Origin of the sequence: Bacillus sp. AY18-3 (assembly GCF_008042305.1) — a bacterium.
Classification (GTDB): Bacteria; Bacillota; Bacilli; order Bacillales; family Bacillaceae_G; genus Bacillus_A; species Bacillus_A wiedmannii.
Window position 1 is genome coordinate 113,443 of sequence record NZ_QKQR01000006.1, and the last position, 57,671, is coordinate 171,113.

The following is a 57,671-nucleotide window of genomic DNA, read 5'->3' on the forward strand; positions in this document are numbered from 1 at the left end:
AACCTTCTTTCGATTTAAAAGTTAGGTTGTAGCAGTGTGATAGATGCTTTTTTATGTAATAAAAACTGAAGCATTTCGTTTGTATATTCTTTTTCGATTTGTAATTGAATAAGGTTTTGATTTGAATTGTGTGCAACGTGTATAAAGCCTAATTGTTTCCGTAGTTCTATCGCTGAAAATGTTTCGTGAACGATTGCTTCAATATAGACTTGTTCTGCTCCTTTTTGCACAGAGATATCTTCTGTGATTGTATGATTTGCTAACGTCACAATTCTATCGGCGAAGTTTTCTAGTAGTTGTTTTTCATGACATGTGAAGAGTATAGATATGCCTTGTTGTTTTAATGAGAGTAAAATATGTTCTAATTCTTGCTGAGAGTTAGGATCAAGTCCAGAAAGAGGTTCATCTAAAATTAATAAATGGACGTCTGTAAGCAATGCTTGCATAATGCCAGTTTTTTGTTTCATACCTTTTGAAAAGTTTCGTATAACGGAATGCCTTGCATGATGTAAATGAAAAGATTCAAGAAGCATCGGAATTTTATCTTTTAAATATTTTGTTGATAAGCCGTGGATGTGGCCGAGATGATATAAATAATCCTCTAATGTAAAACGAATCCCTTCAGGAAAATGTTCAGGTACATAGCCAATTTGTATATGTTCTTTTCTTTGAAGTGTCCCTGTTGTAGGTGAAATAAATCCTGCAATTATTTTGAGTAAAGTACTTTTTCCAGTCCCGTTCCCGCCAATAATAGCGAGTGCCTCTCCTTCTGGAATGGATAAATCGATGTTGTCTAGTATAAGTGATTTGCCATACTTCTTTTGAATTCCCCTTAGTTCTACTAGCAAAGTTCTATCCTTCTTTCTTCAAATAGTGTATATATCCATTATATAGGAGAATAAGAAAAAGACGTGCAATGAGTGCACGTCTTTTTTTGTTATGTTTTGTCGAATCGTCGATATATCGAAAAAATCGTTGATATATTTTATCGCTTCTCAATCGCCACAATAAATGGTGGGTTATTTTGCTGGTTAATGAAGCCGTATCGTAGTACGTGAGCTTGTTTTTGGTCGAGTTCTTCTGCAAATTTGAGAACAGCGTCGCGTTCTACTTGTCCTTCTGGGTGTCCGTGGTAAATGACAAGGACGATGATTCCTTCAGGTGCCATTACTTCTAGTAATTGTTCAATTGCCGAAAGTGTTGAGTTCGGTTTTGTAACGATATGCTTGTCACCACCAGGAAGGTAACCTAAGTTGAAGATAGCGCCTGTTACTTTTCCTTTTGCATCTTCTGGTAGTACGGATAGAAGCGTATCGTGACTATCGTGAACTAAAACAGTACGTTCAAAAAGCTCTTTTTCTTTTAGACGGATAGTAGAGCTTTCAATTGCTTCTTTTTGAATATCAAATCCAAATACTTTTCCGTTATCTCCAACGATTTCAGCTAGGAAGCATGTGTCATGTCCATTGCCGAGCGTTGCATCTACAGCGTAATCGCCTTCTTTTACTGCCGTTTGCAGTAGTGTGCGAGCAAACGGTAATACACGTTCTAATTTCATTGTTGTTTCTCCTCATTTGCATATTTTCCTTGCCAGCTTCCGCGGCGTACAAATTCTGCATCGATGGAATTTAATACTTCCCATTTATTTAAGCTCCACATTGGACCAATCATTAAGTCAGGCGGACCGTCACCTGTGATACGGTGCACAATTACGTCTTCTGGAATCATTTCAAGTTGGTCAACAACGAGACTTACGTAATCTTCAAGAGAAAGGAATTCTAGTTGTCCTTTTTCATATTGCTTCACCATTGGCGTTCCTTTTAATAAATGAAGTAAATGAATTTTAATTCCTTGTACATCAAGCTTCGCTACTTCACGAGCTGTTTCCATCATCATGTCGTAATCTTCAAGTGGAAGACCGTTAATAATATGAGAGCAAACTCTAATGCCATGCTTACGTAATTTATTTACACCTTCCACGTAAGATGGGTAATCATGAGCGCGATTAATAAGGTTTGCAGTTCGTTCGTGAACAGTTTGTAAACCGAGTTCAACCCAAAGGTATGTGCGTTTATTTAAGTCCGCTAAATATTCAACGACATCGTCCGGTAAGCAATCTGGACGAGTGGCGATAGAAAGACCGACAACGTCTTTTTCTGCTAGAAGCGGTTCGAATTTTTCTTTTAACACTTCAAGTGGTGCATGTGTATTTGTGTACGCTTGGAAATAAGCGATACATTTTCCGTCTTTCCACTTTGAGCGCATTTTTTCTTTCATTTCATGATATTGCGTTATAACATCATCGCGGCGATCACCAGCGAAGTCACCAGATCCGGCAGCACTACAAAATGTACAACCACCGTAAGCAACTGTACCGTCACGGTTCGGGCAATCGAAGCCAGCATCTAATGAAACTTTAAAGATTTTTTCACCAAATTCATTTCGTAAATGGTAATTCCATGTATGATAACGTTTATTGTCGTTTGTATATGGAAAAGGGTTTTGAACCTTCATTACTTTCCCTCCTAAGCCGAGTCAAAATGAAACAAAATCCATTATAACATACTCATAAGGTAGAGATGGAAGGGACACACTAAAGGGGAATTGAAGCAAGGAGGGACAATTATGGCAGAGCGTCAATCACTTGAATCGTATATTACACAAGCGGAACAAGCGGTGGAATATGCGAAAGAACAATTAGACCAAGGTATGAGACAAGAGCATTATAATACGATGGAGTATTCAGATGCACAGTTACAATTAGAACAAGCATATAACGATTTACAAACGATGCAGCAACATGCGAATGATGAGCAACGTGAGCAGTTAAATAGAGCACGCATGGCAATTCGCCAACTGCAACATCAAATGATTATTACACCGCACTAATAAGGAGTGAATGTAATGGCGAAACGTTCCAATCAAAATAATCCAGAGCAAAAAACGCAAAATGGACATAACGCTGAGTTTTCAAATGAACTTGATCCAGTTGTTCAAGTGAAACAGCGCAACAGTAAAAAAGGACAACCTCAAAGATCAAAGCAATCAGAGTAAACCAGGTCGCAATATGACCTGGTTTTATTTTGCTATATGACAATAATGTAAGATTTCTGTAAGGTTTACCGATAGTTGTAAGCTTACTTTTCCAGTAGAGTAAGGGGGGATTAAATTTTGGACAAGGAGTTGCTTTATGGGGAACAACATTACAAACAAACGAATTGATGAGTTAGATTACATTCGTGGCTTCGCATTACTGGGGATTATTTTAGTAAATATTCTTGCACTACTCAATATTAAGGTACCCGATCCTAATACAGTAGATGCCAGTTATCAAAGGTTTCTATACTTATTTGTAGAAGGTCGTTTCTTCTCGATTTTCTCATTCTTATTTGGAGTAGGATTCTACATCTTTATTACAAGAGCAATTGCGAAAGGGAAGAATGGGTACGTTCTATTTCTACGCCGCGTAGTTGCACTATTTATTTTTGGTTTAATTCATCAAATGTTTCAGCCTGGAGAAGCACTAGCGTTATACGCAATTTGTGGATTAGTCGTTTTACCGTTTTATAAAGCGAAAAAAGAAGTGAATGTAGTACTCGGTCTTATTCTTACGATAGCTTTTAGTATTATGGCAGCTAAGGAATTATTACCATTAGGTTTAATTTTATTAGGTCTTGCTGCAGGGCAGTATAAAGTGTTTGAAAACCTTTCAGCAAAAATCAAACAAGTCGCTATTTTTACAGGCATTATGTTTGTTTTAAGTGTTGCAGCGTTATGGTATCAATATGGGCACGTTCCTGCTAATCCATTTGTAAATATGATAATTATGAATGAAGATGGAACAATGGACGCTGCAGGTCAATTCTTAAAAATTGGTGTTACAGTTGGACCAATTATTTCAGCTTTCTATGTAGGAGCATTAATTTTATTACTTCAGTTAAAACCAGTTCAAACATTGTTAGCACCATTGAAATACTACGGTCGTATGGCTTTAACGAATTATATCGGACAAACTGCAATGATTTTAATTGCTGGTAGTGTATGTAACTTTGCAGGAAACTTAACATACATGCAGACGTTATATGTATGTATCGCAATTTATGCTATTCAAATTGTGTTTAGTGTAATTTGGATGAAAATCTTTAAAATGGGTCCACTAGAATGGATTTGGCGTGTTATTACGTATTGGACGGTAACACCTTTAAAGAAATAAGGAGAGAATTGGGCTGTTCCTTTTGTGGAACAGTCTATTTTTATTGTCATCTTTTTCGGTAAGTCGATATTCCTTTGAGAATCGCTGATAAAATTGCATTTACCAATGAGGTTGATCTAAAAGAAAACGAACCTTACACGCGCGCCTTTTTTATATTACAAAAGTGTAAGGTAATTGTAATGTTAACAAATAGCAGTTCTCTTCTAAAAGGCGCAAAATAGGTAATGGAAAAACAAGCGTAGGAGGATATATATGACGAAACCAGTTGTAGACGTGAAAAACGTTCAAAAAGTGTACGGTAAAAAAGGTGAGAACCAATCACACGCGTTAAAAGGTGTTTCATTCTCAATTCAAGAGGGTGAGTTTGTTGGAATTATGGGACCATCTGGTTCTGGTAAAACGACATTATTAAATGTAATTTCAACGCTTGATAAAGCAACGGGCGGCGTTGTTGAAATTGCGGGTACGGATATTACGAAAATGAAGCAAGGTGAGCTTTCTGATTTCCGTTCACAAAAATTAGGATTTATCTTCCAAGACTTTAACTTATTAGAGAACTTATCTATTTATGAAAACATCGCACTTCCACTTTCCCTTCAAGGTGTTTCATCACGTAATATTGGACCGAAAGTAGAAAAAGTAGCGGATATGCTAGGGATTACAGAAATTCTTCAAAAGTATCCATCTGAAGTATCTGGTGGACAAAAGCAGCGTTCAGCAGCAGCGCGTGCACTTGTGCATGAGCCAGCAATTATTTTAGGGGACGAGCCAACAGGAGCTCTTGATTCTAAAAATGCAACGAGTTTACTTGATGCGATGACAAACTTAAATAAAGATCAAGGTGTATCGATTATGATGGTTACGCATGATCCGTATAGTGCAAGTTACTGTCAGCGTATTTTATTCATTCAAGATGGTGAGCTATATAAAGAAATTCATCGCGGTGGTACGCGTGAAGAGTTCTACAAAGAAATTTTAGATGTACTTGCAGATTTAGGTACACAAAAAGCGTAAGAAAGGAGGTTCCAGTATGTTATTTAAACTTTCCATGTCGGGGCTGAAGAGTAAGCTGAAAGATTATATCGTCTTACTTGTTGGTCTTGTCATGTCTATCTCAATTTTTTATATGTTCCAAACGTTAGCGCTTAATAAAGCGTTTATTGAATCTAACTCAGTTATTCAATCAATTGGATTCGTATTCCAGGCAGGTTCATTTTTACTAGCCATTATAACGTTCTTCTATATTTTATATGCGAACTCTTTCTTATTATCTCTTCGTCAAAAAGAGTTTGGTATGTACATGATGTTAGGAGCAAAAAAACATAAAGTTACATTGCTTATGTTTATTGAAACGATTGTATTAGGTGCTGCGTCTCTTGCGATTGGTATTACAGTTGGTGTAGGACTTGCGGAAGGTATCGGACAGTTATTAATGAAACAATTAGAATTTGCTGGTGAAGGCTATAAAGCATTTTATCTTCCATCTATGACTGTTACTTGCATTTTCTTCTTTGCACTATTTGTATTATCAGCAATTATGAACAGTATTAAGTTATCACGTATTTCTGTACTGCAACTTGTACATGCAGATGCACAAACAGAGCGTGTTGCAGTAAAGGGAAAAATGACAGGTGTCGTTGCAATCCTTGCTGTTATTTTATTAGGAATTGGCTATGCATCAATGATCTATATGGCAAAACTAAGAGAAATGGGAATCCTTATTGCATTAATTACAACAACAACTGGTACTTACATGCTATTTGGATCACTTCTCCCAGTTATCATTAGAAAGTTAAAGAGTAATAAAAAACGTAGTGAAAAAGGACTTAATGCTTTTACGTTTGCACAATTAAATTTCCGTATTAATAGCTTAACGAAAGTACTTGCAACGGTAGCGATGTTAGTTGCTCTTGGAGCGGGTGCAATTTCAGGTGGTATGGCGTTTAAAAATAACGTTATAAAAATGGTTGATGGTTTAGTAATATATGATTCAGTTATTCATAACCCAACAGCTGAAGAAAAGAATATTTTAGATGGTATTACATTTAAAGAGAAAAATGAATATCGTTACAAAGTTGATAATAAATACGTTTATTATGTAAAAGAAGATTTAGAGAAAAATCCTCCTTTCGTACAAGATACAAAACAGATGGAAAGTATGAAGGATTTAGGAAAAATAAAGAAAGTTTCAGAGGAACTGCCAGTAGGTGCAGTTTCTAGAGAAATGAATGAAAAAGATGCGAGTGCTAAAGAACTTCCAGAAGAATGGAACGAGGCTTTCAGAACAATTCAGCCATTTTATCTATATGAAGATCATGCAATTAAAATTGTAGATCAGAAAATGTACGATACTGTAAATGGTAAAGAAGGAATCGTAGTTACTGGAAAAACAGACGATTTTGTAGCATACACAAAAGAATGGAAAAAACTTGACGAGTTGCAGCTAGTTAAATATAAAAATGTAAAAGCTGAAAGATTAGATAGTAAATATCAATCTTACAATGGATTCTACGGCGTTGCGAGTGGAACAGTATTTATGGGATTCTTCCTTGGAATTGCGTTCTTAGCAATGATGGCAAGTTGTTTAATGTTTAAAATTCTTTCTGGTGCATCAAAAGATATTACGCGTTATCAAATGCTTCGTAAAATCGGTGTGCGCCGTGAGTTATTAACGAAATCGATTTATAAAGAATTATTCTTAGTATTCTTATTCCCGGCAATTGTGGGTATCGCTCACGTATTAGTTGGTATGAATATTTTCGGATTTATTTTAATGGATCCTTACTTCCGTATTTGGGTACCGATCGTAATTTTCGTAGTTATTTATGCGATTTATTACTTCATTACAGTTCAATTGTATAAAGGAATTGTTCTTCCAAAAGAAGATTAATAGGTAAAAAGCCGAGTGAAAGTGCTCGGCTTTTTGTATTTTCAGAAAAAACACTTTAATGTTACTGAAATATATAATATAATGTAAATAAGTAACGTAATATGAAAGTATCAGCAACCGGAAAATGAAAGGAGGAATCCGATCTGTAGAAAGAAGCTGAACTTGTACTCCCCCTATTTTTTCTACCCACACCGTATTTGTACAATCATAAATTTCCAAATGAAAAATTGTCGTAAGAGTATATTGTGAAAATAATGGATAATACATGGAAATCTCATAGCATGATAAGGTAAAATGGACAGGATAATGAGAAAATTACCGTTCATAAGATGAGGAGATACATGTATGGAAGTTGTAGAGGCATTAAAAGATATAAGCCAAATTGAGGCTATGAAAAAGTATTTAAAAGAGCATTCGCAGCGAGATTATCTTTTATTTGTTATTGGAATTAACACTGGATTAAAGATCACTGAACTACTTAGTATGAAATTTGAAGAGGTATTGAATGAAGATGGAACTGTTAAAGAGTTCTATTCTCTTCCTGTGAAAGATGAAAAATTTAAACAAGATATTTATTTAAATACAAAAGTAAAAGAAGCCCTTTTAGAGTACGCACAATCTATTGATGCTCAAAGAGAAAACTACGTATTTCAATCTAATAAAACGAAAAATTCAATCTCACGCCAACAAGCATATCGTGTTATCCATAGCGCAGCTGAAGCGGTTGGGATTGTTGGAAAGATTGGAACGAATTCAATGCGAAAAACATTTGGATTTCATGCGTACAAAAGAGGAATAGCGATTGCGCTATTGCAAAAGCATTTTCATCACGCAACTCCATCAGAAACGCTCAAGTATTTAGGAATCTCAAAAGATGAGAAGTTTAAAACAGAGATTGATGTAGATTTGTAAGAGCCGTAACTAAAAACTTTAGGAGGCGGAAAATATGAATATTAGAGAGAGTGAACTACCTGGCATTGGATGTAAATTTGAAGTGATAACAAAAGGTAATGAAAAAATGGTTATTGTGATTCATGATGATGGCCGAAGAGAAATGTATCATTTTGATGCGGATCATGATGAGAGTATTTCAAGCATTTCTCTTCGTGATTCTGAAGCGAGACAAATTGCGGCTATATTAGGCGGAATGGTATATAGGCCGCAAGCGCTAGACACAATTGAGATGGCTTTTGAAGGATTATCAATTGAATGGTTTAAGGTGGAGAATAATGCACCAGTAGTACAACAAACAATTGGTAGCTTACATGTCAGAAAAACATATAACGTAACGATTATTGCTATTTTGAAAAAGAATATGAAGAAATTCTTTAATCCAGGTCCAGATTCTATTATTGAAGCTGGCGATATGCTCGTATTGTCGGGTGAAAGACATGAAGTGAAAAGAATTATTAATGAATTGCTTTCAGCAGGAGGTGATTCCTAATCGATGGATACTTTAATCTTTGAAGTTGGAACTGCGTTAGTATTAGTAGCTTTTGCAGCTATCCTCGCTGCGAAGTTAAAGTTCTCGATTATTCCGTTTCTCATTATACTCGGTATGTTAGTGGGGCCTCATGCCCCAGATTTAGGACTTATCGATTTAAGGTTTATTGAAAGCGGAGAAGTTATTTCCTTCCTCGGCCGTGTTGGCGTCATATTCCTCTTATTCTACTTAGGTTTAGAATTCTCAATAAAAAAATTAATTAAATCAGGAAAGTCGATTGCTTTTGGGGGTAGCATTCATATATCGCTTAATTTCATATTGGGTTTACTTTATGGATATGTTATGGGTTTCCCCTTATTAGAAACATTAATTATTGCTGGAATCATTACAATCTCATCGAGTGCAATTGTTGCAAAAGTAATTGTTGATTTAAGAAGATCTGGTAATAAAGAGACTGAATTAATATTAGGAATCATTATGTTTGATGATATCTTTTTAGCTGTATATTTATCAGTCGTTTCAGGGTTAGTACTCGGTGGTGCAACATCATTTGTAGGTGCTCTTACATCGGTGTTAATCGCGGTAGGGTATATGCTACTATTCTTTGTAATCGCTAGAAAAGCTACGCCGTTTCTAAATAAAGTATTAGATATTTCGTCAAATGAAATTTTTATTATCGTAATATTCGCTATTTTATTCTTTGTAGCAGGATTTTCAGAAACAATTCATGTTGCTGAGGCAATTGGAGCATTATTGTTAGGACTCGTCTTTTCTGAAACAGAGCATAGTGATCGGATTGAGCATCTCGTCGTTCCGTTTCGTGACTTCTTTGGAGCCATATTCTTTTTCAGTTTCGGTTTAAGTATAGATCCGTTTTCACTTGGAGGAGCAGTGTGGTTGGCATTAGGAGCAGTTTTCATTACGCTCATCGGTAATTTTACAGCTGGAATGATGGCGGGACGTAAAGCCGGGTTATCGCATAAGGCTTCTACGAATATCGGTTTAACCCTCGTATCACGCGGAGAGTTCTCCATTATTGTAGCCAATATCGGCATTGCGGGTGGTTTAATGGCAACGATTAAACCGTTCTCTGCACTGTACGTTTTAATATTAGCATCGTTAGGACCGCTATTAACGAAGGAGTCTGGGAGAATATACTCTCTACTAGATAAAATATTTAAATGGAGTGCGAAAGAACGTGCGAAGCGAGAAAAAGAAGTTGGATAGTATAAATAAGGGGGAGACTGCATGAACTTTATGTAGTCTTCCTTTTTTATATATTGTTGTTGATGTCGTTTTTTGTCGGTAAGTCGATATATTTTAATAATCGCTCATATATTTCGGGAATCGCCGATATATTTTGAGATTCGCTGATATATTCCCCAAATCGCTGATATATTTTCAAGTGACAATTCATATAATTTCATTTACCGAAAAACCATTATCTGAATTTCATCAACTATTAATCAGTTGCCTTCCTATTTAAAAACGACTACAATTTTACTGTTATAGATGAACGAAAAAAATAGAATAGGAGGGGAGACTATGCCAAGGAAAGTATGGCTATTAGTAGCTGGGATGATTATTAATGTCACGGGTGCTTCTTTTTTATGGCCTTTTAATACAATTTATTTGCATGATCACCTAGGAAAATCTTTATCTGTGGCCGGAATGGTATTAATGATCAACTCGCTTACTGGTGTAATCGGAAACTTGCTCGGCGGTGTTTTGTTTGATAAATGGGGCGGTTATAAATCAACTTTAGTAGGGATTGTCATTACACTCGTATCGATTTTAGGTCTTGTGTTCTTCCACGGTTGGCCGTTATATGTTGTGTGGCTAGCATTAATCGGCTTTGGTTCTGGAATGGTCTTCCCATCGATGTATGCGATGGTCGGTACGGTTTGGCCAGAGGGCGGAAGACGAGCATTTAATGCGATGTATGTTGGGCAAAACGTTGGTATTGCGATCGGAACAGCGTGCGGTGGTTTAGTTGCATCTTACCGTTTTGATTATATTTTCTTAGCCAATTTTGTTTTGTACTTTGTTTTCTTCTTAATTGCTTTTATTGGATTCCGTGGTATGGAAGACAAGAAAGAGCCAGGAGTGCAAAAAGAAGTCGAAACGAAAAAAGGCTGGACACTTACACCTGGATTCAAAGCACTTCTTATCGTATGTGTAGCATATGCTTTATGCTGGGTTACATATGTGCAGTGGCAAGGGGCGATTGCGACTCATATGCGGGAATTAGATATTAGCCTCCGCCATTATAGTTTATTATGGACGATAAACGGAGCGATGATTGTTTGTGCGCAGCCACTTGTTAGTATGTTAATTCGCTGGATGAAGCGTTCTTTAAAACAACAAATTATGATTGGAATCGTCATTTTTGCGGCGTCATTTATTGTGTTAAGTCAAGCGCAGCAATTTACGATGTTCCTCGTTGCGATGGTGACGTTAACGATTGGTGAGTTATTCGTATGGCCAGCAGTTCCGACCATTGCAAATATACTTGCACCAAAAGATAAGTTAGGGTTTTATCAAGGGGTTGTAAATAGCGCGGCGACTGTAGGGAAAATGTTCGGACCGGTCGTTGGCGGAGCAATTGTTGATTTATACAATATGGAAGTATTGTTTATAGCAATCATGGTAATGCTTGTAGTAGCGATTATTGCAACGAGCATGTATGATAAACGAGTAAAAGTAGAAGAAACAGTAGAAGAAAAAATTGCAGTTTAGTTTGACGGAACATGTAACATGTTTTAGAATATATTTAAATAAAACAACCTTTGGAACAAGGGAGATAGCTCGGCTGTCCTAAGACGAATTCGTTAGTTATGAAGAGTAACGATTAACCGAGAAGCCTTAGCTTCAAGTAAGCTCTTTAGAGATACGAAGTGGTGGGTAGTTCACATTAACTTATATTTGTAATAACAGTGAGAAGGAGTAGTAGTAATAGAAGCTGGTTTAGAGAGTTGACGGTCGGTGCAAGTCAATCCACGTTTCGTTATGAACTCGCCTTTGAGTTGCAGTTGTGAAACTAGTAGTAGCAATTGCCGTTAATCCACGTTACGGATCTAAGCGAATGTATATTTGTACATTAATTTAGGGTGGTACCGCGGGAATCTATAACCTCTCGTCCCTTTCTAGGGATGAGAGGTTTTTTGTATTTTGGGCGGTGAAAATAAATAGAATTTCAAGGAGGGTATCTCATGAGCTTTAATCATCAAAATATTGAGAAGAAGTGGCAAGGGTACTGGGAAGAGAATAAAACATTCCGTACGCCAGATGAGACAGAAAAACCAAAATTTTATGCACTAGATATGTTCCCATATCCATCAGGTGCAGGCCTACACGTAGGACATCCAGAAGGTTATACAGCGACAGATATTTTATCTCGTATGAAGCGTATGCAAGGATATAACGTTCTTCATCCAATGGGATGGGATGCGTTCGGTCTTCCAGCAGAGCAATATGCACTTGATACTGGAAACAGCCCGGCAGAATTTACAGAGCTTAATATTAATACGTTCCGTAATCAAATTAAAGCATTAGGCTTCTCTTACGATTGGGATCGTGAAGTAAATACAACAGATCCAAACTACTACAAGTGGACACAATGGATCTTCCTAAAACTATTTGAAAAAGGTTTAGCTTACGTTGATGAAGTACCTGTAAACTGGTGCCCAGCACTTGGTACAGTACTTGCAAATGAAGAAATCATTGACGGTAAGAGTGAGCGCGGTGGACATCCAGTTGAGCGTCGTCCGATGAGACAGTGGATGTTAAAAATTACAGCTTACGGAGATCGTCTATTAGAAGATCTAGATGAGCTTGATTGGCCAGAAAGCTTAAAAGATATGCAACGTAACTGGATTGGTCGTTCTGAAGGTGCAGAAGTACACTTCAACATCGATGGTACAGACGAGAAATTCACAGTTTTCACAACGCGTCCTGATACACTATTTGGTGCGAGCTACTGTGTACTTGCCCCAGAGCATGCGCTTGTTGCTGACATTACAACAGCAGAGCAAAAAGAAGCTGTAGAAGCTTACATTAACTCTGTTAAAATGAAGAGTGACCTAGAGCGTACAGAACTTGCGAAAGAGAAAACTGGTGTATTCACTGGTGCTTACGCAGTTAACCCAGTAAATGGCGAGAAATTACCAATCTGGATCGCTGACTATGTTCTTGCAACTTACGGAACAGGTGCTGTAATGGCAGTTCCCGCTCATGATGAGCGTGACTATGAATTCGCATCAACGTTCGATCTTCCTATGAAGGAAGTTGTAAAAGGCGGAGACATTACGAAAGAAGCATACACAGGTGATGGTGCGCACGTAAACTCAGCATTCCTTGATGGTTTAAATAAAGAAGAAGCAATCGTAAAAATGATTGAATGGCTTGAAGTAACGAGCGCAGGAAATCAAAAAGTAACGTACCGTCTACGTGACTGGTTATTCAGCCGTCAACGCTACTGGGGTGAGCCAATTCCAGTAATCCACTGGGAAGATGGCACAATGACAGCTGTGAAAGAAGAAGAATTACCATTAGTTCTTCCTAAAACAGAAAACATCCGTCCTTCAGGTACAGGTGAATCACCACTTGCTAACATTGACGAGTGGGTAAACGTTGTTGATCCTGAAACTGGTAAAAAAGGTCGTCGTGAAACGAACACAATGCCACAATGGGCTGGTAGCTGCTGGTATTACCTACGTTACATCGATCCAAACAATAGTGAAGCACTTGTAGATCCTGAAAAAGTAAAACAATGGCTTCCAGTTGATATTTATATCGGCGGAGCAGAGCACGCTGTACTTCACTTACTATATGCTCGTTTCTGGCATAAAGTATTATACGATATCGGTGTAGTTCCAACGAAAGAGCCGTTCCAACAATTATTTAACCAAGGTATGATTCTAGGTGAAAACAACGAGAAAATGAGTAAATCAAAAGGTAACGTTGTAAACCCTGATGATATCGTAGCAAGCCACGGTGCAGATACACTTCGTCTATATGAAATGTTCATGGGACCATTAGATGCTTCAATCGCTTGGTCTGAAAATGGTCTTGACGGAGCTCGTCGTTTCCTAGACCGCGTATGGCGTCTATTCATTCAAGATAACGGTGAATTAAGTGAGAAAATTACGGATGCATCAAATAAAGAGCTTGAAAAAGCTTACCACCAAACAGTGAAGAAAGTAACAGAAGACTATGCAGAACTTCGCTTCAATACAGCGATTTCTCAAATGATGGTATTCATTAACGATGCATATAAAGCTGAAACACTTCCGAAAGAATATGTAGAAGGTTTCGTGAAAATGATTGCACCAGTTGCACCTCACATCGGGGAAGAGCTATGGAGCAAACTTGGATACAATGAAACAATCACATATGCAAGCTGGCCAACATTTGATGAGTCTAAACTTGTAGAAGATGAAGTTGAAATCGTTGTTCAAGTTATGGGCAAAGTTCGCGCGAAACTAACAATGAGTAAAGACGCATCAAAAGAAGAAATGGAACAACTTGCACTTGAAGCAATTCAAGACCAAATTGAAGGGAAAACAGTTCGTAAAGTAATTGTTGTTCCTGGAAAACTTGTTAACGTTGTTGCAAACTAATTCATTCTAAATAAAAGCTCAGAGCATTTATGCTCTGAGCTTTTTTGTGTAGAAAATAATTTCAGGATCTCTTTCATCTAAATTTTTAACTATTCCACTACGTACAAATAAAAGAGCGGAATTCCAATACAGACAAACACCTATTTTTCTATAGGAAATATGATAAAAAAGGTAGGCTAAATTGAGTAGAAGAGGTGAAAGGAATGAAAGGGATGGACAATAATGCACCACATGGCTTCTTCGGAGGCGAATCGGACAGTTATACACAAATGATGTTAATGGGAGGAGCTGGCCAACAAGGGTACGGTGGAATTCCGAGCTGGATGGGTGGAGGAGCAGGGGGATTTCCAACATCGGTAGCGGGCATGCAAACTGGAATGCCTACATTAATGGGAGGGTTTTCGACATCAGGGGCTGGAATGCCTACAGTAACAGGAGGATTTCCGACATCAGTAGCTGGCGTACAGACAGGAATTCCAGTAGGAGTACCAACTACATTTCCTTCTTTCGTTGGAGGAGTGCAGACAGGATTTCCGGTACCGGGAGTAGGTGTTGTAGCAGGTGGAGTAGGTGGTTATCCGCAAGGTGTTCACGGTTATCATGGACATCACCACCACCAAGGCCAACACGGTCATCATGGACATCACCACCATCAAGGCCAACACGGTCATCATGTACATCATCACCATCAAGGCCAACACGGTCATCATGTACATCACCACCATCAAGGTCAACATAGTCATCATGGACACCATCATCACCAAGGCCAACAAGGTCAGCACGGTCATCATCATCACCAAGGTCAACACGGCCATCAACAACAAGTACATCACCACGGACACCATCATATATATCCACAGGCTGTTCTTTATCAAACGCATCAAGGTCAACACGGTCATCATGGTCATCAAGGCCAACACGGTCATCAAGGCCAGCACGGTCATCATGGTCACCAAGGCCAACACGGCCAGCACGGTCATCATGGTCACCAAGGCCAACACGGTCATCATGGTCAACACGGTCACCAAGGCCAACACGGACACCAAGGTCAACACGGTCATCAAGGCCAACATGGTCAACAGCACCAACATGGTCAACAGCACCAACAGCACCAACAATACCAACAATATCAACAGCAACAATCTTCTCCTTGGACAGGTGGAATTGGAGCAGGAGGAGCAGGAGCAGCAGCAGGAGCGGCTAGCATTGGTGGGGCAGCAGGGCACGCTGGACACGTGGGTCATTAATGAATTGCAGAAAAAAAGACATAATAAAAAACTGCTAGGAAATCCTAGCAGTTTTTTTCAGCTTCTTGGCGCTGGCGTTCGATTTCAGCACGAAGTTGTGGTTCTGGTGCTTGCCAGCCTTCTGGTTTTAGAATTTTGCCGTCACCTTCACGGAATCGAGGTTTTCCATCAGGGAATAGTTTTGCCATGTTTGCGTTATTTACAATTTCGAATCCTTTATCAGGACGTACGCCCATTTCGGCAAACGTTCCGAATGCAAAGTAAATAAGGTCAATTAGTGCATCATATTGATCTTCAACAGTCGTTGCTTCTAGAAATTCTTCTAGCTCTTCTTGCATAAAGCTAGCACGAATTTTTGCACGTTCTTCTGTTAATTTCGTTGGAGTATTTGTCACAGGGTGTCCGAACTCTTCATGCATTTTTGCAACAAGTTCGTATCCTTTATCTAAACCTTTTTCGTTTGTCATGTTGTTTCATCCTTTCTCGCTTTGTGCCGAATCTCATTGTAACATAAGGTGATTATGAAATGAAAAAGGACTGTTCAAAAGTTTCATCTTTTAGTTAAGATAGGGAAAGATTATATCGACTAAACGACAAAACATAACCCATTAATAAAAGAAGGCCATCCCGGAATATTTTTGGGACGGCCTTGCTCGTTATTTTTCTTCTTTTATTAAAATGGATAAAAGAAGATCGATGCCAAACATACCAACGAGCAACATTGGAATAACGACAAGTAAATAACGTGTGAAGGAAACATTTTTTAAGTATGTATGAGCAAATAAAAAGACGCCGAGAAATAAAATACCATTTAAAATAGGCTTTACTAATTTTTTAGACATAAGCTCCCCCGTAAATATCTTCTCTCTCTATCTAAAATAAAAACTCCTCTTTCCGTTGTATCATGCTGGAGAGAGGAGTTCAATCATTTCTCATTCAATTACACCAGAATTTGTAATATTTACGGTGTATTTTATAGTAACTGGAACATCTTTATACATTTGCCTCCACTCTTCTAATTTGAATGGGCGATAATGTTGCTTGTATTTAGCTCCTAGCCCGAGCGGATCGACACCTAAAGATTTGAATTGCTTAATTAACTTGTTACCTTGTATATCCAATTGTTTTTGGATGGCTTTCTCAATCTTTTTTGTGTTCTTAGCATTCTCTAAGTTAATTTGTTTTGATACTTCTTGAATGCGAGCATCAATTTTAACATGAATGGAAAAAGAAGGCTTTCCATTTTTTATTTTTATATCGTATGTTGGAACAGAACGAATATTATTAATCATTACGTACCCAGGATTTGCTTTAAATTCATGTGAATCCAACTTATGTTTCTCTAAAAGTCCTTTGAATACAAACATATCTTTTTCTGCAATTTTACCAACATATTTATCCTTTTTAAAAAGACCAATTCCGGTGATTTTTATTTTATCACCATGTTTCTTTAAAATTGGAATATAGTAGTCTTGCCCTTCTTGATAATAACGGAATGCTCCTACATGCAGATTATCTGTTGGTAAAGGACCGGTTTCCATATTATGTTCTAGCATTTTTTTTATATAAATTGCAACGTTGGATGAAGTCGTGTACTTTCCTTTTAAAAGTTCAGTACCATTACCTTCAAGTAAAGCAACATATAAGGCATTTCCAATGTTTACATCGCGAATTAATGTATCGAAGGAAGCAACCATTCCTTTCTTAGCAATTCGGGTGGTAAATAGAGCAACTCGCATTTGCCCGCTAGCAAATGGTTGAGAAGACTCTAAAGATGTGTCTGCTTTTACTTGTTTTACAGCATTTGCTGTTCCTTCAAAAACTTGAACTTTGTTCCCTTTTTGCTGAATAGGACAAACAAATGTTACCTTTATTTTATTATCTTTTGCTACATCAAAGACAGTTCCTTGGATAAGGTGTACGTCATCGATAATATTTTTTTGTAAACATCCAGTTAGACTGATGAGTGTTATACAAGAGATAAGTATTAATTTATTTTTGATTTTTTCCATTTTCTTTTCACCCACACAATGATAAATAGGATTGGGATGTATACATAAATGAGCCAAAAGCTCCCCTTTGATGCATTACTAATAAAATTATTAATATCGTGTCTGTTTGTTAAAAGTTGTGAAACAATGAGGGTGATAATGATAAAAGCGATTAAAACACCTCTTTGTTTTACACGGAATATTTCGTGAGTTGCTCTCGTTGCCGCCCACAAAGGTAGAATAAAACTTGTAATAATAACGAGGGCATAAGCTGAAATTGCAATATATTCTAGCCTTTCTATGAATGGTAATTGAATGACTTGGGTCATAGAAAGTTGGGCCCATATCGTTTTTAATAATTGTTTTTCACTAAAAAACGAAAAGGCTAAAAGGGTACTAAATAAATATAGAAGGTTTGAAAATAGTGCTCCAAGCTGGGCGTATTTATGAGATTGCATAGGCTTTTTCACAAATGGATACACCATGAGGTAAATCTCAAAACCGGTCATACTGTAGATTGACAGTTGAGCGGATTTTAAAATGTCTGAAAAAGAATGTGTGAATATAGGTAGTAAATTATCCCAATGTGAATATTTCAAAACGAATAAGCTTAGAAATAAATATCCTAATGTACCACCAACAGAGATGACGCAAATACCGGTAATTACACGAAATCCAGAAGAAATAATGTAATAGCTAACTAAGCATAAAAAGAGTGTTAACATCCAAGTGGAAGCAGTAGGAAACATCCACACTTGAATAATTTCAACGTATGTTCGAATGACGGAAATACTGACGATTAAAAAATAAGCAGCAAAGATGATGTTAACGCCGTTCCCTAGCCACTTTCCAAATGTTTGCCGATGTAAGTCGATTAAATTACCGTTTGTTTCTTTTAATAAAAAATACATCATCCATATAAGAATCTGGATACAGATTCCTGTGATTAGAACGCCCATCCAGCCATCGTATCCAGCGGCCTTGGCAGTAATTCGAGCGAAGCCGAGAACGCCAGCTCCAAACTGTGCACCGTGAATTAAGAAGAAGACAAAGACAGGAGATATTTGATATTTTTCTTGAACTTTACTCATCGATGCACCTCGTTCTTTAATCATCAAAGTCTGATCTATGTTTTGTTGAAATTCCTTTTGCTGATTTTTTTACATGTTGTGGCCTCGCTTGTACATCCCTTGTATCAATCATCGTTAAAGGAAAACGAATCCAAGAGTCCTTAACCGACTGTTGTCTCGTCGGATAAAACAAAGCGTACGGCTTACGTAAGGAAGTAAGTCTGAATAGATGCGTAAATAAGAAGATAAATCCAAGAGAAATCCCGAACAATCCGCCTATTTCTGCAAACATAAGAAATGGAAAGCGTAGTAATCGAACTGCATTACCCATTTTATAAATAGGTGTAATAAAGGAAGCGAGTGCTGATAAGGCAACAATAATTAATAAAATATTACTCGTTAAACCAGCTTGTACAGATGCTTGCCCAATTACGATACCGCCTACAATCCCGAGTGTTTGACCAACTTTCATCGGTAACCTCGCGCCAGCTTCTCTCAATAAGTCGATTGCAAGTTCTAAAAAGAGTGCTTCAATTAAAGGTGGGAATGGTACTTGTGCCCTTGATAAAATCAAAGTTTCAAGTAAATCACTTGGAATAAGTTCATAATGATAATTTAAAATTGCAACATATAGTGGTGTAGCACAGATTGAAAATAGAACAGCGATAAGGCGTAAAATGCGTGAAAATGTAGCGTATAGCCAAGAAACGTTATAGTCTTCTGGTGAAATGAAAAAATCGAAATAGGATACTGGCGTAAGTAGAACACTTGGAGAACCATCCACAAAAATAGCAATTTTCCCATCAATGAGTGCTTTTGTAACTCTATCAGTACGTTCTGTATTGATATAGAGAGGGAAAATCGACTTTTCACCCATTAGTTCTTGTATATAAGCACTATCATTAATTTGATCATATTCAAGAGCACGTAATGACTCCTCGAGAAAATCTACATTTTCTTTTTCAGCGAGGTTGTCTAAATACATCATGACAACTTTTGTTTTGGAAAACTCGCCGACAATCATTTCTTTTGTTTGTAAATCTAAAACAGGAAGACGTTTTCGAACTAAATTAATATTTGTATCAATATCCTCTACGAAACCTTCTTGAGGACCGATAACAGTCGATTCGTTTAAAGGAGGGCTTGGTGCCCGGTACGTATCAATTGCAATGTTTGCAAGCATACACTTTTGGTCTTGCTGATTTAATTGAATAATCGCATGTCCCTTTAACACCATATCCTCAATTTTTTGTAAATCGTTCGTAATTGTAATACCGCTCATTGGAGTATGTTCTTTTAGCTCTTCTAGTGAAGCGTTAGGTCGTTCTAAAAGAGTAGGCATTAAATACTTTTGTAATTTCTCTCCATCAAGCGAAGGGCGATAGTAAGAAATCCAATAAGGCATCGTTTCATCGTCAGATGTGTGATAATTAACAAAATCGCTAGATTTTTTAAGTTTCTCTATTAAATCTTGTAGAGAGTGAATCCGGTCTTTTTCTGGTTTCGTAAAATCATAAATACTATTATTTCCAGAGTTTTGCTGCTGATCTTGATCCGAGTTCCCTTGTTTAGAATGTTGTTGCTGATTCTGATTCGAGTCGTTTTGTTTAGAATTTCGTTGTTGATTCTGATTCGAGTTGTCTTGATTAGAATGTTGTTGATTCTGATCCGAGTCGTTTTGTTTAGAATGTTGTTGTTGATTCTGATTCGAGTCGTTTTGTTTAGAGTTTTGTTGTTGATTCTGATTCGAGTCGTTTTGTTTAGAATTTCGTTGTTGATTCTGATCCGAGTTGTCTTGTTTAGAATGTTGTTGTTGATTCTGATTCGAGTCGTTTTGTTTAGAGTTTTGTTGTTGATTCTGATTCGAGTTGTCTTGTTTAGAGTTTTGTTGTTGATTCTGATCTGAGTCATTTTGTTTAGAATTTCGTTGTTGATTCTGATCCGAGTTGTCTTGTTTAGAATGTTGTTGTTGATTCTGATTCGAGTCGTTTTGTTTAGAGTTTTGTTGTTGATTCTGATTCGAGTTGTCTTGTTTAGAGTTTTGTTGTTGATTCTGATCTGAGTCGTTTTGTTTAGAATGTTGTTGCTGCTGATCTTGAGAAGGCTCTTTGTGTTCCTCTTTTTTTTGCTCGCTATTGCTATCTTTATTATGTTTCATACTTCTAGTCTGTTCTTTGTTATCATTCTCTTGGTTGTTAGGCTGTTGCTCCGAGTTATCTGTTTCGTTTTTCTCTGTCGTATTTGATTTTTTTTTCTTACGTAGCCAATTCCAAATCATATGTATGCCCTCTTTGATTGTGTAATATAATGCTATTTTGTGGCTAATTTTGTATATTATTCATTTATTTATGAAAAGAAGGAGGAGATTAGTTTGCATAGAAAAAATCCTTTAGTAAGCAGCAGTTCATACTATGGCGGGAAGAGGGCGAGTCTGTGCAATTTGTAAAAAAGGAAAAGTTTGTTTTAAGAGAGTTTACGTTTGAAAATGGTAGGGGAATTCCTGTTCAAATGGGGTATGAGACGTATGGTACTTTAAATAGAGAAAGGTCAAATGCGATTTTGGTATGCCATTATTTTAGTGCAACGAGTCACGCGGCAGGGAAATATACAGCGCATGATGAGGAGTCTGGTTGGTGGGATGGTTTAATTGGACCGGGAAAAGCAGTTGATACAAATAAATATTTTGTTATATGTACTGATAATCTTTGTAATGTGCAGGTTAAGAACCCTTATGTGTTTACAACGGGACCGAAATCGATTTATCCGAAAACTGGAGATGAATATGCGATGGATTTTCCGGTTTTTACATTTCTTGATGTAGCTCGTGTGCAATATGAGTTAATAAAAGATATGGGAATCTCAAGGTTACATGCTGTAATGGGACCGTCAGCTGGTGGGATGATTGCGCAGCAATGGGCTGTTCATTATCCTCATATTGTAGAGCGGATGATTGGTGTTATTACGAACCCGCAAAATCCAATTATTACGTCGGTAAATGTAGCGCAAAATGCAGTTGAGGCTATTCAACTAGATCTAAGTTGGAAGGGCGGAAAATATGGAGAAGAGCAGCCAATGAAGGGACTTCATTTAGCAAATAGAATGATGTTTATGAACGCATTTGATGAGCATTTTTATGAAACGACATTCCCTCGTAATAGTGTAGAGAAAGAACCTTATGAAACATTTGCTGCATTAACATCATTTGAGAAAGAAATAAATAAAGTGACATATAGAAGTATAGAGTTAGTAGATGCAAATTCGTGGATATACACTGCGAAAGCAGTTTTATTACATGATATTGCGCATGGATTTTCGTCTTTAGAAGAGGCGCTTTCTAACATAGAAGCAAATGTACTTATGATTCCGTGCAAACAAGATTTGCTTCAGCCGTCACGCTATAATTATAAAATGGTAGACATTTTGCAAAAACAAGGGAAGTATGCGGAAGTGTATGAGATAGAAAGTATAAATGGGCATATGGCAGGAGCATTTGATATTCATTTATTTGAAAAGAAAGTTTATGAATTTTTAAATCGGAAAGTATCTAGTTTGGTGTAGAAAATAAATGGTGTGAAAAAGGTGCGATGTATGTAGTAGGCACCTTTTTTTACATGATTTGTAGACGGAAAATATATGTGGCAATTGCTATACCGAAGAATGCGATACTAAGCAATAGAAATAAGAATGACATTTCTTGTGGTGATTTTATCTTTTTATTATTCTTCATACTAAGTGCAATAATTGCGGCGATTAAGAAAATGATGCCCGTAATGAAAAGAAAAAGTGTCATTTTCATTGGCTCCTTTCATAAAACAAGTATATTGAGGATACAATGCACGAGTTATGTTTGTAAAGAATAAGTTTTGCGAGAAAATTGAGAAATAAAATTTCCATTCTTTGCGTTCTTTTTTTCGCATGCTAAAATTGACTAGATATGCTTGTTTAAGGAAGAGACTAAAGGTTTTATTGTATATAAGGAGGAACGACATATGACAGAAGTTAAAACAATTACTACAAAAGAAGTGCAAGAGCGTTTAGAAAATGGAGAAACGTTATTTTTAGTAGACGTAAGGGAAGATGAAGAAGTAGCGGCAGGGAAAATTCCAGAAGCTGTACATATTAAAATGGGTGATATCCCAAATAAAGTAGATTTCTTTGATAAAGAGAATGAATATATCTTTATTTGTCGCTCGGGAATGCGCAGTGAAAATGTATGCCATTATTTAAATGAGCAAGGATTTAAAACAATGAACATGGTTGGCGGTATGCTTCAATATGAAGGTGAAACGAAATAAGTAGCTAAAAAAACTTGAAACGTGTTTGTTTCAAGTTTTTTTCTTTTGCATACAGTGTACAAAAGGGGGATAGGTAAATGGGGATTAACTTGCGGAAAGTAAAAATTATTAATAATACAGGGGCTGTTAATGTCGGTGACTGTTATGATATCTCACCTTTAGCTGTAGCAAAAATATATGCAGGTGCTGGAGGATCGAGTGCGGCTATTTTTTTAAATGGGAAAAGGCAGCCAGAAGCGGTGATTCGAACATCAGTATTTCTTCCGCCATTAGCAACGAGTACACGTACATTAGGTTCATAGAGGAAAGGTAGAGTGTAATTATGCCTGCTCATATAAAAGAGTTTGTTATTGTGAATAACACTGGGAATATATTTACTGGTGATAATTTGAGTGATACGTCATTTACTGCTACGAAATCGTATAGTGGCTCAATGGGGTGCACTTGGATTGACGTTGTTACAGTAATAGGGACGGAGACGAAGCTTTGTTTACAGCCGGGTGATTCGGTGACGACAACATATACAAGAGGCACTCCTGCCGGTACTGTAACAGGAACAAATATGGGGCAAAGTGTAAATGCATCGAGTATAGCACAAGCTGTCCCTAATACAGATAATATGGATTCAATTGCTGGACTCCCTTAAGGATTTAAGGGAGTTTTTATTATTTCAAATAAAAATAGTCTTTGAGTTTGTTTTTGTAAATACATATTAAGAAGAAGAGGTTTGTTTCATGTAAAAAAGATGGTGTGCAGGTGGTGAAAGTGTGAGAGAGCGCGATAAAAAACATTCATTAAACTCTAATTTCAGAATTTCACCAAATCTTATTGGTCCTACCTTTCCACCCGTTCCAACGGGATTTACTGGCATTGGGATTACTGGCTCAACCGGTCCCCAAGGTCCGACTGGCCCTCAAGGACCAAGAGGATTACAAGGTCCGGTGGGGGAGATGGGCCCGACAGGACCTCAAGGTGTGCAAGGGATACAAGGACCAGTTGGACCAATAGGTGCAACAGGTCCAGAAGGACAGCAGGGGCCGCAAGGATTGAGGGGAGCACAGGGAGCTACAGGAGCGACAGGACCAGAAGGAGTGCAAGGGTTGCAAGGTCCGATTGGTCCAACAGGAGCGACTGGGACACAAGGTATACAGGGGTACAAGGGTTACAAGGTCCGATTGGAGCGACTGGACCTGAGGGACCTCAAGGAATTCAAGGTGTGCAAGGGGTACCAGGTGCAACCGGTCCACAAGGAATACAAGGGGCACAAGGGATACAAGGACCACAAGGACCGAGTGGAAGTGCGGGGACAACAGGAGCAACTGGTCAAGGGGTTACAGGCCCAACTGGAATAACAGGTCCAACAGGGATAACGGGTCCATCTGGAGGACCACCAGGTCCGACGGGGGCAATTGGTGCGACAGGTCCAGGAGGTGGACCGAGTGGAAGTACAGGTGCGACGGGGGCAATTGGTGCGACAGGTCCAGGAGGTGGACCGAGTGGAAGTACAGGTGCGACGGGAGCAACGGGAAATACAGGGGTAACAGGAAGTACAGGTGTAACTGGAGTAACGGGAAATACAGGACCGACTGGAAGTACAGGAGAAACAGGAGCACAGGGATTGCAAGGAATACAAGGGGTTCAAGGGCCAATTGGACCAACAGGTCCAGAAGGTCCGCAAGGTATTCAAGGTATTCCGGGGCCGACGGGCGTAACTGGTGAACAAGGAATACAAGGAGTTCAGGGAATTCAAGGGATAACAGGAGCAACAGGAGATCAAGGTCCACAAGGTATACAGGGAGCTATAGGGCCTCAAGGTGTAACAGGAGCAACAGGAGATCAAGGTCCACAAGGTATACAAGGAGTACCGGGTCCAACAGGAGAAACGGGACCACAAGGAGTTCAAGGGATTCAAGGCCCGATGGGTGAGATCGGACCAACAGGACCAGAAGGCCCAGAAGGACTTCAAGGTCCGCAAGGAATCCAAGGGGTGCCAGGACCAGCTGGAGCAACAGGTCCAGAGGGGCCGCAAGGTATACAGGGAATCCAAGGGCCAATAGGAGCAACAGGTCCAGAAGGTCCACAAGGTATACAGGGGGCTATAGGACCTCAAGGTGTAACAGGAGCAACAGGAGCACAAGGAGCAACTGGAATTCAAGGTGTACAAGGGAATATAGGAGCAACAGGTCCAGAGGGCCCGCAAGGAGTGCAAGGTACTCAAGGGGAAATAGGCCCAACAGGTCCAATGGGAATACAGGGCGTGCAAGGTATTCAAGGAATTCAAGGTCCAACGGGTGCGCAAGGAGTGCAGGGGCCACAGGGAATTCAAGGGGGCCAAGGTCCAACCGGAGTAACAGGAGATACGGGTGTAACCGGAGCGACAGGGGAAGGAACTACAGGCCCGACAGGAGTAACCGGTCCAACAGGGGTAACTGGTCCTTCTGGAGGACCAGCAGGACCGAGTGGTCCAACGGGGCCATCAGGTCCGACAGGAGTGACATGTCCATCCGGTGGACCACCTGGACCAACAGGAGCAACCGGTGTGACAGGAGCAACTGGAGATACCGGTGCGATAGGCTCAACTGGAGTGACAGGAGCGACAGGAGAAACAGGAGCAACTGGTGTGACGGGCTTACAGGGACCCCAAGGAATTCAAGGTGTTCAAGGAGAAATAGGTCCAACCGGTCCGCAAGGTGTTCAAGGTCCCCAAGGGATACAAGGAGTAACGGGAGCAACGGGAGATCAAGGCTCACAAGGAATCCAAGGCCCAACCGGTCCACAAGGAGTACAAGGAGATCAAGGCCCACAAGGGATTCAAGGTGCGACAGGAGCAACAGGAGCACAAGGTCCACAGGGAATTCAAGGAATCCAAGGAGTGCAGGGGCCGACCGGTCCACAAGGCCCAACAGGAATTCAAGGTGTTCAAGGAGAAATAGGTCCAACCGGTCCGCAAGGCGTGCAAGGGTTGCAAGGTCCACAAGGCCCGACAGGGGATACGGGAGCTACTGGTTCACAAGGTCCACAAGGAATTCAAGGTCCACAAGGCCCGACGGGATCCACTGGAGCAACAGGAGCGACAGGCCCACAAGGAATTCAAGGAGCACAAGGAATCCAAGGCCCAATGGGATCCACTGGAGCAACAGGTTCACAAGGCCCAACAGGGGACACAGGTCCAACCGGTTCGCAAGGGATCCAAGGTCCAACCGGTCCAACTGGAGCTGGAGCAACCGGGTCCACTGGAGCAACGGGTGTGACCGGAGTTAGTACAACTGCAACGTATGCATTTGCGAATAATACATCAGGAACCGCTATTTCCGTTTTATTAGGTGGTACAAATGTATCATTACCGAACAATCAAAATATTGGACCAGGAATTACCGTTAGCGGAGGAAATACCGTATTTACGGTTGCGAATGCGGGGAATTACTATATAGCTTATACAATAAATTTAACAGCCTCTTTACTTGTAAGTTCTCGTATAACTGTAAATGGCAGTCCGCTTGCAGGAACAATAAATTCACCAGCAATAGCTACAGGTTCATTTAATGCGACAATAATTGCTAATTTGCCTGCTGGAGCTGCCATTAGTCTGCAGTTATTTGGATTAGTTGCAATAGCTACATTATCTACGGCAACGCCAGGAGCTACTCTAACTATTATTAGACTAAGTTAATAGGAAGAAAACCTTGGAGCTTTTATGCTTCAAGGTTTTTTATCCTGTTATTTGTAGGTAGTCTAATTGGTTAGGAAAGTTTCACTTTATTCACTTAAGCAAAAACATCGCAGTTCGAAAATATATTATAATAGAATGAAAAGAGAGAAATTTGACAGAAAGGGAGGGTGGTGATGCAGGAGATGGTTACAGATTTTTTTGGACGCCCACTTCAAGATTTGCGCATATCTGTCATTGATCGTTGCAATTTTAGATGTACATATTGTATGCCAGCGGAAGTTTTTGGGCCAGATTATGCTTTTTTGAAAGATGAGTTTTTACTGACGTTTGATGAAATTGAGCGTTTGGCAAAACTATTTGTTAGCATCGGTGTACGAAAAATTAGACTTACTGGTGGCGAGCCACTACTGCGTAAAGATTTAACAAAACTTATTGCTCGTCTCGTGAAAATTGAAGGGTTAGTAGATATAGGGTTAACGACAAATGCAATTCATTTAACGAAACAAGCAAAAGCATTAAAAGAAGCTGGATTACATAGAGTAAATGTTAGTTTGGATGCAATAGATGACGATGTATTTAAGGACATTAATGGCCGGAATATCAATACGAAACCTGTTATAAAGGGAATTATGGCTGCAAAAGAGGCCGGGCTTGATGTAAAGGTAAATATGGTTGTGAAAAAAGGGATGAATGAACATCAAGTACTTCCGATGGCTGCTTATTTTAAAGAGCAAGGAATCACACTTAGGTTTATTGAGTTTATGGATGTTGGTAGTACAAATGGATGGAACTTTGATCAAGTCGTTACAAAGCAAGAATTAATTGAAATGATTCATAGTGTGTATCCACTTGAGCCAGCTGAAGCGCATTATTTCGGTGAAGTTGCGAAGCGATATCGTTACGTTGGAACAAATATCGAAGTCGGTTTTATTACTTCTGTTTCAGAGTCATTTTGTTCCTCTTGTACGAGAGCAAGAATTTCGGCAGATGGAAAGTTTTATACTTGCTTATTTGCGACAGAAGGATTGGATGTAAGGGAACTTCTTAGAGGAAATCTTTCGGATGATGAGTTAGTAAGCGTTATACAAGATGTATGGATGAATAGAAAAGACAGGTATTCGGATGAACGGACAGAAGAAAGTGCAAAGAATCGTCCGAAAATTGAAATGTCTTATATAGGAGGATAAGAAAGGGGGCTATCGTATGCAGGAGCGATATTCAAGACAAATATTATTTTCTGGTGTTGGAGAAGAAGGGCAGAGAAAAATTAGAGAGAAGCATGTGCTTATTATCGGCGCTGGTGCTCTCGGGGCAGCGAATGCAGAAGCAATTGTTAGAGCAGGTGTTGGCAAAATAACAATTGCGGATCGTGATTATGTAGAATGGAGTAATTTACAAAGGCAACAATTATATACAGAAGAAGATGCAAAGCAATATAAACCAAAGGCGGTAGCAGCAGCAGAGCATTTACAAGCGATTAATTCTGAGGTGAAAATAAATCCGGTTGTGACTGATGTAACAGTGCGAGAAATGGAAGAGCTAGTGAATGATGTAGATTTAATATTAGATGCGACAGATAATTTTGAAACGCGTCTTCTTATTAATGATATTTCACAAAAGTATAATATTCCGTGGATATATGGTGGTTGTGTCGGAAGCTACGGAGTAACGTATACAATTTTACCAGGAAAAACACCGTGTTTCCGCTGTTTAATGGAACATCCAGCGAGCGGGGCAACATGTGATACGGCTGGTATTATACAGCCGGCAGTACAATTAGTAGTTGCGCATCAAATAACGGAAGCGCTGAAAATATTAGTAGAAGACTATGGGGCACTTCGCGAAACGATGTTATCGTTTGATCTTTGGAATAATCAACAGATGGCATTTAAAGTGAATAGGCAGAAAAAAGACACATGTTTATCTTGCGGAAGATTACGTACATATCCGAGTTTAACATTTGAAGCACAAACAAAAACAGAAGTGTTATGTGGCCGAAATACAGTACAAATCCGTCCAGGTGTGCGGAATGAATTTAATTTAGAAGAAATTAAAAAGCGCTTACAAAGAAGTGTGGATGTAAAAGCTACTCCGTATTTATTATCATTTCCGGTGGAGGAATTTCGTTTTGTTTTATTTACAGATGGCAGGGCGTTCATTCATGGGACGAATGATATAAATATAGCAAAACGCTTATATGCAAGATATATAGGTTGAACCTAAAGGGAGCCCTTTAGGTTCAACGGAAAGAAGATTAAGACTTTCTCGTATAATCTCCACTTTTTCCACCTGTTTTTTCAAATAAGTACGTTTCGCCAATAATCATACCTTTATCAACAGCTTTGCACATATCGTACACAGTAAGAGCTGTAGCGGAAGCGGCTGTTAAAGCTTCCATTTCAACACCGGTGCTACCTTCTGTTTTAACTTTTACTTCAATAAGTAATCGATATTGTTCTTCGGATTGTTTCCAATCGAAAGAAACGTCAACACCTTTTAATAATAAAGGATGGCACATTGGGATAATATCAGAAGTACGTTTCGCAGCCATAATACCTGCGATTTGTGCAACTGCTAATACGTCACCTTTCCCAATTTCATTGTGAGAGATTTTATCGTAAATTTCTTTTGTAACGACAATGCTAGAGCACGCAATTGCTGTTCGGACGGTTGCTTTTTTGTCACTTATATCAACCATCTTCGCGCGTCCTTGGTCATTAAAGTGTGTGAATGAAGACATGGAATTCCTCCTTGAAGTAATTTCTATTTAATATATAAAGTTTAATCGAGATAAAAAAAAATGCAAATATGAGGTGAGAAACGATGATAGAAAAACGAATTCCAATTCAAGTTGCTGAGGCAGTAGAGAGAGTAATGGAATATGCGAAAAATGGTGAAGTAGAAGAGGTTTCAATTACGGAAAGTTACGGGAGAATTCTTGGGGAGGATGTTATCTCTGATCATGACGTTCCTCATTTCGATCGTTCTCCTTACGATGGTTTCGCGATTCGAGCAGAAGATACGAAAGAAGCAAATCAAGAGAATGCGATTGAGTTTGAAGTAATAGGAGAAATCGGGGCAGGATCTGTTTTTACAGAAGAAGTAGGACCTTTTCAGGCGGTTCGTATTATGACAGGGGCAGCTATTCCAGAGGATTGTAATGCAGTCGTAATGCTAGAGTTGACGGAAGGTTTTGAGAAGAACGGAAAAACATATATGAAGGTAAAGCGTCCTTTTCATAGTGGTGACAATGTGTCATTTAAAGGAGAAGATATAAAGAAAAATCAAGTTCTTGTTCAGAAAGGTGTTGCAATTAATCCAGGTGTTGCGGCCTTATTAGCGACGTTTGGATATAGTACTGTGAAGGTTGTAAAACAGCCTGTTGTTGGTATTGTGACGACAGGAAGTGAACTGTTAGAGGTACACGAGTCGTTACAGCCGGGGAAAATTAGAAATAGTAACTCGTATATGATTGCCGCTCAAATTATGAAAGTCGGAGGGAAAGTTCGTTATTATGGCCAACTTGCTGACGAGTTAGATGCATGCTTTGCAGCTGTTCAATCAGCGATGAATGAGGTTGATATTTTAATTACGACAGGCGGTGTGTCGGTAGGAGATTATGACTACTTGCCAGCTATTTATGAGAGATTACAGGCGAATGTACTCTTTAATAAAATAGCGATGAGACCAGGAAGTGTAACGACAGTAGCTGAAGTTGATGGAAAGTTACTTTTCGGTTTATCAGGAAATCCGTCAGCTTGCTACGTAGGCTTTGAGCTATTTGTGCATCCGGTTATAAAAACATATTTGTATGCGAAAGAACCCCACGTATATAGAGCAGATGCTATTTTACAAAAAGATTTTCCGAAGCCAAATCCGTTTACTCGTTTTGTAAGAGCAAACGTGACAATCGTGGACGGGGCATTACAAGCGATGCCGGTCGGTTTAGATAAATCGAGTGCGGTCTCTTCACTCGCCGATGCGAATGCTTTTATTGTGTTGCCTGGAGGAACGAGAGGATTTGAGGCAGGGATGAAAGTATCTGTATTATTGTTAGAGCACGACGAGGGATGTGATTGGCCATGGGCAAAGCCCCTTCAATCTTACAAATAGTAGGATATCAAAATAGCGGAAAAACAACGCTCGTTGAGAAAATTGTGTATGCATTAGCTGAACGAAACATGAAAGTTGCTACAATTAAGCATCACGGGCACGGAGGTTTTCCAGAAGTAGCGCAAAAAGATAGTGAAAGGCACCGAAAGGCTGGGGCTGTTGTCAGTAGTGTAGAAGGCGCTGGATTACTTTCACTGTCGTCATTAAGAGAGGAATGGTCCTTGCAAGAAATTATTCGCTTATATGAGTTTTTTGAAGTGGATACAATTTTAATAGAGGGCTATAAAAAAGAGAGCTATCCGAAAGTAGTATTACTTCGTTCTGCGGAAGACGTTGAACTTTTACATAAAGTAGAAAACATAGTAGCGGTTATTACGTGGCATGATGCACCTGCAAACTTACGAGAGGAATATAAAGTATTTCATTTAACAGAAGAAGAGTTGTATATAGACTGGTTTATACAAACGGTAAGGAGTACGAAATGACAAATACGTATTATGAAGTAATTGATACAGAAATCTCGATTGAAGAGGTAGCAAAGAAGGTTATTCGCCGCGAATGCGGTGCTGTTACAACATTTATTGGAACGGTTAGGGAGTTTACGAAAGGGCGTCGTACATTATACTTAGAATATGTCGCTTATAAAACGATGGCAGAAAAGATGCTAGAGAAAATTGGCTCAGAAGTGAAAGAGAAGTGGCCAGGTACACACGTTGCGATTACACATCGCATCGGTACACTGCAAATTTCTGATATCGCGGTTGTTGTTGCTGTTTCAACACCGCATCGTAAAGCGGCCTATGAGGCGAATGAATACATTATGGAACGTATAAAACAAATTGTTCCGATTTGGAAAAAGGAGTTTTGGGAAGATGGAGACTCATGGATTGGTGATCAATTAGAAAAAACGCCATATCCGGCAGGGGAGCCTGGGAAGGAGCTGTAAGTATGATTCGAGTATTATTATTTGCGCACTTGCAAGAGGAAGCAGGAACAAGTGAATTACAAATAGAGAAAGAAAATATTACGGTTGCAGAGTTAAAAGATGTTGTTGCTAAAGAATATAATGTACCAGTGACAGCATCAACTATGGTTGCGATTAATGAAGAATACGCAAATGAAGATGATACGATCCGAGATGGTGATGTTGTTGCACTAATCCCACCAGTGAGCGGTGGTTAATATTGGATTCATTCAAACGACTTTCCTACATAGGGAAGTCGTTTTTTTATGGAAGTTTTGCGAACACTAACTTATAGAACAAGGAGGGTGTTATGAAAAAAATATGTGTAGTTATTACAATGCTATGTGCAATCTTTTTCTCTTCTCCAAGTGATTCTTTTGCGAAAGAATCGAGGGAGCAGCTGTTAGAGAGTGCATTATCAAATAGGTACTATTCAGTTATTAGACAAGTGACAGAAGATCAGTATGAATGTGCTTCCGTTATAAATATAAAACGTCTCGGTAAGAACGGTGAGTTCGTTCCTAGATTTGAAATTACGCTACAATTTCTTACGTTCCAAGGTGCACATAATCCGCCGAATGATAAAGTTACACTTATTTTGGAAGATTATTTAGATCACGTAAAAATAAAGAAGGTGGAGCGAGAAAAGAATGTTTCTGGTGCTATTGCAGAAAAAGTTTGTGAACGGGAAAAAGAAAAAATAAAAGCTCACTCTAATGATTCAGAGTGATAACTTATGACATTTAGTAAAGAAAGGTAATGAGCGATGGACATACTTTTAGCGATTTTACCGGCTATATTTTGGGGAAGTATTGTGCTATTTAACGTGAAACTGGGCGGGGGACCATATAGTCAAACGCTCGGTACAACGTTTGGGGCACTTATTTTCTCGATTGTTGTTTATATTTTTATGAAGCCAGTATTAACTCCTACTGTTATTGGAGTTGGAATTGTGTCAGGTTTATTTTGGGCACTTGGTCAGGCGAATCAATTAAAAAGTATTGATTTAATGGGCGTTTCGAGAACGATGCCCATTTCAACAGGACTGCAATTAGTTGCGACGACTTTATTTGGAGTCATCGTATTTCATGAGTGGTCCACGACTATATCAGTCGTCCTTGGTGTTTTGGCTCTCGTTTGTATTATTATCGGTGTTATTTTAACATCACTTCAAAGTGAAGAAGAAAAGAGTGCAGAGCAGGCGGGTAATTTTAAAAGGGGCATTATCATTTTATTGATTTCAACAGTCGGTTATTTAGTTTACGTAGTAGTGATTAGGCTATTTAACGTAGATGGTTGGTCAGCTTTATTGCCACAAGCAGTTGGTATGGTGTTAGGGGGCGTTTTGCTTACGTTTAAACATCATCCATTTAATAAATATGCACTACGAAATATTATCCCAGGATTAATTTGGGCAGCTGGAAATATGTTTTTATTCATTTCGCAGCCGCGTGTTGGAGTGGCAACAAGTTTTTCGCTATCGCAAATGGGAATTATTATTTCAACGCTTGGCGGGATTCTTATATTAGGTGAAAGAAAAACGAAACGCCAATTAACGGGGATTGTTGTCGGTATCGTTTTTATTATCGCAGCCGGAATAATGTTAGGTGTTGCAAAAAGTTAAAGGGGGTATTGAAATGTATAGTGATTTAGCAGGAAAAGTTGTCGTTATTACAGGATCAGCAACTGGTCTTGGAAGAGCGATGGGAGTACGGTTTGCTAAGGAGAAAGCAAAAGTAGTAATTAACTATCGCTCACGAGAGTCAGAAGCGCATGATGTATTAGAAGAAATAAAAAAAGTAGGCGGAGAAGCGATTGCTGTAAAAGGTGATGTGACAGTTGAATCTGATGTTGTGAACCTCATTCAATCTGCTGTGAAAGAGTTTGGTACGCTTGACGTTATGATTAATAATGCAGGGATAGAAAACGCGGTCCCGTCGCATGAAATGCCGTTAGAGGATTGGAATAAAGTAATCAATACAAATTTAACAGGTGCTTTTTTAGGAAGCCGTGAAGCGATTAAATATTTTGTAGAACATGATATTAAAGGTTCTGTTATTAATATGTCGAGTGTTCATGAGAAAATTCCGTGGCCACTATTCGTGCACTATGCGGCGAGTAAGGGTGGTATTAAACTGATGACAGAAACGTTAGCGTTAGAATATGCACCAAAAGGTATTCGAGTAAATAATATTGGGCCAGGTGCAATAAATACGCCAATTAATGCAGAAAAGTTTGCTGATCCTAAAAAACGTGCTGACGTAGAAAGTATGATACCGATGGGCTACATTGGAAAGCCGGAAGAAATTGCAGCAGTCGCAACGTGGCTTGCTTCCTCAGAAGCGAGTTACGTAACTGGAATTACGTTATTTGCAGATGGTGGAATGACTTTATACCCGTCGTTTCAAGCAGGTCGCGGGTAATATAAAAGGACAAAGAGGTTTATCTCTTTGTCCTTTTTTCTGCAAAAAAAAATAGCGGTCGGCTATTTTAAATTTAATGATTAATTGTATCTTGAAGAAATTCTGTTGCTTGATGTTCAGAAACATTTTGCACAAGTGCAACTTCGCTAATCATCATTTTGCGTGCATTATCTAGCATTTGTTTTTCGCTCGCATTTAATGCTCTCTCTTTATTACGGCGAAGTAAATCGCGAACAACTTCTGCGCTATCTTGCAGATTGCCGTTTTTCATTTTTTCCATATTCATTGTATATCTCTGTTTCCAGGAAAGTGATGTGTCTGATTCCCCGTTTTGAAATTCAAGAAGTATAACATCTAATGTACCTTTATCTACGATATAACGAATACCTGATTTTTGTAATTGATCCATAGGAAGCATTATTTGCATGTCTTTACTAATGATACGTATCACACAATATTGACGTGTTGTTCCTAATATTTCTTTCTCTTCAATGGCTTCGATGACTCCTGCGCCGTTCATTGGATAAACGATTTTATCGCCAATTTGAAACAAATCATCCACCTCCATATGTGGTAACCACTTTTAATGATAGCACAAGTGAGTGAAAATGTCAAATTTTATATAATACCATAATGTTGATATTATAGTCAATAAGTAAAAACTCTTTTTTTTTTTTATATTTTTTTGCTCTTATTTATTGATGATTTTTTTGAAAAATAGTACAGACGAAGAAAGAAGGCATATCCACTTATTTTTAAGCATAAAATGTAAAATCGTTAATACAATATACCTAAATCCGTTCTTTGCAAGGGAGGGAGAGAAGGTGGGGCGCACAATAAGAATTGATATTACAAATAAAGTTGTAGCTAAATTTAGACCGGATTATTTGGAATTATATACGAGTAAATTTATGATAGGTAAGTTTTATGTCTATACTGAAGGTAAACAATATGTGTTAGAAGACGGATATATATATGAAGACGGAAAATTTTATCGCATCATAGATACGCACCGTGGCAATAATCAAGCGGCGGAGGGCTGCGATCTAGGATGGTGTTAACATGATTCGTGTGAAAGTGTTTGATGAAAGTCACGAAAAAGACTTAGAAGACGCTGTAAATGTTTTTTTGAAAAAGATTGATGATAGTAATTTTGTAGATATTAAGTACCAAGTCGGTGTTTCCATTAATGATGACGAAAACCAAATTTATTGTTTTTCAGCAATGATCGTTTATAAAGCATAAAAAAGAGCTGGGTGAGCCAGCTCTTTTTTATGTTTTATGTTGGGACAACATGTGTCGGTAATACGTTCATAATAGATTGAGTTGTGCCTAATTTCTTTTTCGCTAAAATAGGCTCCCCTGTTTCATGGTTTTGGGCATCTGTACACATACCAAGGTGATAACGATCACCTAAAAATGGATCGATATAAAAACCGTTTTTGAATACTTTATCATTCGGATGTTTTTCATGGTGAATGTCAGAGCAATTAATGCAATAGAACATAGCTTTCATCCCCTTTTTATTTTTGTTTGAAAAAAGTGAGTTGGTAGTCATTTCGCTCCTAAGGAAATGTTGAGGAGAAGAGAAATAACTACCTAATCAAATGGTGGGCATATTCCTTCTGATTTTTCATATCTCGCGTAGTGTCCCTGAGGGAAGGAGGAGAGACGAAATACGCATGATATACGTAAGGCACTTCTTTCAAGATGAATGATGGAGTTTCATGTTGAGAGAAGTTTTTATTTTTTGTTGCCTTTGTGAGTATATTATGAGGGAATGCTCAGAGGGTGTTTGTCCTGTTGAAAAAATGTTGAGAATTTCTCAACAGTAAAAAATAACTAGCGTTGACATGAAACCAAAAGGTGTTATATCATTGAAGTATAACCAAAAGGTGTTATATTTAATTGCCGAATAAAGGAGAATGAAAATGGAACAACAAAATACATTAACTGATATTAAACAAACGATCGTTTTTAACGCGTCTATTCAAAAAGTATGGAATGTAGTATCAACTGCAGAAGGGATTGCGTCATGGTTTATGCCGAATGATTTTGTATTAGAGGTAGGGCATGAATTTCATGTGCAATCACCATTTGGCCCATCACCATGTAAAGTGTTAGAAATTGATGAACCAAACCATCTATCTTTCTCATGGGATACAGATGGCTGGGTCGTTTCATTTAATCTGAAAGACCTAGGAGATAATAAAACAGAATTTACGTTAATTCACGGCGGCTGGAAACATCCTGATGAAATTCTTCCGAAAGCGAATGCGAAGAGCTCTATTATTCGCGATAGAATGAGTGGCGGCTGGGTAGCGATTGTAAATGAAAAACTGAAAAAGGTTGTTGAAGGCTAAGTGTCTTCATCAGCAGCGAAATATGATGTATTTCAAGCAATTGCTGATCCAACCCGCCGAGAAGTAATACGGTTATTAAGTGATAAAGAGTTACCGATTTCCAAAATAACGGATCATTTTCCGATGAGTCGTACTGCGGTTGTAAAGCACCTTCATATTCTTTCGGAAGCGAATTTAGTAAGCGGAAGAAAAAGCGGAAGAGAGAAGATATATCGTTTGCATCCAGAACCATTAGAGGAATTACAACAGTGGCTCTCATATTATGAACGTTTTTGGGATAATAAATTATCTATGCTGAAACATATTGTGGAGAATGAAGAGTAAAAAGAGGATGACCAAAATGGTCATCCTCTTTATTATTGCTCACTTGTTTGAGTAGCTGGTTTTAATAAAATCCAAGCGATAATTAGTGTAAATACTGCTAATACGAAAGTACTCATATAAATGACGTGTACACTTGATGCTAATGCCTCTTGCGATTCGGTTACTACGTTTGCTGTAGTTCCTCCGTGTCTGCCACCAGATACAAGATCAAGGTTTTGAATACCGCGTGCATGAATCATCGTATTAAAGATTGTGCCAAAGATTGCAGCACCTAACGTTTGACTAAATGTATTAATAAATGTGTTTAAACCAACGGCTGTTCCGCGTGTATGAGCTGGTACGGCTGCTTGAATTGTTACCATATAAATAGGTGTCACAAGCCCCATTCCTAATCCGAATAATCCGACTGCTACATAGATAAGGAACGATGGTGAATTTGTTGATAATGTAAATAATAAGAACGTAGCGACTGATAAAATGCTAGCTCCAAGTAAAATGATTTGTTTCGTTTTTAATTTGCCTACTAAGTTACCAGAGAAAATAGCGCCAAATGTCCACATAACAGGGATTGGCATTAAAATAAGTCCGGCTTCTGTCGCATTTTTTCCTAATACACCTTGGCTCCAAATTGGAAGGTACATTGTAATACTAATGATCATTGCGCCAGCAATGAGCGTTAATATGTTTATTGTAGATAATGTACGGTTAGAGAAAAGTGCTAGCGGAATTAATGGTTCCGGAGATTTTTTCTCGATGAATAAGAAAATAATGAATGAAACGACGGCAAAGATTAATAGGCCGATAATTGTTATGTCGCCCCAGTTTTGCTTACTGCTACCTGTTAATAATGCATATAGTAGAGCGATCGTACTTAATGAGAAGACTGTTGCACCAAGATAGTCGATATGGTGTTTAGCGGGCTTAATAGATTCTTTGTAGTAAATGGCGATCATTAAGCAAGCGATAATTCCAAATGGGACGTTTAAGAAGAAAATATAACGCCAAGATAGAGAATCAACTAAAAATCCACCGACTAACGGTCCGATAACACCCGATACACCCCAAACGGCACTCATCCAACCTTGTGCTTTCGCGCGGTCTCTCGCTTCGCTATATAAGTCTCCAATAATCGTCATTGTAATCGGCATAACAGCACCAGCACCTATACCTTGAAGAGCACGGAAGAAGATTAATTGTTCCATTGATGTAACGAATCCGCAAAGCGCAGAACCGATTAAGAAGATTGTAGCTCCGATGAGTAAAACTTTTTTACGGCCGAATAAATCAGCTAACTTTCCGTATATTGGAGTCGAAACAGCTGTTGCAAGCATATAAATTGCATATACCCAACTAACAAGTTCGACGCCTGACAAATCACTCGTTATACGAGGGATCGCTGTACTAACAATCGTTCCTTCTACCGCAGAAAGAAACGTCATTAGCATTAAAGACATCATGACTTTTTTTCTCATATTTTTTCCCCTTACCCTTTTTCAAATATTCAACAATATAAAATATAAAGGTACTAAGGTATATAAAGCAACAAAAAAGCAATGGGAAGTTAGGAGGAGCGTATATTTGTCGTTCTTTGTCGGTAAGTTGATATATTTAAGAAAACGCCGATATATGTTGTAGAAACGCTGATATATTCGAGGAATCGCCGATATAATTGTAGAATCACTGATATAATTTCATATACCTAAAAAAAGAAACAGGAAGCCCTGTTTCTTTTTTAATATTGCATTTTCGCGTTTTCTCCAGCCGTTGTTCCGGCAATTCTACCAGTAACGAGAGCAGATGTAATATTATAGCCGCCAGTATAACCATGAATATCAAGAACTTCTCCGCAGAAATATACGCCGTTCGTGAATTTAGAAGACATTTCTTTCGGGTTAATTTCTTTAACGGATACACCGCCGCCAGTAACGAATGCTTTTTCAATTGACTGCGTACCATTTACATTCACAGTAAACTCTTTAAAGTCTTTCACAAGTGCACGAATTTTCTCGTGAGAAACTTGTCCAGCTTGTTCGCTGCCATCAATTTCATTCTTTTCTAATAAGAATAGGAAGTAACGTTCAGGAACATAACCTTTTAATACATTTTTAATCCCTTTTTTCGGATCTTCTTTCATTTGTTTCAGCATGCGCTGGAATAGTTGTTCACTATTTTCTTCTGGCAATGCATCGATACTCATTTGAATCGTATTCGTTTTAAACTTTTTCAGTGCTTTCACGACGAATTGGCTACAACGAAGAGCGGCAGGACCAGATAGGCCGAAATGAGTGAAGAGCATGTCCATTTTGTGAGAAATGATAGCTTTTCCTTTCGGGTTTAATACGCTTAAGTTAACATCGCGTAAAGCAAGACCTTGTAAGGAGCGATCACGAATAAATGGTTCGTTTGAAAGGATTGGTACTTCTGTTGGGAATAGCTCTGTAATTGTATGCCCAGCTTTTTCAGCCCAAGCGTATCCGTCTCCAGTAGAGCCAGTTTGAGGAACGGATTTTCCGCCAACAGCGATAACGACATGATTCGTTTCTAACACTTCGCCAGTTTGCAGTACGACTGCTTTCGTTTGACCGTTCTCATATTCAATTGTTTCAACGGGTGTATTCGTACGGATTTTTACACCTAAGTCTTTTAATCGTGTTAAAAGTGCGTCTACTACTGATTGTGCTTTATTTGATACAGGGAACATGCGACCATGATCTTCTTCTTTTAGTTGCACGCCAAGCTTTTCGAAGAATGTAATAATATCTTCATTATTGAAAATAGAAAAAGCGCTGTATAAGAAGCGACCGTTTCCTGGTATATGTTTAACGATCTCATCAAGTGGTAGACGGTTCGTTACGTTACAACGACCACCACCAGAAATCGCAAGTTTACGCCCTAGTTTATTTCCTTTATCAAGAAGTAAGACACTTGCGCCTTCTTCTGCAGCACCGATTGCAGCCATTAGCCCAGAAGGCCCGCCGCCGATGACAATAACATCATAATGCATAATATATCGACCTCATTTTCTACATTTCCTGCCTAAAAGAATAGCATGTTTTCCCTTAAAAGAAAAATAGAGTGAAGTACTGCTTAAGGAGAGAATTGTGGTACAATACAAAAGTTAGAGTTCAGCACTATCCTGCTATTTGTGGGCAATAAGACAAAAACCTTAAGATGTAAGAGAAATAAAAAGGGAATTTGGTAGCTCATAAATGCTCGAATAGTTCAACTAATAATCAGTGGGGAAGAACACCCACACTGATTAAAGTTTCACTTTATGTAGATGTAGGAGGATTTTTGTATGTCCGATTCGAAATTTCTGCGCGGAACGCTTATTGTTACGTTAGGGACATTTTTAGTAAAGTTCTTAGGCATGATTTACGTCTTTCCGTTTCATGCATTAGTAGGTACAGAAGGCGGAACGCTCTATACATATGGATACATTCCATATACGATCTTTTTAAGTATTGCAACGGCAGGGGTGCCGCTTGCTGTTTCCAAATTTGTTTCCAAATATAATGCGCTTGGCGATTATAAAACGAGCCGGAGAATGTTCCGTTCGGGAATGGTTATGATGATAGTAACAGGAGTTCTTTCGTTCCTAGTTCTATACATGACAGCGCCACTGTTTGCAGAAGCAATGCTTGGTAAACAAAGTATACACAGTAATGTAGAAGAAGTTACGACGATTATTCGTCTTGTAAGTTTTGCACTTATTGTTGTACCCGCAGCGAGTTTAATTCGTGGTTATTTCCAAGGTCACCAATCGATGGGACCGACTACTGTTTCGCAAATTATTGAACAAATTATTCGTATCGTCTTTTTATTAGCGGGTAGTTTTATCGTTATTAAAGTACTTGGCGGTACAGTTGCAACAGCAGTTGGGGTAGCGACATTTGCTGCGTTCGTTTCAGCAGTTGGAGCGCTCGGTGTACTCATTTGGTACTGGTTAAAACGTAAAAAACATTTGGATCAATATTTAATTGAACAAACTGTACCAGAATCGACAGTGAGTACGGTTCAATTATTTAAAGAATTATTTGCATATGCGATTCCTTACGTTGTAATTGGGTTAACAATTCCTTTATATCAACAAATTGATACATTGACATTTAACTCAATTATGCAAGCGATTGGCCAAGGTGATATCGCAGAGCGAGCGCTTGGTATTTTCACAATGTGGACGCATAAATTAATTATGATTCCTGTATCGCTTGCAACAGCGTTTAGTTTAACGCTTGTACCAGCGATTACAAAATCATTTACTGAAAAACAATACCGCTATTTAAAGTTACAAATTACACAAACATTCCAGGCAAATATGTTCTTAACATTGCCAGCAGTTGTCGGTATTTCAACACTTGCATATCCAATTTATACTGCGTTCTATGATTCAGATCCACTAGGTGGACAAGTATTAATGTGGTATGCACCGGTTGCGTTGTTATTCGCTTTATTTACAGTAACAGCAGCAATTCTGCAAGGGATCAATCAACAAAAACATGCGATTGTCGCGCTTATTATGGGTGTTATTTTGAAATTCGTATGTAACGTAATCTTTATTCGTTATTTCGGTACAGTTGGAGCGATTTTAGCAACTGCAGTCGGATTCTTAGCTTCAGTATGGTATACGAATCGACAAATCAAAAAACATGTACACTATTCATTTGGTGTTGTATATAAGAGAACTTTCCAAATTGCAGTATTAACACTTGTAATGGTCATTGCTGTAAAGTTATCACAATGGACTCTGTCCTTCATGATCTCACCTGATGGCCGAATGGGTGCTCTTATTACAGTTGTGGTTTGTGCAGGTATTGGTGGTCTTGTGTATGGATTGTTAGCAATTCGCACAGGAGTACTTGAACGAGTATTTGGCGGAGAAGCGTTAGAGAAAATCCAACGTAAACTTGGCAATAGATTCAAAATAAAGTTGAAATCAAAAGGGGCGTAATTACGTCCCCTTTTCTATGATAAACAAAGAAGGTGAAAAACGTGAGATTAGATAAATTATTAGCAAATATGGGATATGGAAGTAGAAAAGAAGTAAAGAAATTATTGAAAGACGGCGTTGTAAAAATTGATGGAACGCCAGTGAAAGATGCGAAGGTTCATGTAAATGTAGAAGAGCAAGAAGTTATGATTCACGGAGAAGTTGTGGAATATAAAGAGTTTGTTTATTTAATGTTGCATAAACCACAAGGCGTTATTTCAGCGACAGAAGATGATAATCATGAAACGGTAATAGATTTATTAGAGTTAGAAGACGCAATCTTTGATCCGTTCCCAGTTGGACGACTTGATATTGATACGGAAGGTTTCTTATTGATAACAAATGACGGGAAGTTATCACATCAATTGTTATCTCCGAAAAAGCATGTGCCGAAAAAATATTATGCACACGTTGCAGGAGTAGTAACAGAAGAGGATGTAAAAGAGTTTGCTAAAGGTGTTATTTTAGATGATGGCTATGAAACAAAGCCAGGTGCACTTACAATATTAAAAAGCGATGAGATTTCTGAAATCGAGCTTGTAATTACAGAAGGAAAGTTCCATCAAGTGAAGCGTATGTTTGAAGCGGTAGGGAAAAAAGTAGTCTACCTAAAGAGAACAGAGATGGGACCATTAGTATTAGATGAAGAGCTAGAACTTGGACAATACCGAGAGCTATCAGATGAAGAAGTAGAAATGTTAAAAACATATCAAGTAGATACTGAGAAATAGTGCTGTTTTTGGCGCAGAAAAGACCCCTTTCTAACGAGTTAGAAAGGGGTATGTATTTATTTACATACAATTATTTGTTCATTATGAGGTCATTCTCACTTTCTTTCCTGTTGTTGTCCACTTACCGCGGCAAGGGCTATACACGAGTTCATTAAACTGCAACACATTTAGATCACGTTGTATCGTTCGCGGTGTGATCCCGAACTCATCTACAAGGTCTTTCGTCGTTACCGTTCCGTTTTCATTGATGTACATATAAATTGATTTAATGCGTGTTAGCATACGAGTAGTTGTAGGTTTCAAGAGAAAACCACTCCTCTACTAGTTTTTTTGACCCCATTCAGGAAAGAAGGTCGTTACTACCATTGTACTCTACATGATAAAATTCATGCTTTAATCTACTTAAATTTTACAGAAATTTAACAAATATTCATATAGAAAAATATTGGTAGTTGACATTGTATATATGGTCAGTCAACTAACACATAAAATTCTACGTAAAACGCCAAATTCCTGCAAATTTTTTTAGAAAAATAAAAGAAAAACTAATAAGAAATATCTGAAATATTACAATTGTTAGGTATTTAAGTTTCGTATATGGCATAAGAGATTTCGGTTTGTTATGATGAAAGAAACAATATAGTGAAGGATGGATGCGTGATGTCAGCGATTAATTGGACAGAAGAAGTTGCAAAACGAAAAGATGATTTAATTTGTGATACACAACAATTTTTACAAATTAAAAGTGTATGGGAAGAAGAATCAGCGAAAGAGGGCGCACCATTCGGTGAAGGTGTAGAAAAAGCTTTATCTTTCATGTTACATAAAGGAGAAACTGAAGGTTTTGCTTCTAAAAATTTAGAAGGGTATGCAGGTCATCTTGAAATGGGACAAGGAGAAGAGTTAGTAGGTATTCTTTGTCACGTTGATGTTGTGCCAGAAGGAGATGGCTGGACGACTCCGGCATATAGTGCAGATATTCGCGATGGAAAGATTTTTGCACGTGGTGCAATTGACGATAAAGGCCCAACGATGGCAGCTTATTATGCGATGAAAATTGTGAAAGAATTAGGTTTGCCTCTTTCAAAACGCGTTCGCATGATTTTAGGAACAGATGAGGAAAGCAATTGGAAATGTGTAGATCACTACTTTAAAAACGAAGAAATGCCAACAATCGGTTTTGCGCCAGACGCAGATTTTCCAATTATTAATGCAGAAAAAGGAATTTCTGATATACAAGTTGTGCAAAGTGGTAGTGAAGAAAAGAAAGGTACATATGAACTTGTTTCATTTGAATCAGGTCGCCGTTTAAATATGGTTCCTGATTTTGCAGAAGCGATTATTACAGGAGAAGATGTAAATGCACTTACAGTAGCATATGAAGAGTATTTACAAACTGCTAAAAAAATAGGTGAAGCAATTGTAGAAGGTAATACGGTGACGTTGCAAATTAAAGGGATTTCAGCTCACGGATCTACTCCAGAGAAGGGTGAGAATGCAGGTTTATTACTGGCAAACTTCTTAACTACAGTTGCTCTTGATGGAAAAGGGTCTTCGTTTGCATCGTTTGTAACAGAAACATTTACAGGAGATATTTTAGGAGAGAAAGCTGGTATTTCTTATAAAGACGATATTAGCGGACCGTTAACTGTGAATGTTGGTCGCCTTTCTTATACGAAAGAGAATGGTGGTAATTTAGGATTAAATGTACGTTACCCGGTTACGACTAACTTTGACGAAATGATTGCAAAGTTAAAAGAATACGTTGGTAATCATGGATTTAAAGTGGCGGATTATTCAAACTCTCGCCCGCATCATGTTGATAAAGACCACGTGTTAATTCGTACGTTGCAGCGCGTATATGAAGAACAAACAGGAGAAAAAGCAGAACTATTAGCAATCGGCGGTGGTACTTACGCTCGTTCATTGAAAGCTGGCGTTGCGTTTGGTCCGTTGTTCCCTGGAAAAGAAGAACTTGCGCATCAAAAAGACGAATACATTGAAATTGAAGACTTATTAAAAGCAACAGCAATTTACGCGCAAGCAATTCATGAATTAGCGAAGTAATGGATATATAAATAAGAAGAGGCCGTCCCGATACATATTTTGGGACGGTTTTCTGTTACGTATAGGTTGCTTTTCTTATCGTATTTAGTTGTTAAGTCGATATAATTTCATTTATCCCGCATTAACGGGCAGTAAGACCCCCACTTTAAAATTTAGCGAAAGCGAAGAAGTTAGGTGGGGATCAACTGCCCGTAAAAGCCCGATTGGTGAGGGCTGATAATCAGTAGGGGATGGACAAAACCCCCACTGATTAAAGTTTCACTTTATTAACGCGACCCTAACTTGGTTAGACTTGTAGGGAAGTTTGATTCTATTTAATTGAATGAGATAAGAAAGAAAAGCAACAATAGAAAGAAGGAGAAGATGTACATGGAGCCGCATTATTTTGTCGCGATTACGTTACCGAACCATATAAAAGAAGTGCTGTCTAACTATAAAGAGGAAATGCAGGAGGAATTACCATTTCGTTCATGGGTACATAAAGAAGACTACCATATTACCCTTTCATTTTTAGGTAGTGCAACAGAGGAACAATTAGAAGGAATAAAGAATGGATTACAAACCCTTACAGAAACGCAAGAACTAGCGTTCACATTACAAGGATTTTCTACGTTCGGTATGGAAGATAGGCCGCGTATTTTTTGGTCGAAGGTAAGCGAGAATTACGATTTGCTTCAATTACAAAAGCAAGTGCACGCTATGTGTGAAGGGAATGGATTTTCTTTAGAAGCGCGCCCGTATCATCCGCATATTACTGTTGCTCGTAAATGGGTAGGAGAAGAGAAGTTTGATTTAGAACATATAAAGGAAGTACCTGAAATATCATTTCAAGCGGATACGATTACTTTATATGAATCTCACGTGAAGGAGACACCGAAGTATAAAGCGATTGCTGAAATAAAATTACAAAAATAGAATGTATGAAAACGTTTTTTATACAGGTGAATATACTATAGAGAATAATGAGTTACTGTATAGGGCTTTAATGATAAGAAAAGTCTTATCATTAAAGCTCGTTTCATCCCTCTATTTGCGGGCAGTAAGACTCCTACCTCAAAATTAGGATCAAGCAAAGAAGTTAGGTGGGAGATCAACTGCCCATAAAGGCCCAATTGGTGAAGGTTAATAATCAGTGGGGTAAAGCTTTCCCGCTGATTAAAGTTTCACTTTATTTTAACTTTAAGAATGATGGTGATTTTTTTATGTTGAAAGTAAAACGTCCATTTGATGCCTATTTAGATGAAATGAATAAAATTACAATTTTGCTCCCACATGCGTATGGAACAAGCCGGACATTTCGTTTGCAAGAAGGAAGTAACGTGAAAGATTTACCGATTGCTCATACAATTGCGCTTCCGGATGCAACGAAGTATGAGTGCTTTATAGAAGAGCCGCTAGATGTGGGGAAGTATTATACAGTACGAGATGAACGGAATGAAGAAACAGATTTACAAATAGGTGCTGTCATAAGAACAGCGATTTTCGATGAAAAGTATTATTACGAAGGTACAGATTTAGGGGCTGTTTATCAAAAAGAAGCAACGACATTTAAAGTATGGGCTCCAACTGCGAGGCTTGCGAAAGTAAGGATTTATAAAAGTGATAAAGAATATACCGATCATGAAATGTATAGAGGAGAAAGTGGGGTTTGGACTCATACATTACAAGGTAATTTAGCTGAAGAAAAGTATACATTTCTTGTTTGTATTAATTTAATATGGAATGAAGCAGTGGATCCTTACGCAAAGTCAGTGACTGTAAATGGGAAGTACGGCGTTGTTATCGATTTGGAAAAGACAAATGTAACAAGACGAGAGCAATTACCACCATTACACGCAATGACAGATGCCATACTGTATGAACTGCATATTCGTGATGCCACTATTCATAAGGGCAGTGGAGTGAGTAAAAAAGGAACATATAAAGGGCTAATGGAAGAAGGGACAACAGGGCGAAATGGGACGTTAACAGGCTTGTCTCATATAAAAGATTTGGGTGTTACACATGTTGAATTATTGCCTTTATGTTGTTTCGGTGGTGTAGATGAGGCGAATCCTTCTTCTGCATATAATTGGGGTTACAATCCATTATATTACAATGCGCCTACGGGATTTTATGCTACAAACCCTTCTGACCCGTATAACAGGATAGTAGAGTGTAAGCAACTAATTGAAACATTTCATGAGCACGGCATTAGGGTGATTATAGATGTTGTATACAATCATGTGTATGAAAGAGAGCTATCATCATTTGAAAAGCTTGTCCCAGGATATTATTTTCGTCATGGTGAAGATGGTATGCCTTCTAATGGGACGGGAGTCGGGAATGATATAGCATCTGAACGGAAAATGATGAGGAAATTTATTGTAGAGTCTATTTTATATTGGCTTACTGAATACAATGTTGATGGATTCCGATTCGACTTAATGGGAATTTTAGATGTTGATACAATGAATATAATAGAAAAAGAAGTACGAAACATAAAGCGAGATGCATTGTTATTAGGAGAAGGGTGGGAGCTACAAACACCACTTCCTCTAGAGGAAAAAGCAACGTTAAATAACGCAAAGAAAATGCCGCATATTGCGCAATTTAATGATCAATTTCGTGATGGGATAAAAGGGAGTACCTTTCATATAAATAAGCGTGGGTTTGCATTTGGTGGGCATGTAGACTGTAATCATTTGCAGTATATAGCATCGGGAAGTCTTTTGAGTATGAAAGAAACAGGTCTGTTTCTAGAGCCTGTGCAAAGCATTAACTATGTAGAATGTCATGACAATATGACGATGTGGGATAAACTAATGCGGAGTAATGAAGAACCAGAAGAGATTTTGAAAAAACGTCACCTTCTAGCGAGCGCAATGGTGATTCTTTCGCAAGGCATTCCTTTCTTACATGCTGGGCAAGAGTTTTATCGTACGAAGCAAGGAAATGAAAATAGTTATAATGCAAATGATGAAATTAATCAATTAGATTGGGATCAAAAAGAGGAAGAGATAGAGACCGTTAACTATATAAAAGGTTTAATTGCGATTCGCAAAGAGCACAGAGCATTCCGATTACAAAACGCAGACCTTATAAAAAAGCACATGACTTTTTTGCAAACATCTCCAGAAGTACTTGCATATCACCTAGAGCATGCAGAATCATTTGGACCGTGGAAAGAGATTATAGTTTTATTTAATAGCGGTTTAGAAGCTAAAACGGTGCAACTTCCGAAAGAAGAAACGTGGCATGTGTTAGTAAACGAAAAGCAAGCGAAAATAGAGCCAATTTCTTCATTTAGAGGAAAGGAACTTAGGCTCGCTCCGATTAGCACGTATATATTGACGATAATGTGACAAATCGCTACTTGACGATGAGAATGTAATAAATGTAGAATTGACAAAGGTGACGATTTTGATAAGTTGTCATTCTATGACAGGTTTTGTAAAATAAAATAGAGAGTTTTTGGCTTATGCCAAGTTTTCTTTTCATTTACAGTAAAATATATGAATCCACAACATATGTAGAAATGTTGCGGTTTTTCTTTTCATAACTATAAAAGATAAGGATTTGTTAACGGGTAATGAATATGGAATGGTTGGAACAATTATTAGGAAAAGAGTGGAGTCTTGTACCGGCTGGTGGAGTAACGGGCGATGCGTATATTGCGCAAAACGGACAACAGAAGTTATTTTTAAAGCGGAATACATCGCCCTTTTTAGCGGTATTGTCAGCAGAAGGAATTGTTCCAAAATTACTTTGGACAAGAAGGGTAACGAACGGTGATGTAATTTCTGCTCAAAAATGGCTTCCGGGACAGAAGCTAGAGCCAGAGGATATGAAACTAGAACGTGTTGCGAAACTTTTGAAGAAAATACACTCTTCTAAAGCGCTTGTACAGATGATTCAAAGACTTGGGAAGCAGCCGCTTCACGCACAAGAGTTATTACAACAACTGCAACTGGTTTTAAGAGGAGATATAAGGGATGATGAAACAATTCAGCAAGGCCTTCAATATTTAATGGATTCATTAAAAGATATTGAATACAATGAATTCGTTGTATGCCATTGTGATGTGAACCATAACAACTGGCTATTGTCGGATGAAGATGAGTTGTTTTTAATTGATTGGGATGGAGCTGTAATTGCTGACCCAGCTCTAGACCTCGGTATGTTATTATATTGGTACATTCCGCGCCACGAATGGAGCGAGTGGCTCAAATATTATGATATTGAAATGGATGAATCGCTGCTTAGGCGTATGAGATGGTATGTAATAGCACAAACGATTTTGTCTATGCAATGGCACACAACAAAAAAACAGCAAGCAGAAGCTGAATATTGGCATCAATATTTACAGCAACTACTTGCTTCAGAGTAATACTTAAGAAAAATTGTCCATTCCAGCAATCCACTGAGTAAGTTGTTCTTGATTATTGGAAATGTGGTTGTCCAAATTAGAGGAAGATTTACCCGATTGACTATAAGAATATACATCGTTTAGCATTGCTTTAGCGTCACTACTTATACTATCGTTTGCGAGTAACGATTGAATGAGACGCTCTAATTGCTCGCATTCAGAAACTGTCCCGCAACAATCACTTTGGTGATTGACTAAAATATCTTTCAGCACTTCTAATTGATGTTGTTGATTAATTGGCATGAACGGATCATCCTTTCGATTGTTTTTCTCTTCAAATGTACGAGAAAAAGCTGTTTCGTCATGGAATGTTTAATGCTGTATGTAGTTTTTATCAAAATGGTACATCTTATACTTGAAAGAAACGGACCGAGTGCTCGTACGTACTTGGTTTTTTGTTTGGGAGATTGATTAAAACAGAGAGAAGGAATTATTCCTTTAAAATAGCTATGTAAAGAGAGGGAGACATCTATGCGTTTAAGACATAAACCATATGCAATGGATCGAATTAATGAGTATTCACATATCGTAATTGGAAACCCAGAGGAGCGCGCTGGTAACTGGAAAGAAGTATTTGGAAATGAGCAACCAATTCATATTGAAGTAGGTACAGGTCGTGGCCGCTTTATGTACGATATGGCAAAAGCAAACCCACATATTAATTATATTGGAATTGAAAAATTCACAAGTGTTGTTGTAGATGCACTTGATAAATTAATTGAAGAAGAAGTACCGAACTTAAAGTTAATTAATAAAGATGCTGAAGATTTAACAGTTTTCTTTGCAAAAGGTGAGATTGACCGCGTTTATTTAAACTTCTCAGACCCATGGCCGAAGAATCGTCATACGAAGCGTCGTCTAACGTATAAAACATTTTTACGCAATTATGAAGAAGTGTTAGTAGAAGGTGGAGAAATTCATTTCAAAACAGATAACCAAGGTTTATTTGAATACTCTCTAATGAGTATGGCTGAGTATGGTATGTTATTAACTTACCTGAGCCTAGATCTTCATAATAGTGATTATGAAGGAAACATTATGACAGAATACGAAGAGAAATTCTCAAGTAAAGGTCATCGTATTTACCGAGTTGAAGCAAAATATCGCACAGAGCCTATGCAGTAATGCATAGGTTTTTTTGTAACTAAAATAATCGGAATTTTATGTTAATATTGAAAGGAAAGGGGGATGAAAAATGGAACAGTTACAAATTGGAGATATAAAAGTGACGTGGCTAAAAGGCGGGAACACACATTTAGATGGAGGAGCAATGTTTGGTGTTGTACCGAAAGTGCTTTGGTCACGTAAATATAAACATAATGATACAAATCATATTTATTTACGAACAGATCCGTTACTTTTGCAAACGAAAGACGGTAATATGCTCATTGATTCCGGAATAGGAAACGGTAAATTGAATGAGAAGATGAAGCGAAATCAAGGTGTAACAGAAGAGTCATCGGTTTATAAATCATTAGAAAAACTAGATTTAAAACCTGAAGATATTCAGTATGTCTTAATGACACACCTGCATTTTGATCATGCATCTGGTTTAACGAAATGGGAAGGTGATCACCTTGTACCATCGTTTCCGAATGCGAAAGTTTACGTAAGCGAAACAGAATGGAATGAAATGAGGAACCCAAATATCAGGTCGCGCAATACATATTGGAAGGAAAATTGGGAGCCGATTGTAGATCAAATTGCTACATTCCAGCAAGAAATAGAAATTACGGATGAAATAAAAATGGCGCATACAGGTGGTCATAGTGATGGACATGCAGTTATTGCTTTAGAAAGCAAAGGTGAAACGATGATTCATTTAGCAGACCTATTGCCGACGCACGCACATCAAAATGTACTATGGGTGATGGCCTACGATGATTATCCAATGACATCAATTGAAAATAAGAAAAAGTGGATGGAGTACGGCGCTGAAAACGATGCTTGGTTTACGTTTTATCATGACGCGTATTACCGTGCAGTAAAGTGGAATAAGGAAGGACATATTGTAGAAAAGATAGAGCGGAAAACGAGTGTAGAAGCATAAAAATAGGAGGTTGTTCCAGAATATTTGCTGGAGCAGCCTCCTATTTAGATATGCTATATAAATAATGAAGCATATCTCCATTATAATATTTAGTCATGAATTCTTTTTCTTTAATCATACCAAGCTTCTTAGCAACTTTTTGTGAAGCAATATTGTCATGTTTAATAATTGAATAGACTTTTGACAGTCCTAATTCATTAAAAGCATATTCTTTAATGCTTTTGGTAATTTCACTTGCGTAACCTTTATGCCAAAACTCTTTTTTTAACAAATATCCAATTTCTATGACCTGTTCAACATCGGTATCCTGCATACTTAAACCGGCATTTCCTATAAATTCATCAGTTTCTTTTAGATACATCCCCCATAAGCCAAAGCCAAAATCTTTATATCGTTTTATATTTCTATCTAACCAGGATTGAACATCAGCATCAGAAAAATTGTGCTCATAAGCATACATTACATCTGGATCTTGCAACATCATTTTTAAATCATCAAAATCATCTTGTCGCATTTCCTTTAGGCATAAGTATTCGGTTTCTAATATCATCTAACATCGATACTCCTTTTATTTCTTTCACAATTAAAAAATAAGAGGTTCACCTAATGGGAACCCTCCTTTTTATGCTGCTATAACCTCTAAAACAGTACCTGTTTTAGCATCAACTAAAAATTCAAATCGTTCTTGTATATCATCTAACATTGTTGTAAGACCGCCACGATAAACTTCGTATGCGACATCATATTTTTCAAATGCCTCTGGAACCATATGTACCCAAGAGCCAGTAATTTCACCTTTATGACTTAATGCTTGTTTCACCATTTTCAATGCTTTTTCTGAAGAAATATGGGATTGTTCTTGTACTTTGTTTGCAACAAGATAACCAGCTGCGAACCCAACGCCAAGACCTGCTACTAAACCTTTCCAGCTCATATATTCACCTCAATTCTATAAAATAAAAATAGTGTACCAATAATAATTATAAAGCAAATACAGTTAAAAAAGAAGAAACTAGAAACATTTCGAAAATTTCGTTACAATAAAAGAGGTATTCTACTAAGGTTTGAAAGAAGGGGACTTCGTGAATAAAGAGACATTACAATTATTTCGTACGTTAACAGAATTACAAGGTGCATCAGGTTTTGAGCATGATGTACGCCGTTTTATGAAGCAAGAATTAAGCAAATATGCGGATGAAATTGTACAAGACGGTTTAGGTAGCGTATTTGGCCTGAAAAAAGGGGACGAAACTGGCCCACGTGTTCTTGTAGCAGGTCATATGGATGAAGTAGGTTTCATGGTTACGCAAATTACGAAAAACGGAATGCTTCGTTTTCAAACGTTAGGCGGCTGGTGGAGCCAAGTGCTATTAGCACAACGTGTACAAGTTATGACGAAGAATGGTCCTGTTGTTGGGGTTGTTGGTTCTATTCCTCCTCATTTATTAAGTGATGCGCAACGTGCAAAACCGATGGATATAAAAAATATGTTAATTGATATAGGTGCAGATAGCTATGAAGATGCGATTGAAATTGGTGTAAAACCAGGACAACAAATCGTGCCAATCTGCCCGTTTACGCCGATGGCAAACGAAAAGAAAATTATGGCGAAAGCTTGGGACAACCGTTACGGATGTGGCCTTGCAATCGAATTATTAAAAGAATTAAAAGATGAAACATTACCAAACACATTATACTCTGGTGCGACTGTACAAGAAGAAGTTGGTCTTCGCGGTGCACAAACTGCTGCAAATATGATTCAACCAGACATTTTCTATGCGCTTGATGCAAGTCCAGCAAACGATGCATCTGGTGACAAAACACAGTTCGGTCAATTAGGAAAAGGTGCTCTTCTTCGTATTTATGATCGTACGATGGTAACGCATAGAGGAATGCGCGAATTCATTTTAGATACAGCAGAAACACACAACATTCCGTACCAATACTTTATTTCACAAGGTGGTACAGATGCGGGCCGTGTACATACAAGTAACTCAGGTATCCCATCAGCAGTAATTGGTGTTTGCGCACGTTACATTCATACACATGCTTCTATTTTACATGTTGATGATTATGCGGCAGCAAAAGAACTCATTACGAAGCTTGTAAGAGCAACGGATAAAACGACGTTAGAGACAATTAAGAATAACGCGTAGGAGAAGAAGGGCGAAAAACCCTTCTTTTTTTAGGTTGAATAGATGACCCAGCGGTGTGTGGTGGCGGTTAGTGCTTAATAGGTGCTCGAATGGTGTATTAAGACCGTGGGTAGGAAGAAAGAAGAAGCCTGTTTTTTTGTTTAGGACCAATAATATTGTGGAAAGCCATCTTCTTTTATAGGTAGAAGGGATTCCACTGTGGTGTGTGATAGTGGTTGGTACTTAATTTGTGCCGAAGCGGATATTGGATGGAACAAAATGATGAATTTTTATAGAGGTGAACGAAATGAAAGTAGTAGTTGGATCGAAGAATAAAACGAAAGTTGGTGCTGTAGAGAAGGTTTGGAAAGATGCTACAATTACATCTCTTTCTGTTCCTTCAGGGGTAGCAAATCAGCCGTTTACAGATGAAGAGACGATGCAAGGAGCGGTTAATAGAGCGAAGCGAGCGCTACAAGAAGGAGAAGCTCAAATTGGTATTGGATTAGAAGGTGGCGTAATGAAAACGGAGCACGGTTTATTTATGTGTAACTGGGGCGCGCTAGCAACAAATACCGGTAAAACATTCGTTGCAGGCGGTGCACGTATTAAGTTACCAGATGATTTTTTAGCACCTCTTGAAGATGGCAAGGAGTTAAGTGAAGTGATGGAAGAGTTTGTACAAAGAAAAGATATTCGTAGTCACGAAGGTGCTATCGGTATTTTTACAGATGATTATGTCGACCGCACGGAATTATTTGTACACGTTGTTAAGTTACTTGTTGGGCAATATAAGTATGACGAAAAGCAAGCATAAACCTTGCACCATGCGCGATGTATGGTAGTATAAAAGAAAGATTATAACATGAAAAAATGCACTCGTTAGAGGAGGAAATATAGATGAAATCATTAGAAAGCATGGAGCAATTCCAACAATTGAAAAATGAAGAGAATGTGGTCTTTATGTTCTCAGCAGAATGGTGCCCAGACTGCCGTTTTGTAGACCCGTTTATGCCAGAAGTAGAAGAGAAATATAGTGATTTCTCATTTTACTATGTAGATCGTGATGAGTTTATTGATCTATGCGTAAAATTAGACGTATTTGGCATTCCGAGCTTTGTAGCGTACAATAAGGGTGAAGAAACAGGTCGCTATGTAAACAAAGATCGTAAAACACAAGAGCAAATCGAAGAGTTCATTGAAGGTTTAAAATAAGGCAATTTGCCAATTGAATTGTAAAACAACCTCTACCTTCGCGGGGGAGGTTATTTTTTTGGAAGGGAGGAAAAAGAGATGAAGATGACAAGTAAAAAGATGAAAGACGAGTTAATGAAGAAATTATCTCGCCCAGAATGGGACTTTCAGTATGATAGCGAGAAAGAAGTTCTACGTATAGAACAGAAAGACTCGAAAAAAGGTATTAACGTATCGCTTCCAGGAGTTGTGGCAAAATGGGAAGTGAATAAAGAAAAAGCAATTGAAGAGGTTGCTTATTACGTACAAGAAGCGTTAATTGCGATGCATAAAGAAGAAAATAGCGCAGCGAAAATTTTACCTGTTATTCGCTCTACTTCTTTCCCGAAACAAGCAGAAGAAGGAAATCCGTTTATTATGACGGATCATACGGCGGAAACACGTATTTACTACGCGTTAGATTCGAATAAAACGTATCGACTCATTGATGAGCGTCTATTACAAAAATTAGAACTTACAGAGCAACAAGTGCGTGAGATGGCATTATTCAACGCTCGCTCATTAGGTTATGAATTTAAACAAGAAACAGTAGCAGGGAATACATTCTACTTTTTAAACACAAATGATGGGTATGATGCGACGCGTATTTTAAACGAATCGTTACTACAATCGATGCGTGAAAAGATTTCTGGTGACATGGTTGTTGCTGTTCCTCACCAAGATGTATTAATTGTTGCTGATATCGTCAACGAAATCGGTTATGATATTATTGCACAAATGACAATGAAATTTTTTGCCGAAGGGCATGTTCCGATTACATCACTTTCATTCGTATATGAAGATGGAGACTTCGAGCCAATCTTTATTTTAGCGAAGAATCGGAAGAAGACAGACGGAAAAGAGAAAGGATGAACGAAGTGAACGTTTTTTACAACCTTGAAGGAATTGGTGACACTCTAATTGTTGCCTTACAAGATATTACTTTAGAGAACCGTACTTTTGATCGCAAAGGAGATGTTGCACGCGTATACGATCGTGAAAGCAATGTAACAGCAGGATTCAACATCTTTAATGCGTCTTCTTACTTAGAAGTAAAAGAAACAGGTAACCTAACATTAACGAAAGAATTTGTAGAAAAAATCAACGGGATTTTAGCGAAGAACGGCTTTGAAGAAACAGTAGAAGCAGATCTTTCTCCAAAATTTGTTGTAGGCTATGTAGCTGAAAAAGAGAAGCATCCAAATGCTGATAAGCTAAACATTTGTAAAGTAGAAATCGGTACAGAAACATTACAAATCGTATGTGGCGCACCGAACGTTGATGCAGGACAAAAAGTTGTCGTTGCAAAAATCGGCGCTGTAATGCCAAGCGGTATGTTAATTAAACCAGCTGAACTTCGCGGTGTTCCTTCTTCTGGAATGATTTGTTCAGCACGTGAATTAGAGCTTCCAAATGCTCCACAAGAAAAAGGTATTCTTGTATTAGAAGATAGCTTTGAAGTTGGACAAGAGTTCAAATTTTAATTGATGTAAGAAAAGAGAGGTTGTCCTTTTGGACAGCCTCTCTTTTCTGTTGAATCATTGATATATTGCGAGTTGTGACAGATATATTCAAAAAATCGTTCATATGATAAGGATGTCACCTTTTTTCTCAAAAACTATATTGTATTTTATAAACAAACTAGTTAAAATTTAGAAAAATAGAAGGGGATAGACGTATGAAACAACAACTAAAAATCGCAGAACTTCTGAAACGAATTGAAACTTCAAAACAGCAAGATATCGAACTAGGTTCCTATGAAATATATGTGTTTAGCGAAAATGAATTAGAAAAAGGACAAATCGGTTATCGATATGATAAACATAAAAATTCATTAATAAGTGAAGAACATGGAAAATGGAAAGAAGAATGGATTGTTATCGGATATGAAACAGATATGGGGGATCCGATTTTCGTAAATGTGGCTGATGGTGCGTATTTAGTTTATACGGCAGAGCGTGGTACAGAAACATGGCAACCCGTTCATATTGGAAATATGGATGAGATTATAAAACAATTATAAAAAACTTTGAGACCGGTGCAAAGTGATGGGAGAAACACATGAAGTATATAAAAATAATGAGCATGATTGTATTCATTGGAATATATATGGGAGGTTGTTCGCAAGAAGAGCCGAAAAAAGAAGTAACATCTTCTATGCAGGAAAAAAAACAAGATAACAGGGAAGACGCACCGGTAGAAAAGCAGCAAGAAGAACAAGAAAAGAAAGAAGAACCGCAAGCAGTTCAAACGAATGAGCAAGTGGAGCAGAAGCAGGAGGAAGTGCCGGCCGAGGAAAAGAAAGAGGAAGCTACGCCAGCGCAGCCAACAGAGCAACCGCTGCAAAATAATGAACAAAAAGTAGAGAGTAATGAAAAACAAGGAAAGTTTCTTGTTGTTATTGATCCGGGGCATCAACAAAAAGCAAATTTAAATTTGGAGCCGATTGGGCCAGGAGCAACGACGCAAAAATATAAAGTGACAGATGGTACAACTGGTGTTGTGACGAAAAAAAGAGAGGCTGTTCTTGTATTAGAAATGGCTTCCGTATTAAAAGAAAAGTTAGAAGCAAAGGGAATACAAGTATTAATGACGAGAACGTCACAAGATGTGGATATAAGTAATAAAGAACGCGCGACATTTGCGAATGATCATAAGGCGAATTTATTTTTACGTCTTCATGCAGATGGCTCTGAAAATCCGAATCAAAGTGGATTTGCTGTATTAACGCCGGCAGAAGGAAGTCCGTACACGAAAGAGATTTATGCTGAAAGTCTTCAAATCTCTCAAACGATTGTAAATAAAATGAGAGAGAATCATCAAGTGAAAGTAAATGGAATTAAATTCAGGGATGACCTTTCTGGATTTAATTGGGCAAAGGTTCCTGGCGTACTATTAGAACTTGGATTTATGTCAAATTCTGAAGAAGATAAAAAATTATCTGACCCACAGTATGTAAATTCTTTATTGCAAAGTGTAACGGATAGTGTAGATGAGTATCGGAAGAGTAAAGCTTAAACGCAGTCTTACATGGAAGGCTGCGTTTTTCCATATGAAAACACTCGTAAATTAGAATGTTATGGATAAATATGACATGCTTAATTTTACCTGCACTTTTTGCCGAATGCTGATACAATAAAGGATGTTACTATTTAGTAGAAAGAGTGGTAAGCATGTTAGATTGGATGAAAAAGCTGTTTAACAAAGAGGAAGAACAAACAGCGATAAATAAAGAAGTACCAAAGCAAATCGAAAGTCAGCCGAAGATCCCTCGTGTAAACCACTACACTGAAGCAAGAGAAGCACAAATGGCAAGTCGGAATGCAGGTAAATGCCGTTTTCCATTAGTACCGGATAATGGGTTCGATGAAGAGGATGTTATAGCAACAGGGCATTTTGAAGAACAACCTGTTCAAGTTGTAACATATG

At 38.1% G+C, this 57,671-nt stretch carries 62 protein-coding genes, 1 pseudogene and 1 other annotated feature (1 of these 64 running past the window's edge); of the genes and pseudogenes, 45 read left to right on the plus strand and 18 right to left on the minus strand.

Annotation, left to right across the window (positions count from 1 at the left end):
- Positions 1–14 precede the first annotated feature (14 nt).
- The 3 genes from DM800_RS05830 to mnmL form a co-directional block, all read right to left on the minus strand.
- Positions 15–848 (minus strand): ABC transporter ATP-binding protein, encoded by an 834-nt coding sequence (locus tag DM800_RS05830; protein ID WP_147786574.1) that lies wholly within the window; start codon positions 846–848, stop codon positions 15–17.
- A 137-nt stretch (positions 849–985) separates the two neighbouring features.
- Positions 986–1,558 (minus strand): tRNA 5-(aminomethyl)-2-thiouridylate-methyltransferase MnmM, encoded by a 573-nt coding sequence (gene mnmM, locus DM800_RS05840; protein WP_088064619.1) that lies wholly within the window; start codon positions 1,556–1,558, stop codon positions 986–988.
- Entirely contained in the window at positions 1,555–2,514 is a 960-nt protein-coding gene (gene mnmL / locus DM800_RS05845) for a tRNA modification radical SAM protein MnmL/YtqA (RefSeq protein WP_029440192.1), read from the minus strand. The genes mnmM and mnmL overlap by 4 nt, the downstream gene beginning before the upstream one ends.
- A gap of 111 nt (positions 2,515–2,625) precedes the next feature.
- On the opposite strand from mnmL, the gene DM800_RS05850 reads away from it, so the two are divergent.
- The 11 genes from DM800_RS05850 to DM800_RS05910 all read left to right on the plus strand — a co-directional run bounded on the left by DM800_RS05850 (position 2,626) and on the right by DM800_RS05910 (position 15,415).
- Positions 2,626–2,889 (plus strand): YtzC family protein, encoded by a 264-nt coding sequence (locus tag DM800_RS05850; protein ID WP_000840869.1) that lies wholly within the window; start codon positions 2,626–2,628, stop codon positions 2,887–2,889.
- 15 nt (positions 2,890–2,904) lie between these two features.
- A complete protein-coding gene (locus DM800_RS05855) occupies positions 2,905–3,054 on the plus strand; it encodes a hypothetical protein (protein ID WP_060750066.1) in 150 nt (49 codons plus the stop codon).
- A 136-nt stretch (positions 3,055–3,190) separates the two neighbouring features.
- On the plus strand, positions 3,191–4,213 hold the full coding sequence (locus DM800_RS05860; RefSeq protein ID WP_088064618.1) for a DUF418 domain-containing protein: 1,023 nt from the start codon (positions 3,191–3,193) through the stop codon (positions 4,211–4,213).
- 252 nt (positions 4,214–4,465) lie between these two features.
- Entirely contained in the window at positions 4,466–5,227 is a 762-nt protein-coding gene (locus DM800_RS05865) for an ABC transporter ATP-binding protein (RefSeq protein WP_046198226.1), read from the plus strand.
- Between the two features lie 16 nt (positions 5,228–5,243).
- Positions 5,244–7,103 carry an FtsX-like permease family protein gene (locus DM800_RS05870; protein ID WP_088064617.1) on the plus strand — a complete coding sequence of 620 codons (1,860 nt, stop codon included), beginning with the start codon at positions 5,244–5,246 and terminating at the stop codon, positions 7,101–7,103.
- A 345-nt stretch (positions 7,104–7,448) separates the two neighbouring features.
- On the plus strand, positions 7,449–8,015 hold the full coding sequence (locus DM800_RS05880) for a tyrosine-type recombinase/integrase (RefSeq protein ID WP_088064616.1): 567 nt from the start codon (positions 7,449–7,451) through the stop codon (positions 8,013–8,015).
- 34 nt (positions 8,016–8,049) lie between these two features.
- A complete protein-coding gene (locus DM800_RS05885) occupies positions 8,050–8,547 on the plus strand; it encodes a cation:proton antiporter regulatory subunit (protein WP_001026048.1) in 498 nt (165 codons plus the stop codon).
- Between the two features lie 3 nt (positions 8,548–8,550).
- Positions 8,551–9,774 (plus strand): cation:proton antiporter, encoded by a 1,224-nt coding sequence (locus DM800_RS05890; RefSeq protein WP_087984862.1) that lies wholly within the window; start codon positions 8,551–8,553, stop codon positions 9,772–9,774.
- A 318-nt stretch (positions 9,775–10,092) separates the two neighbouring features.
- Complete coding sequence (locus DM800_RS05895) at positions 10,093–11,286, plus strand: MDR family MFS transporter (RefSeq protein ID WP_001137571.1); 1,194 nt, start codon at positions 10,093–10,095, stop codon at positions 11,284–11,286.
- Positions 11,287–11,474: 188 nt separating this feature from the next.
- Positions 11,475–11,694: a binding site (T-box leader), on the plus strand.
- 65 nt (positions 11,695–11,759) lie between these two features.
- A complete protein-coding gene (gene leuS, locus DM800_RS05900) occupies positions 11,760–14,168 on the plus strand; it encodes a leucine--tRNA ligase (RefSeq protein WP_147786575.1) in 2,409 nt (802 codons plus the stop codon).
- 203 nt (positions 14,169–14,371) lie between these two features.
- Positions 14,372–15,415 (plus strand): hypothetical protein, encoded by a 1,044-nt coding sequence (locus DM800_RS05910; protein WP_147786577.1) that lies wholly within the window; start codon positions 14,372–14,374, stop codon positions 15,413–15,415.
- Positions 15,416–15,459: 44 nt separating this feature from the next.
- Here the strand turns inward: DM800_RS05910 and DM800_RS05915 are convergent, their stop codons facing one another.
- The 5 genes from DM800_RS05915 to DM800_RS05935 form a co-directional block, all read right to left on the minus strand.
- Positions 15,460–15,882 (minus strand): pyrophosphohydrolase domain-containing protein, encoded by a 423-nt coding sequence (locus DM800_RS05915; RefSeq protein ID WP_000180547.1) that lies wholly within the window; start codon positions 15,880–15,882, stop codon positions 15,460–15,462.
- Positions 15,883–16,071: 189 nt separating this feature from the next.
- The gene (locus DM800_RS05920) at positions 16,072–16,257 is read right to left on the minus strand and encodes a hypothetical protein (protein WP_001982745.1); all 186 of its coding nucleotides are present in this window, start codon (positions 16,255–16,257) and stop codon (positions 16,072–16,074) included.
- Positions 16,258–16,347: 90 nt separating this feature from the next.
- Complete coding sequence (locus DM800_RS05925; RefSeq protein ID WP_147786578.1) at positions 16,348–17,427, minus strand: Ger(x)C family spore germination protein; 1,080 nt, start codon at positions 17,425–17,427, stop codon at positions 16,348–16,350.
- On the minus strand, positions 17,403–18,497 hold the full coding sequence (locus DM800_RS05930) for a spore germination protein (RefSeq protein WP_106382724.1): 1,095 nt from the start codon (positions 18,495–18,497) through the stop codon (positions 17,403–17,405). Before DM800_RS05930 ends, DM800_RS05925 begins: the two co-directional genes overlap by 25 nt.
- 16 nt (positions 18,498–18,513) lie before the next feature.
- Positions 18,514–20,754, minus strand: a complete 2,241-nt coding sequence (locus DM800_RS05935; RefSeq protein ID WP_147786579.1) for a spore germination protein — start codon at positions 20,752–20,754, stop codon at positions 18,514–18,516.
- Between the two features lie 155 nt (positions 20,755–20,909).
- Between DM800_RS05935 and DM800_RS05940 the strand changes: the two genes are divergently transcribed.
- Positions 20,910–22,034, plus strand: coding sequence for a homoserine O-acetyltransferase family protein (locus DM800_RS05940; RefSeq protein ID WP_147786580.1), 1,125 nt, complete (start codon positions 20,910–20,912; stop codon positions 22,032–22,034).
- 49 nt (positions 22,035–22,083) lie between these two features.
- Here the strand turns inward: DM800_RS05940 and DM800_RS05945 are convergent, their stop codons facing one another.
- Positions 22,084–22,266 carry a hypothetical protein gene (locus DM800_RS05945; RefSeq protein ID WP_000171896.1) on the minus strand — a complete coding sequence of 61 codons (183 nt, stop codon included), beginning with the start codon at positions 22,264–22,266 and terminating at the stop codon, positions 22,084–22,086.
- A 199-nt stretch (positions 22,267–22,465) separates the two neighbouring features.
- On the opposite strand from DM800_RS05945, the gene DM800_RS05950 reads away from it, so the two are divergent.
- The 6 genes and pseudogenes from DM800_RS05950 (at position 22,466) to DM800_RS05975 (ending at position 28,658) form a co-directional block, all read left to right on the plus strand.
- Positions 22,466–22,771: a rhodanese-like domain-containing protein gene (locus tag DM800_RS05950; RefSeq protein ID WP_147786581.1), complete on the plus strand. Its 306-nt coding sequence runs from the start codon at positions 22,466–22,468 to the stop codon at positions 22,769–22,771.
- A 77-nt stretch (positions 22,772–22,848) separates the two neighbouring features.
- Entirely contained in the window at positions 22,849–23,073 is a 225-nt protein-coding gene (locus DM800_RS05955; protein ID WP_000512461.1) for a spore germination protein, read from the plus strand.
- A gap of 20 nt (positions 23,074–23,093) precedes the next feature.
- Positions 23,094–23,417, plus strand: a complete 324-nt coding sequence (locus DM800_RS05960; RefSeq protein ID WP_001110863.1) for a hypothetical protein — start codon at positions 23,094–23,096, stop codon at positions 23,415–23,417.
- Between the two features lie 121 nt (positions 23,418–23,538).
- Positions 23,539–26,441 (plus strand): annotated as a pseudogene (locus DM800_RS05965) (BclA-related collagen-like exosporium protein).
- 173 nt (positions 26,442–26,614) lie between these two features.
- A complete protein-coding gene (gene moaA, locus DM800_RS05970) occupies positions 26,615–27,628 on the plus strand; it encodes a GTP 3',8-cyclase MoaA (RefSeq protein WP_087984854.1) in 1,014 nt (337 codons plus the stop codon).
- 16 nt (positions 27,629–27,644) lie between these two features.
- Positions 27,645–28,658: a molybdopterin-synthase adenylyltransferase MoeB gene (locus DM800_RS05975; protein ID WP_060486693.1), complete on the plus strand. Its 1,014-nt coding sequence runs from the start codon at positions 27,645–27,647 to the stop codon at positions 28,656–28,658.
- 37 nt (positions 28,659–28,695) lie between these two features.
- Here the strand turns inward: DM800_RS05975 and moaC are convergent, their stop codons facing one another.
- On the minus strand, positions 28,696–29,181 hold the full coding sequence (gene moaC, locus DM800_RS05980) for a cyclic pyranopterin monophosphate synthase MoaC (RefSeq protein ID WP_000094144.1): 486 nt from the start codon (positions 29,179–29,181) through the stop codon (positions 28,696–28,698).
- 83 nt (positions 29,182–29,264) lie between these two features.
- Between moaC and moeA the strand changes: the two genes are divergently transcribed.
- The 7 genes from moeA to DM800_RS06015 all read left to right on the plus strand — a co-directional run bounded on the left by moeA (position 29,265) and on the right by DM800_RS06015 (position 33,941).
- Positions 29,265–30,554: a molybdopterin molybdotransferase MoeA gene (moeA, locus tag DM800_RS05985; protein WP_147786582.1), complete on the plus strand. Its 1,290-nt coding sequence runs from the start codon at positions 29,265–29,267 to the stop codon at positions 30,552–30,554.
- Complete coding sequence (mobB, locus tag DM800_RS05990) at positions 30,524–31,039, plus strand: molybdopterin-guanine dinucleotide biosynthesis protein B (RefSeq protein WP_147786583.1); 516 nt, start codon at positions 30,524–30,526, stop codon at positions 31,037–31,039. Before moeA ends, mobB begins: the two co-directional genes overlap by 31 nt.
- On the plus strand, positions 31,036–31,500 hold the full coding sequence (moaE, locus tag DM800_RS05995; RefSeq protein ID WP_000185929.1) for a molybdopterin synthase catalytic subunit MoaE: 465 nt from the start codon (positions 31,036–31,038) through the stop codon (positions 31,498–31,500). Before mobB ends, moaE begins: the two co-directional genes overlap by 4 nt.
- Before the next feature lie 2 nt (positions 31,501–31,502).
- Positions 31,503–31,736, plus strand: coding sequence for a molybdopterin converting factor subunit 1 (gene moaD, locus DM800_RS06000; protein WP_000621775.1), 234 nt, complete (start codon positions 31,503–31,505; stop codon positions 31,734–31,736).
- A gap of 92 nt (positions 31,737–31,828) precedes the next feature.
- Complete coding sequence (locus DM800_RS06005) at positions 31,829–32,248, plus strand: DUF3888 domain-containing protein (RefSeq protein ID WP_048540764.1); 420 nt, start codon at positions 31,829–31,831, stop codon at positions 32,246–32,248.
- Between the two features lie 36 nt (positions 32,249–32,284).
- Positions 32,285–33,142, plus strand: coding sequence for a glucose uptake protein GlcU (gene glcU / locus DM800_RS06010; protein ID WP_048540762.1), 858 nt, complete (start codon positions 32,285–32,287; stop codon positions 33,140–33,142).
- Between the two features lie 13 nt (positions 33,143–33,155).
- Complete coding sequence (locus DM800_RS06015) at positions 33,156–33,941, plus strand: glucose 1-dehydrogenase (protein ID WP_000286669.1); 786 nt, start codon at positions 33,156–33,158, stop codon at positions 33,939–33,941.
- Positions 33,942–34,014: 73 nt separating this feature from the next.
- Here the strand turns inward: DM800_RS06015 and DM800_RS06020 are convergent, their stop codons facing one another.
- A complete protein-coding gene (locus tag DM800_RS06020) occupies positions 34,015–34,509 on the minus strand; it encodes a CarD family transcriptional regulator (protein WP_000451450.1) in 495 nt (164 codons plus the stop codon).
- A 256-nt stretch (positions 34,510–34,765) separates the two neighbouring features.
- Between DM800_RS06020 and DM800_RS06025 the strand changes: the two genes are divergently transcribed.
- On the plus strand, positions 34,766–35,002 hold the full coding sequence (locus tag DM800_RS06025) for a DUF2553 family protein (protein ID WP_000533808.1): 237 nt from the start codon (positions 34,766–34,768) through the stop codon (positions 35,000–35,002).
- 1 nt (position 35,003) lies between these two features.
- Complete coding sequence (locus tag DM800_RS06030; protein WP_000621751.1) at positions 35,004–35,186, plus strand: sporulation protein Cse60; 183 nt, start codon at positions 35,004–35,006, stop codon at positions 35,184–35,186.
- Positions 35,187–35,220: 34 nt separating this feature from the next.
- Here DM800_RS06030 and DM800_RS06035 read toward each other — a convergent pair whose 3' ends face one another.
- Positions 35,221–35,448 (minus strand): DUF3973 domain-containing protein, encoded by a 228-nt coding sequence (locus DM800_RS06035; RefSeq protein ID WP_147786584.1) that lies wholly within the window; start codon positions 35,446–35,448, stop codon positions 35,221–35,223.
- 424 nt (positions 35,449–35,872) lie between these two features.
- Between DM800_RS06035 and DM800_RS06045 the strand changes: the two genes are divergently transcribed.
- Complete coding sequence (locus tag DM800_RS06045; protein ID WP_000437776.1) at positions 35,873–36,304, plus strand: SRPBCC family protein; 432 nt, start codon at positions 35,873–35,875, stop codon at positions 36,302–36,304.
- Positions 36,305–36,628 carry an ArsR/SmtB family transcription factor gene (locus tag DM800_RS06050; RefSeq protein ID WP_000098837.1) on the plus strand — a complete coding sequence of 108 codons (324 nt, stop codon included), beginning with the start codon at positions 36,305–36,307 and terminating at the stop codon, positions 36,626–36,628.
- A 32-nt stretch (positions 36,629–36,660) separates the two neighbouring features.
- Here the strand turns inward: DM800_RS06050 and DM800_RS06055 are convergent, their stop codons facing one another.
- Together DM800_RS06055 and DM800_RS06060 are read right to left on the minus strand one after the other, a co-directional pair.
- A complete protein-coding gene (locus DM800_RS06055) occupies positions 36,661–38,100 on the minus strand; it encodes an MDR family MFS transporter (RefSeq protein ID WP_147786585.1) in 1,440 nt (479 codons plus the stop codon).
- Positions 38,101–38,360: 260 nt separating this feature from the next.
- Entirely contained in the window at positions 38,361–39,632 is a 1,272-nt protein-coding gene (locus tag DM800_RS06060; protein ID WP_000558876.1) for a BaiN/RdsA family NAD(P)/FAD-dependent oxidoreductase, read from the minus strand.
- A 294-nt stretch (positions 39,633–39,926) separates the two neighbouring features.
- Between DM800_RS06060 and DM800_RS06065 the strand changes: the two genes are divergently transcribed.
- Both DM800_RS06065 and DM800_RS06070 read left to right on the plus strand, forming a co-directional pair.
- A complete protein-coding gene (locus tag DM800_RS06065; RefSeq protein ID WP_001284033.1) occupies positions 39,927–41,579 on the plus strand; it encodes a putative polysaccharide biosynthesis protein in 1,653 nt (550 codons plus the stop codon).
- Positions 41,580–41,620: 41 nt separating this feature from the next.
- Positions 41,621–42,349 carry a pseudouridine synthase gene (locus DM800_RS06070; protein ID WP_001234944.1) on the plus strand — a complete coding sequence of 243 codons (729 nt, stop codon included), beginning with the start codon at positions 41,621–41,623 and terminating at the stop codon, positions 42,347–42,349.
- Between the two features lie 81 nt (positions 42,350–42,430).
- Here the strand turns inward: DM800_RS06070 and DM800_RS06075 are convergent, their stop codons facing one another.
- Positions 42,431–42,652 (minus strand): DeoR family transcriptional regulator, encoded by a 222-nt coding sequence (locus DM800_RS06075; protein ID WP_000805512.1) that lies wholly within the window; start codon positions 42,650–42,652, stop codon positions 42,431–42,433.
- A gap of 357 nt (positions 42,653–43,009) precedes the next feature.
- Between DM800_RS06075 and pepV the strand changes: the two genes are divergently transcribed.
- The 4 genes from pepV to DM800_RS06095 all read left to right on the plus strand — a co-directional run bounded on the left by pepV (position 43,010) and on the right by DM800_RS06095 (position 48,785).
- Positions 43,010–44,416 carry a dipeptidase PepV gene (pepV, locus tag DM800_RS06080; protein ID WP_147786586.1) on the plus strand — a complete coding sequence of 469 codons (1,407 nt, stop codon included), beginning with the start codon at positions 43,010–43,012 and terminating at the stop codon, positions 44,414–44,416.
- A 369-nt stretch (positions 44,417–44,785) separates the two neighbouring features.
- Positions 44,786–45,331, plus strand: a complete 546-nt coding sequence (gene thpR, locus DM800_RS06085) for an RNA 2',3'-cyclic phosphodiesterase (protein ID WP_098147795.1) — start codon at positions 44,786–44,788, stop codon at positions 45,329–45,331.
- Between the two features lie 287 nt (positions 45,332–45,618).
- On the plus strand, positions 45,619–47,760 hold the full coding sequence (pulA, locus tag DM800_RS06090; protein ID WP_147786587.1) for a type I pullulanase: 2,142 nt from the start codon (positions 45,619–45,621) through the stop codon (positions 47,758–47,760).
- A 227-nt stretch (positions 47,761–47,987) separates the two neighbouring features.
- Positions 47,988–48,785: a phosphotransferase family protein gene (locus tag DM800_RS06095; protein ID WP_087984845.1), complete on the plus strand. Its 798-nt coding sequence runs from the start codon at positions 47,988–47,990 to the stop codon at positions 48,783–48,785.
- A 3-nt stretch (positions 48,786–48,788) separates the two neighbouring features.
- Here the strand turns inward: DM800_RS06095 and DM800_RS06100 are convergent, their stop codons facing one another.
- Entirely contained in the window at positions 48,789–49,067 is a 279-nt protein-coding gene (locus DM800_RS06100; protein ID WP_001122236.1) for a YtzH-like family protein, read from the minus strand.
- Positions 49,068–49,295: 228 nt separating this feature from the next.
- Between DM800_RS06100 and trmB the strand changes: the two genes are divergently transcribed.
- Both trmB and DM800_RS06110 read left to right on the plus strand, forming a co-directional pair.
- A complete protein-coding gene (gene trmB, locus DM800_RS06105; RefSeq protein ID WP_001239384.1) occupies positions 49,296–49,949 on the plus strand; it encodes a tRNA (guanosine(46)-N7)-methyltransferase TrmB in 654 nt (217 codons plus the stop codon).
- 70 nt (positions 49,950–50,019) lie between these two features.
- Positions 50,020–50,874, plus strand: a complete 855-nt coding sequence (locus DM800_RS06110; protein WP_147786588.1) for a YtnP family quorum-quenching lactonase — start codon at positions 50,020–50,022, stop codon at positions 50,872–50,874.
- 40 nt (positions 50,875–50,914) lie between these two features.
- On the opposite strand, the gene DM800_RS06115 is transcribed toward DM800_RS06110, so the two are convergent.
- Complete coding sequence (locus tag DM800_RS06115) at positions 50,915–51,424, minus strand: GNAT family N-acetyltransferase (RefSeq protein WP_098858594.1); 510 nt, start codon at positions 51,422–51,424, stop codon at positions 50,915–50,917.
- Between the two features lie 72 nt (positions 51,425–51,496).
- Entirely contained in the window at positions 51,497–51,808 is a 312-nt protein-coding gene (locus tag DM800_RS06120; protein ID WP_048540743.1) for a PepSY domain-containing protein, read from the minus strand.
- Positions 51,809–51,956: 148 nt separating this feature from the next.
- Between DM800_RS06120 and DM800_RS06125 the strand changes: the two genes are divergently transcribed.
- The 8 genes from DM800_RS06125 to DM800_RS06160 form a co-directional block, all read left to right on the plus strand.
- A complete protein-coding gene (locus DM800_RS06125; protein ID WP_048528744.1) occupies positions 51,957–53,030 on the plus strand; it encodes a M42 family metallopeptidase in 1,074 nt (357 codons plus the stop codon).
- A gap of 286 nt (positions 53,031–53,316) precedes the next feature.
- Entirely contained in the window at positions 53,317–53,826 is a 510-nt protein-coding gene (locus tag DM800_RS06130; RefSeq protein WP_147786589.1) for a DUF84 family protein, read from the plus strand.
- A gap of 83 nt (positions 53,827–53,909) precedes the next feature.
- Positions 53,910–54,224, plus strand: coding sequence for a thioredoxin family protein (locus DM800_RS06135; protein ID WP_000838193.1), 315 nt, complete (start codon positions 53,910–53,912; stop codon positions 54,222–54,224).
- Positions 54,225–54,302: 78 nt separating this feature from the next.
- Positions 54,303–55,115, plus strand: a complete 813-nt coding sequence (locus DM800_RS06140; protein ID WP_147786590.1) for a DUF1444 domain-containing protein — start codon at positions 54,303–54,305, stop codon at positions 55,113–55,115.
- Positions 55,112–55,726: a YtpR family tRNA-binding protein gene (gene ytpR / locus DM800_RS06145; protein ID WP_147786591.1), complete on the plus strand. Its 615-nt coding sequence runs from the start codon at positions 55,112–55,114 to the stop codon at positions 55,724–55,726. Before DM800_RS06140 ends, ytpR begins: the two co-directional genes overlap by 4 nt.
- A gap of 194 nt (positions 55,727–55,920) precedes the next feature.
- On the plus strand, positions 55,921–56,265 hold the full coding sequence (locus tag DM800_RS06150) for a thiamine transporter (protein WP_087984841.1): 345 nt from the start codon (positions 55,921–55,923) through the stop codon (positions 56,263–56,265).
- 38 nt (positions 56,266–56,303) lie between these two features.
- A complete protein-coding gene (locus tag DM800_RS06155; RefSeq protein ID WP_097889186.1) occupies positions 56,304–57,260 on the plus strand; it encodes an N-acetylmuramoyl-L-alanine amidase in 957 nt (318 codons plus the stop codon).
- Positions 57,261–57,415: 155 nt separating this feature from the next.
- On the plus strand, positions 57,416–57,671 hold the 5' end (the start) of the coding sequence (locus DM800_RS06160; protein WP_147786592.1) for a DNA translocase FtsK. Its footprint extends 3,188 nt past the window's final position; the window shows 256 of its 3,444 coding nt (coding positions 1–256); it begins with the start codon at positions 57,416–57,418; its stop codon lies off the right edge, out of view.

Bases quoted from the DNA above. Each gene is read 5' to 3' on its own strand.
- mnmM (WP_088064619.1), bottom strand. From the start codon at position 1,558: ATGAAATTAGAACGTGTATTACCGTTTGCTCGCACACTACTGCAAACG.
- mnmL (WP_029440192.1), bottom strand. From the start codon at position 2,514: ATGAAGGTTCAAAACCCTTTTCCATATACAAACGACAATAAACGTTAT.
- DM800_RS05850 (WP_000840869.1), top strand. From the start codon at position 2,626: ATGGCAGAGCGTCAATCACTTGAATCGTATATTACACAAGCGGAACAA.
- DM800_RS05855 (WP_060750066.1), top strand. From the start codon at position 2,905: ATGGCGAAACGTTCCAATCAAAATAATCCAGAGCAAAAAACGCAAAAT.
- DM800_RS05860 (WP_088064618.1), top strand. From the start codon at position 3,191: ATGGGGAACAACATTACAAACAAACGAATTGATGAGTTAGATTACATT.
- DM800_RS05865 (WP_046198226.1), top strand. From the start codon at position 4,466: ATGACGAAACCAGTTGTAGACGTGAAAAACGTTCAAAAAGTGTACGGT.
- DM800_RS05870 (WP_088064617.1), top strand. From the start codon at position 5,244: ATGTTATTTAAACTTTCCATGTCGGGGCTGAAGAGTAAGCTGAAAGAT.
- DM800_RS05880 (WP_088064616.1), top strand. From the start codon at position 7,449: ATGGAAGTTGTAGAGGCATTAAAAGATATAAGCCAAATTGAGGCTATG.
- DM800_RS05885 (WP_001026048.1), top strand. From the start codon at position 8,050: ATGAATATTAGAGAGAGTGAACTACCTGGCATTGGATGTAAATTTGAA.
- DM800_RS05890 (WP_087984862.1), top strand. From the start codon at position 8,551: ATGGATACTTTAATCTTTGAAGTTGGAACTGCGTTAGTATTAGTAGCT.
- DM800_RS05895 (WP_001137571.1), top strand. From the start codon at position 10,093: ATGCCAAGGAAAGTATGGCTATTAGTAGCTGGGATGATTATTAATGTC.
- leuS (WP_147786575.1), top strand. From the start codon at position 11,760: ATGAGCTTTAATCATCAAAATATTGAGAAGAAGTGGCAAGGGTACTGG.
- DM800_RS05910 (WP_147786577.1), top strand. From the start codon at position 14,372: ATGAAAGGGATGGACAATAATGCACCACATGGCTTCTTCGGAGGCGAA.
- DM800_RS05915 (WP_000180547.1), bottom strand. From the start codon at position 15,882: ATGACAAACGAAAAAGGTTTAGATAAAGGATACGAACTTGTTGCAAAA.
- DM800_RS05920 (WP_001982745.1), bottom strand. From the start codon at position 16,257: ATGTCTAAAAAATTAGTAAAGCCTATTTTAAATGGTATTTTATTTCTC.
- DM800_RS05925 (WP_147786578.1), bottom strand. From the start codon at position 17,427: ATGGAAAAAATCAAAAATAAATTAATACTTATCTCTTGTATAACACTC.
- DM800_RS05930 (WP_106382724.1), bottom strand. From the start codon at position 18,497: ATGAGTAAAGTTCAAGAAAAATATCAAATATCTCCTGTCTTTGTCTTC.
- DM800_RS05935 (WP_147786579.1), bottom strand. From the start codon at position 20,754: ATGATTTGGAATTGGCTACGTAAGAAAAAAAAATCAAATACGACAGAG.
- DM800_RS05945 (WP_000171896.1), bottom strand. From the start codon at position 22,266: ATGACACTTTTTCTTTTCATTACGGGCATCATTTTCTTAATCGCCGCA.
- DM800_RS05950 (WP_147786581.1), top strand. From the start codon at position 22,466: ATGACAGAAGTTAAAACAATTACTACAAAAGAAGTGCAAGAGCGTTTA.
- DM800_RS05955 (WP_000512461.1), top strand. From the start codon at position 22,849: ATGGGGATTAACTTGCGGAAAGTAAAAATTATTAATAATACAGGGGCT.
- DM800_RS05960 (WP_001110863.1), top strand. From the start codon at position 23,094: ATGCCTGCTCATATAAAAGAGTTTGTTATTGTGAATAACACTGGGAAT.
- moaA (WP_087984854.1), top strand. From the start codon at position 26,615: ATGCAGGAGATGGTTACAGATTTTTTTGGACGCCCACTTCAAGATTTG.
- DM800_RS05975 (WP_060486693.1), top strand. From the start codon at position 27,645: ATGCAGGAGCGATATTCAAGACAAATATTATTTTCTGGTGTTGGAGAA.
- moaC (WP_000094144.1), bottom strand. From the start codon at position 29,181: ATGTCTTCATTCACACACTTTAATGACCAAGGACGCGCGAAGATGGTT.
- moeA (WP_147786582.1), top strand. From the start codon at position 29,265: ATGATAGAAAAACGAATTCCAATTCAAGTTGCTGAGGCAGTAGAGAGA.
- mobB (WP_147786583.1), top strand. From the start codon at position 30,524: ATGGGCAAAGCCCCTTCAATCTTACAAATAGTAGGATATCAAAATAGC.
- moaE (WP_000185929.1), top strand. From the start codon at position 31,036: ATGACAAATACGTATTATGAAGTAATTGATACAGAAATCTCGATTGAA.
- moaD (WP_000621775.1), top strand. From the start codon at position 31,503: ATGATTCGAGTATTATTATTTGCGCACTTGCAAGAGGAAGCAGGAACA.
- DM800_RS06005 (WP_048540764.1), top strand. From the start codon at position 31,829: ATGAAAAAAATATGTGTAGTTATTACAATGCTATGTGCAATCTTTTTC.
- glcU (WP_048540762.1), top strand. From the start codon at position 32,285: ATGGACATACTTTTAGCGATTTTACCGGCTATATTTTGGGGAAGTATT.
- DM800_RS06015 (WP_000286669.1), top strand. From the start codon at position 33,156: ATGTATAGTGATTTAGCAGGAAAAGTTGTCGTTATTACAGGATCAGCA.
- DM800_RS06020 (WP_000451450.1), bottom strand. From the start codon at position 34,509: ATGGAGGTGGATGATTTGTTTCAAATTGGCGATAAAATCGTTTATCCA.
- DM800_RS06030 (WP_000621751.1), top strand. From the start codon at position 35,004: ATGATTCGTGTGAAAGTGTTTGATGAAAGTCACGAAAAAGACTTAGAA.
- DM800_RS06035 (WP_147786584.1), bottom strand. From the start codon at position 35,448: ATGTTCTATTGCATTAATTGCTCTGACATTCACCATGAAAAACATCCG.
- DM800_RS06045 (WP_000437776.1), top strand. From the start codon at position 35,873: ATGGAACAACAAAATACATTAACTGATATTAAACAAACGATCGTTTTT.
- DM800_RS06055 (WP_147786585.1), bottom strand. From the start codon at position 38,100: ATGAGAAAAAAAGTCATGATGTCTTTAATGCTAATGACGTTTCTTTCT.
- DM800_RS06060 (WP_000558876.1), bottom strand. From the start codon at position 39,632: ATGCATTATGATGTTATTGTCATCGGCGGCGGGCCTTCTGGGCTAATG.
- DM800_RS06065 (WP_001284033.1), top strand. From the start codon at position 39,927: ATGTCCGATTCGAAATTTCTGCGCGGAACGCTTATTGTTACGTTAGGG.
- pepV (WP_147786586.1), top strand. From the start codon at position 43,010: ATGTCAGCGATTAATTGGACAGAAGAAGTTGCAAAACGAAAAGATGAT.
- thpR (WP_098147795.1), top strand. From the start codon at position 44,786: ATGGAGCCGCATTATTTTGTCGCGATTACGTTACCGAACCATATAAAA.
- pulA (WP_147786587.1), top strand. From the start codon at position 45,619: ATGTTGAAAGTAAAACGTCCATTTGATGCCTATTTAGATGAAATGAAT.
- DM800_RS06095 (WP_087984845.1), top strand. From the start codon at position 47,988: ATGAATATGGAATGGTTGGAACAATTATTAGGAAAAGAGTGGAGTCTT.
- DM800_RS06100 (WP_001122236.1), bottom strand. From the start codon at position 49,067: ATGCCAATTAATCAACAACATCAATTAGAAGTGCTGAAAGATATTTTA.
- trmB (WP_001239384.1), top strand. From the start codon at position 49,296: ATGCGTTTAAGACATAAACCATATGCAATGGATCGAATTAATGAGTAT.
- DM800_RS06110 (WP_147786588.1), top strand. From the start codon at position 50,020: ATGGAACAGTTACAAATTGGAGATATAAAAGTGACGTGGCTAAAAGGC.
- DM800_RS06115 (WP_098858594.1), bottom strand. From the start codon at position 51,424: ATGATATTAGAAACCGAATACTTATGCCTAAAGGAAATGCGACAAGAT.
- DM800_RS06120 (WP_048540743.1), bottom strand. From the start codon at position 51,808: ATGAGCTGGAAAGGTTTAGTAGCAGGTCTTGGCGTTGGGTTCGCAGCT.
- DM800_RS06130 (WP_147786589.1), top strand. From the start codon at position 53,317: ATGAAAGTAGTAGTTGGATCGAAGAATAAAACGAAAGTTGGTGCTGTA.
- DM800_RS06135 (WP_000838193.1), top strand. From the start codon at position 53,910: ATGAAATCATTAGAAAGCATGGAGCAATTCCAACAATTGAAAAATGAA.
- DM800_RS06140 (WP_147786590.1), top strand. From the start codon at position 54,303: ATGAAGATGACAAGTAAAAAGATGAAAGACGAGTTAATGAAGAAATTA.
- ytpR (WP_147786591.1), top strand. From the start codon at position 55,112: ATGAACGAAGTGAACGTTTTTTACAACCTTGAAGGAATTGGTGACACT.
- DM800_RS06150 (WP_087984841.1), top strand. From the start codon at position 55,921: ATGAAACAACAACTAAAAATCGCAGAACTTCTGAAACGAATTGAAACT.
- DM800_RS06155 (WP_097889186.1), top strand. From the start codon at position 56,304: ATGAAGTATATAAAAATAATGAGCATGATTGTATTCATTGGAATATAT.